The 57,671-nt window shown below is 46.8% G+C and carries 57 protein-coding genes and 1 pseudogene (1 of these 58 running past the window's edge); 53 read left to right on the forward strand and 5 right to left on the reverse strand.

Going from position 1 to position 57,671, the window contains the following annotated elements:
• Positions 1 to 512, reverse strand: a 512-nt coding sequence (locus BM200_RS21305) for an IS110 family RNA-guided transposase (protein WP_139230821.1), incomplete at its 3' end; no start/stop codon positions are given.
• Between the two features lie 1,300 nt (positions 513 to 1,812).
• Between BM200_RS21305 and BM200_RS21310 the strand changes: the two genes are divergently transcribed.
• From BM200_RS21310 to BM200_RS21485, 32 genes and pseudogenes are all read left to right on the forward strand, one after another.
• Positions 1,813 to 2,328 carry a C40 family peptidase gene (locus tag BM200_RS21310; RefSeq protein ID WP_175532957.1) on the forward strand — a complete coding sequence of 172 codons (516 nt, stop codon included), beginning with the start codon at positions 1,813 to 1,815 and terminating at the stop codon, positions 2,326 to 2,328.
• 1,223 nt (positions 2,329 to 3,551) lie between these two features.
• On the forward strand, positions 3,552 to 4,031 hold the full coding sequence (locus BM200_RS21320) for an RNA polymerase sigma factor (RefSeq protein ID WP_091188689.1): 480 nt from the start codon (positions 3,552 to 3,554) through the stop codon (positions 4,029 to 4,031).
• The gene (locus BM200_RS21325; protein WP_091188690.1) at positions 4,032 to 4,640 is read left to right on the forward strand and encodes a zf-HC2 domain-containing protein; all 609 of its coding nucleotides are present in this window, start codon (positions 4,032 to 4,034) and stop codon (positions 4,638 to 4,640) included.
• Between the two features lie 145 nt (positions 4,641 to 4,785).
• Positions 4,786 to 5,100: a hypothetical protein gene (locus BM200_RS21330; RefSeq protein ID WP_091188691.1), complete on the forward strand. Its 315-nt coding sequence runs from the start codon at positions 4,786 to 4,788 to the stop codon at positions 5,098 to 5,100.
• A 1,010-nt stretch (positions 5,101 to 6,110) separates the two neighbouring features.
• The gene (locus tag BM200_RS21340; protein WP_091188692.1) at positions 6,111 to 6,314 is read left to right on the forward strand and encodes a DUF5316 family protein; all 204 of its coding nucleotides are present in this window, start codon (positions 6,111 to 6,113) and stop codon (positions 6,312 to 6,314) included.
• Positions 6,315 to 6,409: 95 nt separating this feature from the next.
• Positions 6,410 to 6,898 carry an NUDIX hydrolase gene (locus tag BM200_RS21345; protein WP_091188693.1) on the forward strand — a complete coding sequence of 163 codons (489 nt, stop codon included), beginning with the start codon at positions 6,410 to 6,412 and terminating at the stop codon, positions 6,896 to 6,898.
• 131 nt (positions 6,899 to 7,029) lie between these two features.
• A complete protein-coding gene (locus tag BM200_RS21350; RefSeq protein WP_091188694.1) occupies positions 7,030 to 7,293 on the forward strand; it encodes a hypothetical protein in 264 nt (87 codons plus the stop codon).
• Between the two features lie 140 nt (positions 7,294 to 7,433).
• Positions 7,434 to 7,934, forward strand: coding sequence for a hypothetical protein (locus tag BM200_RS21355; protein ID WP_091188695.1), 501 nt, complete (start codon positions 7,434 to 7,436; stop codon positions 7,932 to 7,934).
• A 124-nt stretch (positions 7,935 to 8,058) separates the two neighbouring features.
• The gene (locus BM200_RS21360; protein ID WP_091188696.1) at positions 8,059 to 8,577 is read left to right on the forward strand and encodes a hypothetical protein; all 519 of its coding nucleotides are present in this window, start codon (positions 8,059 to 8,061) and stop codon (positions 8,575 to 8,577) included.
• 1,010 nt (positions 8,578 to 9,587) lie between these two features.
• Positions 9,588 to 10,241: a hypothetical protein gene (locus BM200_RS21365; RefSeq protein ID WP_091188697.1), complete on the forward strand. Its 654-nt coding sequence runs from the start codon at positions 9,588 to 9,590 to the stop codon at positions 10,239 to 10,241.
• A 108-nt stretch (positions 10,242 to 10,349) separates the two neighbouring features.
• The gene (locus BM200_RS21370; RefSeq protein ID WP_091188698.1) at positions 10,350 to 10,745 is read left to right on the forward strand and encodes a hypothetical protein; all 396 of its coding nucleotides are present in this window, start codon (positions 10,350 to 10,352) and stop codon (positions 10,743 to 10,745) included.
• A gap of 262 nt (positions 10,746 to 11,007) precedes the next feature.
• A complete protein-coding gene (locus BM200_RS21375; RefSeq protein ID WP_091188699.1) occupies positions 11,008 to 12,627 on the forward strand; it encodes a xylulokinase in 1,620 nt (539 codons plus the stop codon).
• A 658-nt stretch (positions 12,628 to 13,285) separates the two neighbouring features.
• A pseudogene (locus tag BM200_RS30485) lies at positions 13,286 to 13,417 on the forward strand (RCC1-like domain-containing protein); the annotation flags it as partial.
• A 310-nt stretch (positions 13,418 to 13,727) separates the two neighbouring features.
• Positions 13,728 to 14,801 (forward strand): substrate-binding domain-containing protein, encoded by a 1,074-nt coding sequence (locus BM200_RS21385; protein ID WP_091188700.1) that lies wholly within the window; start codon positions 13,728 to 13,730, stop codon positions 14,799 to 14,801.
• A 76-nt stretch (positions 14,802 to 14,877) separates the two neighbouring features.
• Positions 14,878 to 16,401 (forward strand): sugar ABC transporter ATP-binding protein, encoded by a 1,524-nt coding sequence (locus BM200_RS21390; RefSeq protein WP_091188701.1) that lies wholly within the window; start codon positions 14,878 to 14,880, stop codon positions 16,399 to 16,401.
• Positions 16,385 to 17,356, forward strand: a complete 972-nt coding sequence (locus tag BM200_RS21395) for an ABC transporter permease (RefSeq protein WP_217649580.1) — start codon at positions 16,385 to 16,387, stop codon at positions 17,354 to 17,356. The genes BM200_RS21390 and BM200_RS21395 overlap by 17 nt, the downstream gene beginning before the upstream one ends.
• 964 nt (positions 17,357 to 18,320) lie before the next feature.
• Positions 18,321 to 18,500 carry a lipoprotein gene (locus BM200_RS21405; protein WP_091188702.1) on the forward strand — a complete coding sequence of 60 codons (180 nt, stop codon included), beginning with the start codon at positions 18,321 to 18,323 and terminating at the stop codon, positions 18,498 to 18,500.
• A 55-nt stretch (positions 18,501 to 18,555) separates the two neighbouring features.
• A complete protein-coding gene (locus BM200_RS21410; RefSeq protein WP_091188703.1) occupies positions 18,556 to 19,080 on the forward strand; it encodes a GrpB family protein in 525 nt (174 codons plus the stop codon).
• On the forward strand, positions 19,077 to 19,529 hold the full coding sequence (locus BM200_RS21415; RefSeq protein WP_091188704.1) for an NUDIX domain-containing protein: 453 nt from the start codon (positions 19,077 to 19,079) through the stop codon (positions 19,527 to 19,529). The genes BM200_RS21410 and BM200_RS21415 overlap by 4 nt, the downstream gene beginning before the upstream one ends.
• A gap of 26 nt (positions 19,530 to 19,555) precedes the next feature.
• Entirely contained in the window at positions 19,556 to 20,029 is a 474-nt protein-coding gene (locus tag BM200_RS21420) for a GNAT family N-acetyltransferase (protein WP_091188705.1), read from the forward strand.
• A 17-nt stretch (positions 20,030 to 20,046) separates the two neighbouring features.
• On the forward strand, positions 20,047 to 20,355 hold the full coding sequence (locus BM200_RS21425; protein WP_091188706.1) for a hypothetical protein: 309 nt from the start codon (positions 20,047 to 20,049) through the stop codon (positions 20,353 to 20,355).
• Positions 20,345 to 20,998, forward strand: a complete 654-nt coding sequence (locus tag BM200_RS21430; RefSeq protein ID WP_091188707.1) for an HAD family hydrolase — start codon at positions 20,345 to 20,347, stop codon at positions 20,996 to 20,998. Before BM200_RS21425 ends, BM200_RS21430 begins: the two co-directional genes overlap by 11 nt.
• The gene (locus tag BM200_RS21435) at positions 20,991 to 21,431 is read left to right on the forward strand and encodes a GNAT family N-acetyltransferase (protein WP_342716461.1); all 441 of its coding nucleotides are present in this window, start codon (positions 20,991 to 20,993) and stop codon (positions 21,429 to 21,431) included. Before BM200_RS21430 ends, BM200_RS21435 begins: the two co-directional genes overlap by 8 nt.
• Before the next feature lie 362 nt (positions 21,432 to 21,793).
• Entirely contained in the window at positions 21,794 to 23,434 is a 1,641-nt protein-coding gene (locus tag BM200_RS21445; protein ID WP_091188709.1) for an extracellular solute-binding protein, read from the forward strand.
• Positions 23,435 to 23,564: 130 nt separating this feature from the next.
• Positions 23,565 to 24,419: an ABC transporter permease gene (locus BM200_RS21450; protein WP_245773134.1), complete on the forward strand. Its 855-nt coding sequence runs from the start codon at positions 23,565 to 23,567 to the stop codon at positions 24,417 to 24,419.
• Positions 24,420 to 24,430: 11 nt separating this feature from the next.
• The gene (locus tag BM200_RS21455; protein WP_091188710.1) at positions 24,431 to 25,312 is read left to right on the forward strand and encodes a carbohydrate ABC transporter permease; all 882 of its coding nucleotides are present in this window, start codon (positions 24,431 to 24,433) and stop codon (positions 25,310 to 25,312) included.
• A 23-nt stretch (positions 25,313 to 25,335) separates the two neighbouring features.
• On the forward strand, positions 25,336 to 26,466 hold the full coding sequence (locus BM200_RS21460) for a glycoside hydrolase family 88 protein (protein WP_091188711.1): 1,131 nt from the start codon (positions 25,336 to 25,338) through the stop codon (positions 26,464 to 26,466).
• A gap of 188 nt (positions 26,467 to 26,654) precedes the next feature.
• The gene (locus BM200_RS21465) at positions 26,655 to 29,024 is read left to right on the forward strand and encodes a helix-turn-helix domain-containing protein (RefSeq protein WP_091188712.1); all 2,370 of its coding nucleotides are present in this window, start codon (positions 26,655 to 26,657) and stop codon (positions 29,022 to 29,024) included.
• A gap of 14 nt (positions 29,025 to 29,038) precedes the next feature.
• The gene (locus BM200_RS21470; RefSeq protein WP_091189275.1) at positions 29,039 to 30,652 is read left to right on the forward strand and encodes an extracellular solute-binding protein; all 1,614 of its coding nucleotides are present in this window, start codon (positions 29,039 to 29,041) and stop codon (positions 30,650 to 30,652) included.
• Positions 30,653 to 30,745: 93 nt separating this feature from the next.
• Complete coding sequence (locus BM200_RS21475) at positions 30,746 to 31,141, forward strand: phage holin family protein (RefSeq protein WP_245773119.1); 396 nt, start codon at positions 30,746 to 30,748, stop codon at positions 31,139 to 31,141.
• Positions 31,142 to 31,216: 75 nt separating this feature from the next.
• Positions 31,217 to 31,612: a YhjD family protein gene (locus BM200_RS21480; protein ID WP_091188714.1), complete on the forward strand. Its 396-nt coding sequence runs from the start codon at positions 31,217 to 31,219 to the stop codon at positions 31,610 to 31,612.
• A 143-nt stretch (positions 31,613 to 31,755) separates the two neighbouring features.
• Positions 31,756 to 32,145: a cytochrome C oxidase subunit II gene (locus BM200_RS21485; RefSeq protein ID WP_091188715.1), complete on the forward strand. Its 390-nt coding sequence runs from the start codon at positions 31,756 to 31,758 to the stop codon at positions 32,143 to 32,145.
• A gap of 43 nt (positions 32,146 to 32,188) precedes the next feature.
• On the opposite strand, the gene BM200_RS21490 is transcribed toward BM200_RS21485, so the two are convergent.
• Positions 32,189 to 32,446, reverse strand: a complete 258-nt coding sequence (locus BM200_RS21490; protein WP_091188716.1) for a hypothetical protein — start codon at positions 32,444 to 32,446, stop codon at positions 32,189 to 32,191.
• Positions 32,447 to 32,555: 109 nt separating this feature from the next.
• Between BM200_RS21490 and BM200_RS21495 the strand changes: the two genes are divergently transcribed.
• From BM200_RS21495 to BM200_RS21540, 11 genes are all read left to right on the forward strand, one after another.
• The gene (locus BM200_RS21495; protein ID WP_091188717.1) at positions 32,556 to 32,843 is read left to right on the forward strand and encodes a Dabb family protein; all 288 of its coding nucleotides are present in this window, start codon (positions 32,556 to 32,558) and stop codon (positions 32,841 to 32,843) included.
• A 25-nt stretch (positions 32,844 to 32,868) separates the two neighbouring features.
• Positions 32,869 to 32,991 (forward strand): hypothetical protein, encoded by a 123-nt coding sequence (locus BM200_RS30665; protein ID WP_281248420.1) that lies wholly within the window; start codon positions 32,869 to 32,871, stop codon positions 32,989 to 32,991.
• Between the two features lie 3 nt (positions 32,992 to 32,994).
• The gene (locus BM200_RS21500; protein WP_091188718.1) at positions 32,995 to 33,441 is read left to right on the forward strand and encodes a DUF86 domain-containing protein; all 447 of its coding nucleotides are present in this window, start codon (positions 32,995 to 32,997) and stop codon (positions 33,439 to 33,441) included.
• A gap of 49 nt (positions 33,442 to 33,490) precedes the next feature.
• A complete protein-coding gene (locus tag BM200_RS21505; protein WP_091188719.1) occupies positions 33,491 to 34,171 on the forward strand; it encodes a helix-turn-helix transcriptional regulator in 681 nt (226 codons plus the stop codon).
• Positions 34,172 to 34,282: 111 nt separating this feature from the next.
• On the forward strand, positions 34,283 to 34,744 hold the full coding sequence (locus tag BM200_RS21510) for a DUF948 domain-containing protein (RefSeq protein ID WP_091188720.1): 462 nt from the start codon (positions 34,283 to 34,285) through the stop codon (positions 34,742 to 34,744).
• Positions 34,745 to 34,770: 26 nt separating this feature from the next.
• Positions 34,771 to 35,166: a YtxH domain-containing protein gene (locus BM200_RS21515; RefSeq protein ID WP_091188721.1), complete on the forward strand. Its 396-nt coding sequence runs from the start codon at positions 34,771 to 34,773 to the stop codon at positions 35,164 to 35,166.
• A gap of 176 nt (positions 35,167 to 35,342) precedes the next feature.
• On the forward strand, positions 35,343 to 36,152 hold the full coding sequence (gene racE, locus BM200_RS21520) for a glutamate racemase (protein ID WP_091188722.1): 810 nt from the start codon (positions 35,343 to 35,345) through the stop codon (positions 36,150 to 36,152).
• Positions 36,153 to 36,331: 179 nt separating this feature from the next.
• Positions 36,332 to 37,228 (forward strand): M14 family metallopeptidase, encoded by an 897-nt coding sequence (locus BM200_RS21525; protein ID WP_091188723.1) that lies wholly within the window; start codon positions 36,332 to 36,334, stop codon positions 37,226 to 37,228.
• A 74-nt stretch (positions 37,229 to 37,302) separates the two neighbouring features.
• Positions 37,303 to 37,539 (forward strand): hypothetical protein, encoded by a 237-nt coding sequence (locus tag BM200_RS21530; protein ID WP_091188724.1) that lies wholly within the window; start codon positions 37,303 to 37,305, stop codon positions 37,537 to 37,539.
• A 40-nt stretch (positions 37,540 to 37,579) separates the two neighbouring features.
• Entirely contained in the window at positions 37,580 to 37,882 is a 303-nt protein-coding gene (locus BM200_RS21535; protein WP_091188725.1) for a heme biosynthesis protein HemY, read from the forward strand.
• Between the two features lie 94 nt (positions 37,883 to 37,976).
• A complete protein-coding gene (locus tag BM200_RS21540; RefSeq protein WP_175532959.1) occupies positions 37,977 to 39,401 on the forward strand; it encodes a PDZ domain-containing protein in 1,425 nt (474 codons plus the stop codon).
• Positions 39,402 to 39,547: 146 nt separating this feature from the next.
• Here BM200_RS21540 and BM200_RS21545 read toward each other — a convergent pair whose 3' ends face one another.
• On the reverse strand, positions 39,548 to 41,614 hold the full coding sequence (locus tag BM200_RS21545) for an LTA synthase family protein (protein ID WP_091188727.1): 2,067 nt from the start codon (positions 41,612 to 41,614) through the stop codon (positions 39,548 to 39,550).
• 21 nt (positions 41,615 to 41,635) lie between these two features.
• Positions 41,636 to 42,772: a THUMP domain-containing class I SAM-dependent RNA methyltransferase gene (locus tag BM200_RS21550; RefSeq protein WP_091188728.1), complete on the reverse strand. Its 1,137-nt coding sequence runs from the start codon at positions 42,770 to 42,772 to the stop codon at positions 41,636 to 41,638.
• 125 nt (positions 42,773 to 42,897) lie between these two features.
• Between BM200_RS21550 and BM200_RS21555 the strand changes: the two genes are divergently transcribed.
• The 4 genes from BM200_RS21555 to BM200_RS21570 all read left to right on the forward strand — a co-directional run bounded on the left by BM200_RS21555 (position 42,898) and on the right by BM200_RS21570 (position 46,520).
• Positions 42,898 to 43,524 (forward strand): O-methyltransferase, encoded by a 627-nt coding sequence (locus BM200_RS21555; protein WP_091188729.1) that lies wholly within the window; start codon positions 42,898 to 42,900, stop codon positions 43,522 to 43,524.
• A gap of 197 nt (positions 43,525 to 43,721) precedes the next feature.
• Positions 43,722 to 44,255: a type IV pilus modification PilV family protein gene (locus BM200_RS21560; RefSeq protein WP_091188730.1), complete on the forward strand. Its 534-nt coding sequence runs from the start codon at positions 43,722 to 43,724 to the stop codon at positions 44,253 to 44,255.
• Positions 44,239 to 44,763, forward strand: coding sequence for a prepilin-type N-terminal cleavage/methylation domain-containing protein (locus BM200_RS21565; RefSeq protein ID WP_175532960.1), 525 nt, complete (start codon positions 44,239 to 44,241; stop codon positions 44,761 to 44,763). The genes BM200_RS21560 and BM200_RS21565 overlap by 17 nt, the downstream gene beginning before the upstream one ends.
• A gap of 11 nt (positions 44,764 to 44,774) precedes the next feature.
• A complete protein-coding gene (locus BM200_RS21570; RefSeq protein ID WP_091188732.1) occupies positions 44,775 to 46,520 on the forward strand; it encodes a hypothetical protein in 1,746 nt (581 codons plus the stop codon).
• Between the two features lie 63 nt (positions 46,521 to 46,583).
• Here BM200_RS21570 and BM200_RS21575 read toward each other — a convergent pair whose 3' ends face one another.
• Positions 46,584 to 50,807, reverse strand: a complete 4,224-nt coding sequence (locus tag BM200_RS21575; RefSeq protein WP_091188733.1) for an Ig-like domain-containing protein — start codon at positions 50,805 to 50,807, stop codon at positions 46,584 to 46,586.
• Between the two features lie 240 nt (positions 50,808 to 51,047).
• Between BM200_RS21575 and BM200_RS21580 the strand changes: the two genes are divergently transcribed.
• The 6 genes from BM200_RS21580 to pilM form a co-directional block, all read left to right on the forward strand.
• A complete protein-coding gene (locus BM200_RS21580) occupies positions 51,048 to 52,712 on the forward strand; it encodes a GspE/PulE family protein (RefSeq protein ID WP_091188734.1) in 1,665 nt (554 codons plus the stop codon).
• Between the two features lie 74 nt (positions 52,713 to 52,786).
• Positions 52,787 to 53,830 carry a type IV pilus twitching motility protein PilT gene (locus BM200_RS21585; RefSeq protein WP_091188735.1) on the forward strand — a complete coding sequence of 348 codons (1,044 nt, stop codon included), beginning with the start codon at positions 52,787 to 52,789 and terminating at the stop codon, positions 53,828 to 53,830.
• Positions 53,830 to 55,038, forward strand: coding sequence for a type II secretion system F family protein (locus BM200_RS21590; protein WP_091188736.1), 1,209 nt, complete (start codon positions 53,830 to 53,832; stop codon positions 55,036 to 55,038). Before BM200_RS21585 ends, BM200_RS21590 begins: the two co-directional genes overlap by 1 nt.
• 68 nt (positions 55,039 to 55,106) lie before the next feature.
• Complete coding sequence (locus tag BM200_RS21595; protein ID WP_091188737.1) at positions 55,107 to 55,538, forward strand: type II secretion system protein; 432 nt, start codon at positions 55,107 to 55,109, stop codon at positions 55,536 to 55,538.
• A gap of 70 nt (positions 55,539 to 55,608) precedes the next feature.
• Positions 55,609 to 56,367: a prepilin peptidase gene (locus tag BM200_RS21600; protein ID WP_091189276.1), complete on the forward strand. Its 759-nt coding sequence runs from the start codon at positions 55,609 to 55,611 to the stop codon at positions 56,365 to 56,367.
• A 16-nt stretch (positions 56,368 to 56,383) separates the two neighbouring features.
• Positions 56,384 to 57,671, forward strand: the 5' portion of a protein-coding gene (gene pilM / locus BM200_RS21605; RefSeq protein WP_091188738.1) for a pilus assembly protein PilM. Its footprint extends 215 nt past the window's final position; the window shows 1,288 of its 1,503 coding nt (coding positions 1–1,288); it begins with the start codon at positions 56,384 to 56,386; its stop codon lies off the right edge, out of view.

Genomic DNA, 57,671 nt, shown 5'->3' on the forward strand with positions numbered 1-57,671 from the left:
ATATCGCGGCTGCTCACGCCCATAATGTCGGAGACAACAGCAGCGAGCTTAATATTGGCGCCTTCCAGAACCTTCTGGACTCGGTTGTGTTCACGAGATCGTTCCTGAATCAGACTGCGACGGTAACGAACCCATTCACGAAGTTCGCGTTGGTTACGGTCAGGAATATAACTCGGCTTAAGCAGCCCGTGACGCAGCAAGTTGCAAATCCATTCTGCATCTTTCACGTCTGTCTTCCTGCCGGGGACCGCCTTGATATGCTGGGCGTTAACGACAAGAAACTGAATCTCCTCGGCTTCAAGCAGATTGACGATGGGTTTCCAGTAGACGCCGGTGCTCTCCATGGCCACATGTGTACAGCGATGCTGCTTGATCCAGTCGATCAAGTCGAGCAGGAAAACCGTGTGCGTACGAAACGTCTTAATCTCCTTTCCTTCGGGAGTCGCGATGCAAGCGGTAATGGACTTCTTGTGAACATCCAAACCGCAAGCGCGTTCGATGAGGACATCCATAACATTCACCTTTCTACGGCAATTAGAATTGAGGACTGGGCAACAACCAGAAAAAGGATTAATCTACCCCGCGTGCTTCCAAAAAGGAGCGACATACCGTGGTGCACCATGATCGTTGGAGTCAGACTAACGGGTGGGTTCGCAACACCATAGCTTAACGACCTTCCTCACCAGCCGTAAGAATAGTATAAAACGCCGTATCAAAATTTTCATTATTCTGTGGTGCCCCGGCAGGGGCATGGATGGCTAACGGGAAACTTTACTTCAATAAGCAGTGCAGTAGCCGGTCAAAATGACCGGCTTTTTTTTGAACTATGGTGGATTTATGTTGAATACACAAAATGGATCTAATGGTAAAATCCATTTATAGGAGGTCGAATAAGTAATGAAACCAATTATTAGTTTTGGTATTTATTTTTGTGCGATGTTTCTTATGAGCTATTACTTTGTAGAGATGAGTTTCATAAAGTCTATTCAATTTTTCTCAATTATCACAGTAATACATATTGCAATGGGTCTCATTGATAAGTTCTACAAAGGAAAACAGAGTACTTAGATAGGAAGTGGTAAACATTCTAAAAAAACGCAAAACACTAGTGGCTGTGCTTTTTTGTACTTTAGTTGTATTTAGTTTTTTGTTCTGGTATTCATATTCGTCAAAAACTATTGAATATGCAACAATTAACAAGATAACATCAAACTCAGTCTCCTTAGAAAATGATGGTGGACGAAAAATTAATGTAAATACATCGTTGGATGTAAGTGAACTGGTTGAGGTTGGACAGAAATATTGGGTTACCTATGAGAAGAGAAAATGGCAAGCTCCAATTTTGTTATCAATTGGACATTGAGCTAACTGGGAACTATAGCTCAATAAACAAAGCGGCAGCGGATCAAGGATCTGCTGCCGCTTTTATTAAAGTATAGGGCAGTTATCTTGAAAGATATTGTGAGGTCTCTACCCAAGTTTCTGTCAATAAATTAGATAGTTCTTTAATTACATCACCATCTTCAAACAAGCCGCAATCATTTGGTTGCGGCTTGTTAATGTCTATATGAGCAGCTGTCCATAAAGATATAAAAGAAATGAATAATTTTAACACAAGGTACAGAATAGATCTAATGAAAAAATATTTATATAACTAAGTTCTTTTGCCAAAATAGAAAAAAAAACCGCGTTTTAACAGGTTTTTTTGACCAGACACCTCAATGGTCGCGTTTACATGCCAATTTTTGATTGTTTCTTGGTCCGACTAATAAAAATATACTTGCCTTGAAACTAATGAAGAGGAGAGACAACATGAAAACGGGAATCAAGACAAAGATTGCACTCTTAGTGCTGGCCTTGAGCTTGCCGGCAACATCTTTACTGCAGCATGTTGAAGCAGCCTCATCTTCCGTAGAGGCCAAAAGAAATAAGGTTGTTCAAACCGCACTTTCGCTGAAAAATAAGGTCGAATATGTGAACTGGAGACAAAGACAAGAAACCAGAGCTCCATATAAAACAGACTGTTCCGGATTTACTTATCTTGCATACAGACTTGCAGATATAGGTGTAAAGCTTGTTAACAAAGATGATGATGATCAAGCTAAAGTAGGACAGAAGGTTGCATGGGGAGATTTTAAAAAAGGCGACTTGATTTTCTTTTGGCTTGACAGCGACGATAAGTCAGATGTCGGTCATGTCGGAATCTATATAGGCGATGGAAAAATGATTCATAACATTACCGCCCAGAGAGATGTTATCATTACAAACATTTATAAAAACAGCTGGTACAAAAAGAGATTTATCACAGCAAGACGAGTAATTAAATAATTCCGATAAGATATGTGATACCGACTATCTAAATTGACGGAGCCAAATGATTAAGACTACTTTATGTAGTATTAATCCGCTTGAAGGCTCATGGAAAAGTGAGAAATCAAATGAATTGGTATAAGCACTATATTATTTATTACTTGATAATACTTTACAGTTAATTACTAATAAAACGAACACAATCTGTTTTAGGTCTGTGTTCGTTTTTATTGTAATGAAGTAATGTTGGACGATAACAACATCTTTACAACGAAAGTCGCATAAACTGCTGCGGCGGCTTTTAATGTCGGACGACAAGAACATTTATACAATGAAAGTCGCATAAACTGCGGCTTTTTTATTTTTTTTATAGAAGTTCTTGTCGTGAGCTCAAGACAAGAACTTCTATACAAAGCCGTATTAGGACAAGAACTTCTATACAGCCCTGTGATCCCTTTAAAAGCACGATTTATTAAGCTAACGGGCAGGTTAGTTCCAATATGTGGTAGTATAAGTGTTGAACAAATCCAAAAATTTGGGAGCCAAATTTCTGTATTCAACTAAGTATTCAAACAGGTTGTTACAAGTATAATTCAAGGGGAAAGGATTGAATTTCATTCTAATAGTTTTCTCTTTCATCGTATCAACAACTTTAACTGTCGTAGCAATGAAAAATAAAAAAAGCAAATGGTTAGTTGCGCTCGCGACTTTAGCAACCAACGTATTAATTTTGGGAATAGCGTACTGGTTACTCATCAGCGTAGACGAGGAATCACGATTGTTTGGAATTGATTTTTCTGGTCGATATGCATTGGTAATCTCAATCCCGATAATAACTTGGGTCAACTTTATCATTCTTTTGTTTCTAAGAAACAGGAAGTTAAGAGTAAAATTGTGATTTAAATCAACCGCCTATTGCGGAGATTTTGTTTATTTCAAAATCAACATAAAATTAAACATAGCCATTCTTAGAGAGAAAAAAATACGCTAACGGAGAACTAAAGTTGAATAGCCAAACTGATGAAGCTGCCGGCCACGATAGGCAGCTTTGTTATGTTAAAGGGCAGACATCAAGGACAATCTCTTGTTCTTCGATGCTTTCGGAAAATATCGACTAGGTGCTTACATATGGTGTTCAGCGATAATGCAAAAGAGTGAGTGACACGTATGCTATAAAAAAATTAACTTCAATTGTAACGAACTATTAATTTATTGGATATATAGTCGAAGGGAGTGAGGAAGTGGCGGAGGATATAGAAAAAATCTATAAAAATTATGCAAAAAGTGTCTACCGATATTTAGTTAGCCTTACTCATGATGAAGATTTGGCTGAGGAATTAACGGAGGAAACATTTTACCGCGCTGTATACTCGATTCATACCTACAACGGCTCCTGCAAAATAAGTGTTTGGCTTTGCCAGATCGCTAAGCACGTGTGGTATCAGGAACTTGGGAAAAGAAAAAGGCATCCAAACCAAGAATTACAAGAAGAAATCCCTTCTCCGAATATGTCGCCGGAAGAAGCCACCCTGTTCCAAAGCAACAAAATGGACTTGTATCGAGCTATTCACCAATTGAGTGAACCTATGCGAGAAATTGTGCATATGCGTATATCCGGTGAATTTTCCTTCGCAGAAATAGGTGAAATACTGGGCAAAAGTGAAAATTGGGCACGTGTCACTTTCTACCGAGCAAAACAAAAAATTATGGAGGTATTATAAATGATCAAATGCCATATTGTCCAAGACCTTTTGCCAAGTTATATAGACGGCTTGCTCAGTGCAGAAACTGAACATGACATCCAGCAACACTTACAGGAATGCGAAGCATGCCGTGTGCTTCATGCTAAACTGTCCACTTCAATAGACAACGTCAATTTACATGTAAATAAGAAGGAAATTGACTTTCTAAAGAAGGTACGAAAAATAACAACGAAGAAAGTGGTAACGGGATTAGTAGTACTCCTGTTGATTTTTGCTCTGTTAACTTACTTTTTCGCCATAGGCTCACCTGTCTCCAAGGCAGATCTGATTTATACAACCAACGTTGAGGGGGACATGTGGCAAATAAATATGGAGCTTACAAACGGCAAAGCCTTGCTTGTGAAAACAGAGCCGATTTATGGCGAAAAAGACAGCAATGGTGTCAAGCCTGTTATTGGTGTACTTGTAAAACCTCGCGAATTGCTGCCTTCACTGATCTTGGAAAGCGACAATACTTCCTTTATGTTTGGCAGCACAATTGACAGCTTCAACAAGAGTGGCTATAAAGTCATTCTCCGGTTAGGAGACAGTGACATTGTTTTTACATCAGATAACTATGACAAATAACGGGAAACTATAGTTCAACAGTAAAGCTGCAGTAGATCGGAAGATCAGCTGCAGCTTTTGTTGAATTAAAAGGGCAGATTAATGCAACGAATGGGAAAATTTTACGTCTAAATAATAACTGAATATTTTACAAGGAGGTGTATTAATGTTCAAATTTTCACTAAAAATTTTCAGTGTTGTGATTTTGGTTGGGATGCTTGCATCTTGCGGTACCACTAGCACGACCGTTGGGTTAATAAAAGTTGTCGGTAAAGAGCAACCAGAGAGGAACTCATACTGGATTAAGGTCGAAGATTTAGGTAAACATCCCGAGGAAGTCCGGCTTAAAGTGAATAATGAAAATACGTGGAATCTTATATTAGAAGGTGAACTTTACGCTGTGTCATATGATTTTAAAACAAAAAACGAGAACAAACACACCGGAAAACTTACATCAATAAGACCGGCTGCTAAGCCTTAAATGAAGTGATCAGGACGATAATTATTAAAAACAATGGCTTTAATAGAACATTAATCATTTAAGCTAAACATTCCTGGTTCCAACGGCTGAAGACAATAATGAGTGATCGGGAGTTCTGGGTGACTAATAGCGTACGGCTGCAGAATCGGATTGTACGTTGGCTAGACATTCGCTTTCCCGAATATCCTTCTGTATTCAAAGACTGGACTTGTAAGCGATCAATGGCAACTCTCAAAACTTTTCCATGCCCACAGGATCTCGAGAACTATAGAGTACCGGACGTCATTGAGGCCTGGAGAGTGCATATGCAGCGAGCTGGGGGCTCAACAGGGCTCGAGAAGGCCGCGGGATTTCACAAAGAAAGCACGGAGGACCGAGTTCGTTCTCTATAAGGGCTACGCCCCATCCGCTAAACGCTATCGGTCTCCACACCTTGGACAGGTATAACGAAGGAATGTAAGGGCAATGACCCGTTGAGTTGTGGGAGGGTGAACCTCCAAGGAATGTGTGGGGTATGCGTGCAGTAGAAACAGCCTGGGGAATATTTCCTGAGTTTTCCTCTATTTCCGCATGCCCAGCCAACCACCTCATACGGCATCAATTGCGTTGTTTCCTGAGATGGACATGATCCAAGGTGACGAAATCCTGCGAATAAGTGAGTATATGTGAGATAAACCCTTAAAAACGAGGGACGGTGAACTATAGTTCAATCAAAATAAGCTACAGAAGCTCTACCGCAGTTTAAAGTGTACCTTCGAGAGCGGGAACATCCGCCGCCTTAGCCGAAAGGAACACATTCGATTTAAGTAAGGGAAGCATTACTTTTGGCCTTTGCGCATGAAAAAAGTCATGTGAAATGTCCGAAGGCGATGCTTTTTTTTGTGTATATTCATGACCTTTAACAGGTTTGGTACTCCGTTATTTTATTGATCCGAAGAGAGGGGTTAGCGTAACTTCTCAATGGTTTATGCGTAATACATTCAATGATGTCAGCTGGGAGGAACTACATAATGCAGTGGTTTATTTACATTGGAATTGGTTTTATCTTTATTTCAGGATTAATGGTTGGCGCCTGGATTACAGGGGAGCAACAACGAGGCAATTTTTATTCTGAGAACAAATCTGAAAGACCACTTAAAAGAAAAATTTCAACAGTTGCATTAATATTGGGTTTAATTTCATTTGGGGTAGCTTATCTTATCCATAAATTCTGAGTTTAAGCTAACTGGTCAATTCTGCAAGTTCCATTACGCTATTGGGAGACGATAGTCATTACACACCAGCGATAAAAATAGGGGGATTAAATTCAATGGAGGAAAAGTTTTATCGCCACATAGGGGTTTACGGAATATGTATGGTTAACGAGAAAATTCTAGTTATCCGAAAAAGTTTAGGCCCTTATGCCGGCCAATTTGACTTACCTGGGGGGCGACTAGAAGTATCGGAGTCCTTAGTGCAAGGCTTAAAAAGGGAGTTTAACGAAGAAACAGGATTCAAAGTCAAAGAACTCAACAATATTGGTGTTTGTGATTTTTCTGTGTTATGGACGCTACAGGATAACTCTACTGAGTGCGTGCATCATATTGCGATTTTATATGAAGTTATTATTGTGGCTGGAAAAATTGGGGGTTCCGTGGTTCAATTTGAAGGACAAGACTCTAATGGTTATGACTGGATTTCAATCGATGATGTTACACCGATAAATTCATCACCGTTGGTCCAGCAAGCGGCCGATTGGTTTCGCACGAAGACGATCCCAGTTAGTAGAAGTTCATTTGACTACAGATCTTTAAGCTGACGAAGAACTTTAGCTCAATAAAGACAGCAAGGCAGCTCACACTGATGAGCTGCCGTTTCAGTTAAGATCGCAACAAAATGCTCGCCTTTGCGTTAATCTAATAAGAAGCACAATCGTTAAGGAGGCAGCACTTGAACAGATTTGTATTAATGATAAGTGTGGGTGTCATTCTTATTTTAGTACCGATTGGCATCGTACTGTATGGTTATTGGGACATTCATCAGCCGAAGTTAGGAGCTGTAGGAGATGGAAATCAGAAGTTCCTTACAGTACCTGTATTAATACCACTCATAGGTAGTTTAATTCTTGGAATTGGAAACATACATGGTGCCATTGTTTATCGCAAACAAAATTTGACCCAACCTGATAAAAATGAAGATGATTCATTCAGCTAACGGGAGACTATAGTTCAATCAATAAGCTGCAGCACATCGGAGTATCAGCTGCAGCTTTTCTTGAAGCTTAGTCCTTTTCGTTGGTGGAGATGCTGGATTCAGAGCTTAATATGTGATGATTATATCGGGAGTGGTAAGGGATGAAGTTTAAAAACGTTATTTTTTTACTGACAATTCTTATTTGTTTAGGATTAATCGGTTATATCATACTGAAAAATAACCAGCTTCAGAATAACCATTCTAACATGACACGTAATATACAAAATGATTTAGTTCAGTTAGAAAGTGCAATTGATTATGAGATTAAAAATAAATGGAAAAACGAAAATACCGTATTAGAAAAGGTTGAGGACATCAAAGAAGATATCGATTTGCTCATGGACTATGGTAAACGTACTGGAGAATTAACAAATCAACAAGAACAAAATCTCTCGACTTTACGTCGAATATTTTCAGATCTTCCTGATTACTCAGGTTTCCCAAATACAGTTCTAACGGAAACAGAAAAGAAGGAGTATGAAAAATTAATAACTAATCTAAGAGCTGCTGGCGTGGGAATGAATATTACTTATGAAATAAGTTGGAATTACCTTTCAAAAGCAATAAATACATTAGCGAGCAATTATTACGCTAACGGGTAACGATAGTTGAATGACCAAACTGATAAAGCTGCCGGCACATGATCGGCAGCTTTGTTACGTTAACGGACAGGTTAACGCGGTGGTTTAGCGAATAAATATCTTATGTTGTCGGGAGGTGTTAACCATGACTTATCTGGAATCTTTAAGGATAAATCAGCTAGACAAACAGAAGAAAATTGAAGACTTACTTGAAATAAATAAGGCTCAGACTGTTGGGCATGGTTATATCGATGCAATAACTGACTTCAAGTACATTGAAGCTCTTATATCAGGATTATCACAAATCGGAGTAGCTATTGATTGTGTAACTTGGTGGTGCCATTGTTCAGAAGATAATAAGGATCTGTTTGGATGTCCTCACGGATTGGGAGGTCCCCAAAGCATTTATTTTGACGGTTGGTTCAGTGAGATCGGGATAGACAATGAGAGTTTCGATCTCCCTAATGATGCTTATCAAAAATTAGAACAAGGTAAAGTGTCGCTTGAGGAGATAAAAACAATTAATGAGACAGCACAAGCCTATATTAAGCATTTCACCGAAGGGGAAAAGTTTAGCCCATGCTTCAAACCCGCAGTATGGCTACATGTTCCTGTCGAGTGGAGAAGAGATATAGAAACAGAAGGTTACGCTCCCTCGGTATGATTTAATTTCCTCACTCAGACTCATGAATTCGCAGGATTTCATCCTATAGTTAAATTGAATGAGGGGAGAGCCGGTGGCTAGGAGATGGGGGAATGGGCATGAGGAAATAAGGGCAGATAAAAATTACCCATATTGTTCCATTATGCGCACTTCTCCACTTTGCCCTAGTGATTCTCGCTCCCATGTCTCAACGGGTCATAGCCCTTTCATTCCTTCGTCATATCTTAACTGATTTACAAAACAAACACTCGACAAATCTAAGATCCAAACATTATTATGAGAACGATCGATCTATAAAAGGAGGTGAGATGTATGTGGGGTTGTTTTAAGACTATCCTTGCCTTTTTCTTTTAATCGCGTTGCCGCGGCAGAATCGCCGGGATACTGACAAAAATAGGATCAATCATATATTATGGGAACGATCGATCTAGAAAAGGAGGTGGAGGGATGTTTGAGGTATATGGCAAATTTTTAGATTGGCTTAAGGGTCTCTTTTGATGTTAATGATAAACGCCCCTAATGGGACCAAAGTTATTTGGAAAGATGCCTGCCCTTCGATGAAGGATAAGGGCCGCCTACTGACGGCCCTTTCCTTATTGTTTACGCTTAATATCAGCGATTTTTCCTTCGTAACCCGTTAAAGCGTATTTTGCATCACTAAAACTTGAATTAGCTCTATTTTTTGGAGAGTGTTCAAATATTTCTAGTCGTGTTGTTGGATTTGCACTCATTGGCTGATACAGGATCAACATATTTGAAATCGACACGTGTCGGACGACAACAACATATATACAACGATAGCCGCATAAAAGCGGCTTTTTTTATTTATTGTATAGAAGTTCTTGTCGTCTGCTCAAGACAAGAACTTCTATACAAAGCCGTATTTGGACAAGAACTTCTTTACAGCCCCGAGACCCCCGGAAAATGTGCGATTTATTAAGCTAACGGGTAACGTTAGTTAAATTTTGATAACGAATAAATTAAACATCACAAAAAGGGAGGAAGTAGAAATGTCCTCTTATTTACCAGTTTATAATAAGTTATTCAAATGTTCTGACGTTTACTCAACAAGACCATTTAAGGCAGGAATTGAAGCTAAGGTAGGAATTGAAGCTGCTTTTGATTATTCATGTGCTTTGTTACGAGGGGATATTAAGCCTTCTGAACCACTAGAGGCTAGACATTTGAGGGGGACTCATACACCCTCACTTGTCATCTATACTGGCTTTTCTTTATTGCTACATGATTCGATTATTGAAACGTTCATTCAACAACAAATAACTGGATGGGAATCTTTTCCGGTAACCCTTTATGGAAAAAAAGATGAACTTATTCCCAATTATTCGGGGATTTCCATTACAGGCAGATGCAATCCAGTAGATTATTACCGTAGCAAAATTGTATTAAAGGAACCCCCTGGAGTTATCCGTTCTCACCAATGTTTTAAAGGCACATATTTTAAGGATGACGTTTGGGATGGGACGGATTTGTTCATGGATAACGCTGACAAAAGAGGATATACCTTGCATCAGTATGTTTCAGAACGAGTAAAGAACATTTTTGACACCAATAAAATTAAAAATTTGGAATTTACGAATCTGACAGAGACCGAGACTGATGTAATGCACATTCCAAAAGAAAGAAGACCAGAACACTTGAGATAATGTCTATACAAGGGGCAAACTTACGCTAACGAGAGACGATAGTTCAGCAACACGCAGCAGCCGACGTATTACATTCGACTGACTCTTGTTATCGAGAGGAGAAAACTTTTGAAAAAGGAAATAACCATTACCATACAAATAAAGACTAAAAAAGAAAAAGCTCTTTTAGGTTTTGGAGTAATTTTAGTCCTTCTATTCTTTGTGTGGTTTTATAGGGGACCTATTTCTTCAACCGATATTAAGCTTAATGAAGTAAAACACTCAGGAAACCGATTAATTATTGATGGTACTTTTAAGGATAAGTGGACACGTTATAAAGGCTACTCAATTCAATACGTGAGTACAGGTAATTCAAACTACGCAATATTAAAAATAAACGGCGGTATTATTGGCAAGCGAGATATACATATCGAGACAAATGCAATGAAGAATAACAGACCACTTTACCTTTACTATAAACAACTAGAGGTAAGGGCAGAAGATGTAATAAGACAAAATAAATAAACGGATTGAAGTATTAAACTAACGGGAGACGTTAGTTCCATACAGCTACAAGCAGCAGCCGTAAGTAAGAGGCTGCTATTTTTATGGAAGTAACAGGCAGAAGAGCTTAATAAAGCTACTGTTTACCACTTTTAACTTAGTTTGTTTAATATACAAACTAAGTTAAAAGTGCTATTCTTTTGGCAAGCGTTCATCATCACAACACGAGAATCCTTATGCTATATTCGGTTCAATTTCAAATTCAGAGAGGGGCAATGCCAACATGGATCAAAATATTAAAAAAGCGATAGTTCGGGGAGAAACCTCACTTGGCATCGAATTTGGATCCACACGAATCAAGGCTGTACTGATTGATTACAATTTTGAAACAATCTGTTCCAGCAGCTATGAGTGGGAAAATCATTTGATCGACGGTTATTGGACCTATCATCTCAATGAAATGATTAAGGGTTTACAAGAAACCTATCACCAGTTAAAGCAAGATGTTGAGAATAATTATGGCGTAACACTACAAAAAATCGGATCAATCGGATGTTCTGCCATGATGCAGGGCTATATTGCACTTGATCAAGCAGGGGAGCTATTGGTTCCGTTCCGTTCATGGCGCAATGCCACAACGGGTACAGCTGCATCGGAGCTAACCGAGAAATTCCAATTCAAAATTCCTCAACGCTGGAGCATCGCTCATTTATATCAAGCGATTTTGAACGATGAAGAGCATGTTACTAACATAGATTATATTACGACTTTATCTGGTTATATTCATTGGCTGTTGACTGGCAACAAAGCTCTTGGTATAGGGGATGCCTCTGGTATGTTCCCAATCGATGAATCTGCAGAGGAATGTAATGAAGATATGGTGAAGAAGTTTGACGATTTAGTTGCCGATAAAGGCTACCCGTGGAATCTTAAAGATATTTTACCCAAAGTTTATACTGCAGGTGAACATGCTGGATATCTCAATGACGCTGGGGCTCAACTGTTAGATCCGTCAGGCAACCTGCAAGCAGGAATTCCGCTATGTCCTCCAGAAGGCGATGCAGGAACAGGCATGGTTGCTACGAATAGTGTCAAAAAGCGTACCGGCAACATTTCCGTAGGTACGTCGATTTTTGCAATGTTTGTTCTGGAGAAAGATTTATCCAGGGTGTACCCTGAGATTGATATCGTGACTACACCTGATGGCAGCCCTGTCGCCATGGTTCTTGCTAACAACTGCTCCAGCGATATTAATGCATGGCTCGGCTTGTTCCGTGAATTTTATGAAGCAATAGGACTGAAACCCGATATGAACCAGTTATTCAGCGTCCTGTTCAACAAAGCGCTGGAAGCAGACGCAGATGGCGGCGGCTTGCTGAGTTACGGTTACTATTCAGGCGAGAACATTACTGGGTTTGCAAAAGGACGTCCGCTGTTCGTTCGTTCTCCAGAAAGCCGCTTCAATCTAGCTAACTTTATGAGAATACATCTGTTTACCGCATTTGCTGCACTAAGGCTCGGGTTGGATATTTTGACAGAGAAGGAAAATGTAACAATTGACCGTATTTTGGCGCATGGCGGATTGTTCAAAACGCCGCTAGTCGGTCAAAAAATGTGTGCCGCAGCACTGAATATTCCTGTTTCGGTAATGTCTACGGCTGGAGAGGGTGGCGCATGGGGGATGGCGATTTTGGCATCCTATATGGTTAATAAGCAGCAGCACGAGGGCTTGGCTGATTACCTTGCCACTAAAGTGTTCAAAGATGCAGAAGGACAAGAGGTTTATCCTGACAGCGCAGATGTGAATGGCTTTGCCTTGTTTATGGAGCGTTACACAAAAGGGCTGGCAATTGAGCAAGCAGCGGTAGATCATTTTGCAGAAAATTGGAAGAAAAGAACATGAGAATGAGTTGAGCCATCCGGAGCACACACATTAATTGTAGAATTAGATGAACAGAAAATAAAATCAACAAACTTCTCCACTAACTCGTTAAACTCCCATGAAAATTAAATTAGCTCAAAACCAGTAAATGAGCAAAACAAAAAAGACCCATAAAAGCACTTTTTAAAAAAAGGCCTGAGCCTATGATGTTAACGATTATGTAGTGTGAAGAGGTAGTAGCGACTTTCTTCTAAAGCAAAGGTAAGGCTGGTGCAACCAGTCAAAAAGGATTAATCTCCCATAAGTGCTACCCATAAAGGGTGCGACATTCTGTGATGCACCGTGATGGTTGGAGTCAGACTAACGGTTGGGCTCAAATGGCACCATAGTTCATAGACCTTCTTCTCCCAGCCCCGTTAGAAGTATTGACAGATTCTAAACATTTTCATCCTTTGTGGTGCAGCGCTGATCTTGCGCTGCATGTATGGCTAACGGGGAACGTTAGTTGAGATCAATATGATAGCAGCCGGCTTACATGCTCGGTTGCTTTTTTATTGAACTAAAGGGCAGGATAGTTTAATGAATTAGTGAAATATATTAAAGGTGAGCTACTTGCAAAGTTGCAAGGGGTATGACACCTATTATTGATAGGTCATTGTTTTGAGGAGTGAAGTGAACTATGTATCATACTTCGCCGGAAACGGCGCTAAAAATGAAACGGTGGCCAAAGAATACCATAGCGGCGGGTCATCGGCATTCCGTTGGTCTCCTTTCGGACGGCACGGTAATGGCTGTGGGAAGAGTGGACGAAATACTGAAAATCAAAGGAGATTTAAGAGAAATGTTTATTGAATTTGAAACATCTGAACAGACGATGCAGTCATGAAGAAGAAAATCTTGCAAGTCATTCAACAAATTTCATGAATTATAATAGTAGTCAATAAAGGGCCATCCATTATAGGGTGGCCCTTCAAACTTGCCGGAAACCAACCTGTTAGACCATGCCGAAAAGACACGATTTAGGAAACCACAATCCCCCTTATCACCCTGACATGATTGTAGTTGTACACGAATACACTTGATTGAGACCAAAGGGAATATATCAAGAATGGAGGGTTGGTATGATTAGAAATCGAGTTTCAGTAATGCTGGTGCTCGCGATTCTGGTGCTGTCCGGGTTGGGACTAGCCGGCTGCACGAGCGACGACTCCGGGAAGGAAATTGCCGTCATGGTGCCGAGCGCGGATCATGGTTGGACGGGGGCTGTTCTGACTTACGCACAGGAGAAGGCAGATGAGCTGAATAAGGACGATGCGGTGAATGAGAAATTCAAAGTCAAGGTGTTTGCAGCGACGGATGTGGAGAACCAAATTAAGCAAGTGGATGACCTCTTGAGTAAATCGGGCAGCATAGGCGGCATTGTTATTCTTCCGTACGATAACGGTCTTCAATCGACTCTGGAGAAAATTGCGGCCGCAGATATCCCCTTTGTCCAATTCGACCGTGTCATAACGAGTCCGATGATCGATGAGAAGGTGGTCTCGAACGTAAAGGGCGATAACGAAGGCATCGGTTATGAGACGGCTAAGCGATTCGTTGAGAAGGGTCTCACCAAGGACGATTATGTCTATGAAATGATCGGAGACAATTCCTCCGTGCCGGAGCTTCGTTCGAACGGATTCAGGACATACCTAAGCGAGCAAGGCTGGACAAAAGAAGAGATCGACAAGACAGTGGTGAAATCCGCAGCCACCGGCTGGAGCCGCGATACAGGGAAGGAGCTGTTCGAATCGTGGTTCGGCAGCGCCCAGCTTGATACCTCCAAGGAGAATTGGATCTTCACGCACGATGATGAAATCGCTATCGGCGTCCTGGAATCTCTGAACGGTTCAGCCCTTGATGCAGGCAAGAAGGAAGCGTTTCTGAAGCAGCTGAAGGCACTGGGCGCCTCTTCGGGTCTTGCCGAAATGCATGCAATTTTGAAAGACAAACATCAGACAATAGCACGCCCGTCCACATTCGATATCTTTTCGGTAACCTACGATCCGGCTATGATTCAAGAGGCCATGCAGGTGATGACGGACTTCCTCATGAAAAAAGGAACAGTCGAGCAGGATCACGTCATTCCGGTTAAGGTCGTCGATGCCGGCAACGTAGCGGATTTCAAGGCGTTCGGCACGTACGAAGAGAAATAGTACGGTAAATAAACCGCTTATGAGATGATCGTGCTTATGAGCGGATTATCCTAATATACAAGGTGAGTGGGGGCATATGGAACTGCTGAAGATGGACGGCATCACCAAAGCGTTCTATGGAGTTACTGTGCTCGACCGCGTTAGTCTGAGCGTTAACCGGGGAGAAGTACACGCCTTGCTCGGAGAGAACGGTGCGGGCAAATCCACGCTGATGAACATCCTGGCTGGCGTTCATAGCAAGGATAACGGCCTGATCTCTTTCGACGGCAGGGAGATCACCCAACACAGCATCAAGTCGGCCGAGCAGCACGGGATTGCCTTTGTTCATCAAGAACTGAATATATTTAACGATTTGCGTGTGTACGAGAATGTGTTTCTGGGCAAGGAGCTGACCGGTCCCCTCGGCAGATTGCGAAAGAAAGAGATGGTTGATCAGACAAGCGCGTTGATGGGTAAACTGGGTGTCGATATAGACCCTATGGAATACGCAGGCAGCCTGGATACGGGGAAAAAGCAGCTGCTGGAAATCGCGAAGGTGCTGCAGGGGGAAGCGAAGCTTTTTATACTGGATGAGCCTACCACAGCGCTGAACAACGAAGAGATTGAGCGGCTGTTCTTTATTATCCGAAGATTGAAAAATGCCGGCAAAAGCTTCATCTTTATCTCCCACAAGATGCCGGAGATCTTCCGGATTGCGGACCGCTTCACCGTGCTTCGCAACGGAAAGCTGGTTGTATCGAATGACATCAAGCACACCACGCCGGAGGAAATCGCCAGACATATGGTCGGGGAACGGTATTCATCCGATGTAGGGTATGTAGAGCGCACGGCAGGTGTTGCAATCGTAGAGATACAGCAGCTCTCCGGCAGGCGGTTTCACAACGTCAACTTGACCGTGAAGAAAGGCGAAATCATTGCATTTACAGGCTTGGAAGGCGCTGGCTGCTCGGAGCTGTTGCAGACGATCTTCGGCGTATTGCAGCCTCATAGCGGCAGGCTTCTCATCTACGGCCGAAGCCTCCAGCCTCACAGCATCCGAAGCGCGATGAAGTTAAGAATAGCGATGGTTCCCGCGAGCCGCAAGGAAAACTCCGTCATCCCGGACCTCAACCTGCTCGAAAATACTTACCTCTCCGAGCACGCGATTCATTCCAGACAGAAGTTTATATTCAAAAAACGAGAGCTTCAAACCTACGAGGAGTTGAGAAAAAAGCTTGCAATCAAGGCGGGCAGCTATCGGGACATGATCACAAGCTTGTCAGGCGGAAACCAGCAGAAGATCATCCTGGCGCGGTCGCTGCGCACCAACGCGGACCTTATTCTTTTCGACAACCCTACGCAGGGGATTGACATCGGCGCGAAGCACGAAATATATAAGCTTATTCTCGAGCTGGCCAAGCAAGGAAAAACAATTATTGTCAATACACTCGAGATGACAGAGATTCAGAAAATTGCGGACCGTTGTGCGGTGTTTTATCGCGGGACCATTACGGCGATTCTGAACCGGGAAGAAATCAACGAAGAACGCGTCATGCTCCATGCGACAAACGCCATTGTTCCGGAGGAGAGGAGTGCGGCGGAGAATGAGCGTCAACTATAAATATCTGTGGTCCAACTACAACTACATTATCGTCTTTATCGGCATATTCATTGCCTTCTTGTTTACGAATGGCAGCGATACATCCTGGACCAGCATGACGAATATATTGCTTCACAGCGCCATTCTGGGGACGATTGCGCTCGGAATGGGATTCATCATTCTTACCGGGGATATCGATCTCTCTGTCGGCTCCTCCTTCGTCCTTGTCGGCGGGCTGACCATTATCGTTTACAACCAAGTGGATAACATCTTTGCAGGGCTGATCATCGCCATTCTGCTCGGAATGGTGTGCGGCTTCATTAACGGCGTGCTTGTTGGCTGGCTGCTGATGCCTTCGTTCATAGTCACTTTGGCAACGATGCTGATCTTTAGGTCGATCTCGCAATATATGATGAATGAGCGGGGTGAAACGAGATACAGCGTGGACGGATCATTATCCAGCTATTCGGCGCTGTTCAAGCTCGGCAATGGAGAATTGCTAACACTCCCCGTCATTGGCATTATTTTTATCTGTATCGCAGTGGCTCTCACGTACATATCGTCCTCTACCAAATTCGGAAAGCGTGTCTATGCGCTCGGAAGCAATCCGCGCGCTGCTAAGCTAGCCGGTATCGATATTCATTGGACCAGAATCAAGGTATTCCTGCTTAGCGGCGCATTGGTGGGATTTGCAGCGTTCCTGAAGATTGCGAAAGATACCTCCTTCGACCCGGCAACGTCCGGTCAGAACTTCGAGCTCTATGCCATCGCTGCCGTTGTCATCGGCGGAATCAGCATGTCCGGCGGGAGAGGGAAAGTGGCGAGTATCGTGTTCGGCACCATGTCATTCACAATGATCGATAAAATCATAACGGCGGTCGGAATGAATGCGTTGTTGAACGATTCAGTAAAAGGGTTGATTCTCCTTGCCGCTGTAGGGTTGCAGATGGTGAAGCGGCAATCAAGGTCGGGGTAGGGAGCGAAGTTGGAGGCCGCTGAAAAAGTCGGAAAAGGTACATTTTCCTTAAATTTAAGGGGAATGTACCTTTATTATTTTAATGTATAACGGCGAAAAGGTTGAAGGGGCTTGGTAATAGGCCATGAGTATAGTATACATTTGAAGGAGGCGGTTAGATGAAACAACTCGTAATTAGTCATGTTCAAGTTTAGGTCAAAGATTTATTGCAGCTTGTCACATGGGCGGGAGGGATTTCGGTGCAAAACCAACCAAACGGATTTCGTTTGCATTCGACCTGTTATATTTGCAAAAGAGAGTTTGGGGTCTTCGAGGGAACTCAAGTTTACGACCGAGTGAAACGAAACCGAAAAGGTATGCATTACTGCGAGGATTGCAAAGTACAGGATCGAACTTGAAGCACGCCTGCAGTTCTCTTGAAACAATATTGTCAGACGACAACAACATTTATACAATCGAAGTCGCATATATTGCGGCTTTTTTATTTTTTGTATAGAAGTTCTTGTCGTGAGCTCAAGACAAGAATTTCTATACAAAGCCGTATTAGAAGGCTTGCCAAAAATGCTTTGCACTCTTGGCGTTCACCCTCCCATGATTCCGTCAGCCGAGGTTTCTACTACGAGTACACGGAAGTAAGGTGATGACTTTTAATTCGAGATTAAAACAAAAAGATGTTGAACTAACGGGGGAACTTTAGCTCAATAAGCAACCAGGACGAAGCTGCCGGCACAATCGGCAGCTTCATTGCGTTAACAGGTATGTATATAAGTTCTTGTCGTTTTTGTATATAAGTTCTTGTCGTCCGACAAAAGTGTAAAGGATAATACTCTGAATCCTATCCATATTTAAGTTCTCGCCAATTAGAAATATTCATGCATCAAGCTAATCTCCTTTAAGAATAGTCTGATAGATTGTTCCAAAATGTGGTAGTATTTATAGGCCATGATGAGAAGGTGGGATCTCATTGTATAACTTTTATAAGGTTTTGCTGATCGTTCTTCTATGCTGTTTCCTTGCGGCATGCGGGCAAAAGATCAAAGTGTTTGAGGATTCTATAGATACGGTTGAAACCAATGAATTACTGGTCAATTGCTCGAAAGAAGTAAACAAAGGCGAGTCCGAGGTTAATGCTATTGGATATTGAATTCACAGCCAAAGAGATCATTTTACTTCATTCGAATAAATAAAGGAGTGGAATCATGCTTGGTTTGCCGCAAGGTGAAGTGTTTCTTGTTCCCTGGACTGAAGAGTGGGAGCATGCTTTTTTGTCGGAGAAAGCTAGAATAGAAGGTGAAATAGGCAGTCGAATCAACAACATTCATCATATTGGAAGTACGGCCGTGAGAGGGTTAAAGGCTAAGCCCATTATTGATATGGCCATCGAGGTGGAAGATTTTCAAGAGGGGTACGAATGTGTTCAAGGGTTGGAAAAAATAGGGTATGCGTATAAGGGGATTAACATCTTGCCTGACCGGCACTATTTCAATAAAGGGGAGCCTAGAACTCATCAAGTTCATTTGTATCAGACGGGCAGCCCGTATTTGTTGAGACAGCTTGCTTTTCGCGATCACCTGAATCAGCATATCGAAGCTCGAAACAATTATGGGCAGCTAAAGGAAGTGCTGGCGCTCGAACACCATAAGGATAAACTTGCCTATGCGGATGCCAAAACAGAATTTATCAATGTCATTTTAGAATATCTTAATTATCGGAGGTTGACATGAATTCTATTCGCAACTCTGCTAAAGCTATTATTATTCAAGATGAGAGAATGTTATTGACGGTCAATAAAGATGATAAGGGATTATTTTATATATGCCCCGGCGGCGGTCAGGAGCATTCAGAGAATTTGAGGGAAGCGGTTGTAAGGGAATGTATGGAGGAGATTGGTGAACAGGTGGAAGTCCTCGATCTTGTCCATGTCCGTGAATATATCGGCAGGAATTATGACGGCGGAGATCCAGGTACGCATCAGGTGGAATTTTATTTTGAGTGTAATCTGGTATCTTCAAGCCCAACCTTTGAAAATGTATCCGTTCCGGATCACTATCAAATAGGAATTGATTGGGTGGACATTAACCGGCTGGATGAAGTCCGATTTTATCCAAAAGAATTAGGGATGCGAATTAAAAATAAGGAAGGCAGCATTCGGTATCTGGGCGATGTGAACTAGTGGAGCTAAGAAAAAAGGAGAAATGCATGGAAGTCGTGAAGGCAACAAAAGAGGATATACGTGAATGGCTGGTGCTCGCTGCGGAAGTGGAAGAGCTTTTTGGGCCGATGGTTGATGATCCTTTGTTTATTCAAACGCTGGAGCGGAATATAGACGAGGGCAGAGCGTTTTGCATGAGGGAAAATAGCGATATTACAGGGTCACCCTTGCTTGGTGGTGTCATGATCTCAACTAAACATGCACCTAACTATAAGATCGGGTGGCTTGCTGTCTCCGAACGGGCGAGAAGCAAGGGGGTAGCAACGATGCTTATGAAGCATGTTTTGGGGCAATTTCAAGTGCCGGCCGAGGTGTCGGTAGTAACGTTTGGCGAGGATACCCCAACCGGACTTCCCGCACGAAAGCTGTATGAGAAATTCGGTTTTGTTCCGGTAAAAGAGACAGTGCCTCACGGTCCGGAAGGTGGAAGCCGTCAGTTGTTTAGGCTATTGCTAAGTTAATAGGTGGAGGGGAATCTATGAGATTCGAAGAACATCAAATCATAGAGTTGTTCAATAGTTTAACGCCGGCTGAACAAGATGAATTGACCCGTATGCTTACGAAAGTTTTTCAAACGGAAATATCAATAACTCCTGAAGCGCTGGCCGAAAAACCTCTTGAACAGCTCCTGCCGTTGCGGGATATCATACGCGGTTACGTATTAACAAAGAGGCGTATTCCCGATATTAGAGAGGCTTACGCTGCGCTTGATACGAGCAAACTTCCGAGGAAGGTCTCATTTGGCCGGATCCCGCGTGTCCAGGAAACGAATGACAATGAGAATTAAAGCGGTGCTTTTTGATCTGGATGGGACATTATTGGATCGTGATAAATCACTGGCTTTGTTCATTGAGGATCAATACGATCGTTATCCGGAGCTTCATAATGTACAGAAGAATGATTTTACGCAGCGGTTTATCGAGCTCGACCAGCATGGCTATGTATGGAAGGATCGAGTGTATCAGCAGCTTCTCGATGAATTCGCTATCGGCAGTATTAGCTGGGAGGAGCTCTTGGAGGACTACCTGCATTCTTTTCAGAAGCATTGTGTCGGGTTCCCCAATCTGGTTGTTATGTTGTCATCCCTTAAAAGTCACGAAATCAAGATCGCTTTAATATCGAATGGATATGGCCAGTTTCAATATGACAATTTCAAAGCGTTGGGCATTAGTCATTTCTTCGACGAGGTGCTTATCTCGGAATGGGAAGGCCTGCGTAAGCCGGATCCGGCTATTTTTCATCGTGCACTGTCTAAGCTGGGCGTAAAAGCAGAAGACTCTCTATTCGTCGGCGACCACCCTGACAGCGACATCAGGGCAAGCCGCGCGGTCGGGATGAAAGCCGTGTGGAAGCAAAATCCCTTCTTTTCCCATGATGTTGTGGCAGACGGTGTTATACAGGATTTGAAAGAGCTAATTTCATTTGTATAATCGAGCTGGCGAGTTGAGCGGGAGGAGAGAGGATCAACTGAAGCGGGAAATTATGATCAATTTACCCATTGAACCGCATGAGGTCCCGAAATTAAGAGAACTCGTGGGTTGGGATGGACGTCATTCTGATTATCCCACTTTGTTTAAGCGCTGCAATTTTTGGGCTGGTCTCCGGGATGAACGGAATGAACTAATTGCATTCGGTTATGTATCAGGAATGGGATTGCAGCATGGCTATATGGAAGATATAATCATTCATCCTCAGCATCAGAGAAAAGGAATAGGTCAGGCTTTAGTAAAGAAACTGCTTCAAGAGTCTGAACATGCCGGGCTCGAGATTGTAACCTTGACCTATGATACCAAACACACAGGTTTCTATACCGATTGCGGATTTGTTCCATGTTCCGGAGGTCTGTGGAGAAAGAAGACTTAATGTAATACTCAAGCAAAATAGACATTGATTACTTAATGCTTGGTACTAATCTCTAAAATGAAATGGATAGAGCCTCGGATATTTGCCGAAGCTCTATCCATTTTCTATTCTTTCCTCCTCTCCCCAGAGAGAAGGGAGGTACATTTCTGCCATTCCACCCTCTTCTAAGTCCTCCATTCTCAATTTTCCCCATTGCATTGTACTAATCATCACTCCTTCCATCAATTTAAATGGCGAAATCCTCAATTTCCCCTTCTCAATTCCCCATTCCATTGCATGTTTTGCCCATATCGATGCGGATTGCCCTCCTTTAATCTGTGGATGTAGCCATTTTCACTACACAATCAAACGGAGGTAGGGTCATGAAAAGATGGGTAGCAGGTTCACTCAGCATCGCTTTGCTGGGAACAATGCTCGCAGCGTGTTCTTCTAATAATGATAAGAACAGCGAAGGCACAAACGCTGCAAGCGGCGGCAACAATTCGGCGGAACAGCCGGCAGAAGCAACAACGTATCCGATCAAGACGGATAAGACGCTCTCGTATTGGGGCGAAATCAACGGTCAGCTGATCGGCGTGAAAGAGTCTCATAAGGATATCCCGTTTTTCCAGGAATGGCAGAAGAAAACCGGCGTACCGCTGGAGTTCACAGAGCCACCTACCGGCCAGGTAAAAGAAGCCTTTAACGTCATGCTCGCTTCCGGCAAGCTGCCGGATATGGTGGAGTACAACTTCATCGGCGACTTCCCGGGCGGCCCTGAGAAAGCGATCCAGGACGGCTATATCGTGAAGCTGAACGATCTCATTGATAAATACGCTCCTAACCTGAAGAAGTATTTGCAAGAGAATCCGGACATCGACAAAATGGTCAAAACCGACAGCGGCAGCTACTACGCGTTCCCGTTCATTCGCGGTGACGAGTACCTTCGCGTCTTCCAAGGTCCGATTATCCGCAAAGACTGGCTGGATGAGCTTGGCCTGCCGGTTCCGGAAACCATCGACGACTGGACAGCGGCACTTACGGCATTCAAAGAGAAGAAGGGTGCAGCAGCACCGCTTACCTTCAACAGCAAACCACGCTTCTTTAATGACGGCGGCAATGGTGCCTTCATGGGCGCATTTGGCGTAACTCGCGGCTTCTATCAAGAGGACGGCAAGGTTGTATTTGGTCCGGAGCAAGCAGGATACAAAGAGTACCTGGCTTTGTTCCGTGACTGGTATGCGAAAGGCCTGATTGACAAAAACATCGCAACAGCAGATACCAAATCGGTTGACGGCAACATCGCATCCGGAGCAACTGGCGCATCGATCGGCAATGCCGGCGGCGGGATCGGCAAATGGCAGCCGCTTGTGGAAGCCAAAGATCCTAAGGCCGTTCTGATCGGCGCACCATATCCGGTATTGAAGAAAGGCGACACGCCTAAATTCGGCCAGCATAACACCGCTTATGCTTCCGAAGGTACGGTAGCGATTACGACGCAAGCGAAAGATCCTGAGCTGGCTGTCAAAATGCTGGACTACGGCTACAGCGAAGAAGGCGGTTTGTTCTTCAACTTCGGTACGGAAGGCGTCAGCTACAACATGAAAGACGGCTACCCGACTTACACCGATCTTCTGATGAAGAACCCGGACAAGCTGGCTCCCGCGCAAGCGATCTCGCTCTATGCTCGCGGCAGCTACAATGGTCCTTTCGTTCAGGACAAACGTTATGCGGAGCAGTTCTTCGCTCTTCAAACCCAGCGTGACGCCGTATCGACATGGCAAAAAACGGACGCAGCGAAATACCAGCTGCCGCCAATTACGCCATCGCCGGACGAAGCCTCCGAGTATGCGGCTATTATGAACGACGTGAACACGCTGATCGACGAAATGTCCCTTAAGATCATCCTGGGGACAGAACCGGTCGAAGCATTCGATAAGTATGTAGAAAAAATGAAATCGCTGAATCTGGACCGTGCGATTGAAATTCAGCAGGCGGCTCTTGACCGCTACAACAGCCGTTAAGAGATAGAAGTTCGAGGAGGAGAAGGCGTTGTCTTCTCCCTCTCCCTCAATATGGAGCGAGGTGAATACCGGCGTGGGCAACAAAAACCGCTATATCCGCGATTTTAAGCTGAACAAACTGTTATATCTGATGATGCTTCCTGTCATCGCTTATTATATTATTTTTCATTACGTTCCGATGTACGGGGCATTAATCGCATTCAAGGAATATTCGCCGATGAAAGGCATTTTGGGCAGTGATTGGGTAGGACTCAAGCATTTCCATGATTTCTTCAGCAGCTACTACTTTACAAGGATCCTTAAGAATACGCTTGTCATCAGCTTGTATTCGTTAATCTTTGAGTTCCCCGCACCAATTCTGCTGGCGCTGCTAATTAACGAGGTTCAGAGCAAGACGTTCAAAAAGGTAGCCCAGACGATAACGTACATGCCTTACTTTATCTCTCTGGTCGTGATTTGCGGGATCATTACTGATTTTACGAATGCTGACGGCATTATTAATAGATTGTTTATGCTGTTTGGGTATGACGGCCAGGCGATGCTGCAGAAGCCGGAGCTGTTCCGTCCGATTTATATTTTATCAGAGATCTGGCAGCGGATCGGCTGGGAATCGATTATTTATATCGCGGCCTTGATGAGTATCGACCAGGAGCAGTATGAAGCAGCCAGGATGGACGGCGCAAGCCGGCTGAAGCAGATTTTCTACATTACACTGCCGGGCATCCTGCCTACGATTACCATCATGTTCATCCTGCGGATGGGCAATATGCTTAACGTTGGTTTTGAGAAAATCATTCTGTTATACAACCCGGTTACTTACAATACGGCGGATGTGATCTCGTCCTTCGTCTACCGGAAAGGTCTATTGGAATTTGGATGGAGCTACAGCTCGGCGGTTGGATTATTCAACTCCGTTGTTAACCTTGCCTTGCTTGTAACCGCCAATTATATCAGCCGCAAGGTGAATAAAAGCAGCTTATGGTGAGGTGAGAGTTGATGCAGATAAAGGCGACCTTTTCCGAGAGAATATTTGACGTCATTGTCTATGCCGTTCTTTTGATTTTGATCGTGTCGACGTTATATCCGCTGCTATATGTCCTGTTCGCTTCCTTCAGCGACGCGGGACAGCTTGTAGCCAATAAAGGCATTCTATGGCATCCGCTCGGATTAAGCCTGGATGCGTATACGAGCGTATTCAAGAATCCGGGGATTACGACCGGTTATAAAAACACGCTGTTTATTCTGGTGTTCGGTACCGCGCTTAACCTGATCATGACCGCATTAGGCGCATATGTGTTATCGCGCAGAGATGTGCTGTGGAACAATTGGTTTATGGGTCTTATTCTGTTAACGATGTTTTTCAGCGGCGGCTTGATTCCGATGTACCTGGTCGTGAAAGGTGTAGGCCTCCTGAATACGTTATGGGCAACCATTATTCCTTTTGCGATCAGCACCTTTAACCTGATCATTATGCGTACGGCCTTTAAAGGCATTCCGGAAGCGCTCGAAGAATCGGCAAAGATCGACGGGGCGAACCATTTTACAATCTTGTTCCGGATTATCATCCCTCTCTCGATGCCGGTTATCGCGGTTATGATCCTGTATTATGCCGTGGACAAATGGAACGGCTGGTTTTACGCATCGATCTTTATCCGAAGCCGTGAATTGTTCCCGCTGCAGCTCGTGCTGCGCGAGATTCTGATCGCCAACTCAACCGACAGCATGTCGTCGGGGGCTTCGGCAGGAGACCGGTTCCAGATTGGCGAAACGATTAAATATGCGACGATTATGGTGGCGACAGTTCCTATCCTGTGTGTCTATCCGTTCGTACAGCGTTTCTTCGTTAAAGGCGTTATGGTAGGTTCCGTTAAAGGCTAAATTTTGTTCAAGGAGGCAGAACAATGCAGGCAAGCTCGGTTCAAACGAAATTGGATCTTTCACGGATCTGGAAGCAGCTTGAAGAGAAGGTAGACCGCATGATCGTTCAGATCGGAGGCAAGTCTCCGCATGTGGCGAAGGCAGACGGGATTTACGATGATCAGAGAGCAGACTGGTGGACCTCGGGCTTCTGGCCGGGTATTCTGTGGCTGATGAACGAAGTGACCGGCGAGGAAAAATATAAGGCGGCTGCATGGGAATGGGATGAGAAGCTGGAGAGGCAGATGCTTGTTCCGAACTCCTTCGACCATGATGTAGGCTTTCATTTCCTGCCGACAGCGGTTGCGAAATATCGGATTACAGGAGACAAGGATGCACAACGCCGCGGCTTGTTCGCCGCAAACTTTATGGCAGGCCGCTTCAATCTGAACGGCAGATTTATCCGTGCCTGGAACAGCGACATGCATGGCTGGTCGATTATTGATACCTGCATGAATCTGTCCCTCTTGTACTGGGCTTCGGCAGAGAGCGGGGATCCGCGGTTCGCCCATATGGCAAGCGCGCATGCAGATACCGTATTGCAGTATTTCATCCGCGAAGACGGCTCGGTTAATCATATCGTCTGCTTTGATCCGGAGACAGGCGAACTCGACCAGGTGCGCGGCGGACAAGGAGCAGCGCCTAATTCCGGCTGGAGCCGCGGTGCTTCCTGGGCCCTGTACGGCATGGCGAATACTTACCGCTATACAGGCAATATCGAATACTTGCGCGCGGCACAGCGCGTTGCCCATTACTTCATTGCGAATTTGCCGGATGATCATGTTCCGCATTGGGATTTCCGGGCATCCGAGAATATGGACGAAGAGCCGCGTGATACATCGGCGGGTGCAATCGCAGCTTCCGGTCTGATCGAACTGGCTTCCCTCTTAACGGAGAAGGAAGGACGTGTCTACCGTGAAGCGGCGGAACGGATTCTTGGTTCCCTATATGCCAATTACGGCACTTGGGATGAGCCTTCGCATGAAGCGATCCTGAAGCATGGCACCGGTCATAAGCCGGCGGGACAAAATGTCGACGTGTCTCTCATTTACGGAGATTATTTCTTCGTGGAGGCGATCGCGAAGCTGAACGGCTGGAAGCAGCGGATGTTCTAAATTTCGTTATAGATCGTTTTATATCAAATAGCCCGATTGGATGATTCCAACGGGCTATTTGTGCTGTTTTCAGCGGCCAGTTGAGCTATCGTCAATCGTTTTGCACATTTTGAAACTTCCTTCCGCCCCTTTTCTATGCTTATAATAAGGTTCTATTAACTCTTAAGTATAGGCGAGGAGATCTTGGTTTGAATATTCAATCCATATGGCAGAAACGGAAGAGCATTATCGTGACATGGCTCATTTCCTATTGTGCGGTATTATTCGTACCGATTCTAATCAGCTTAATTGTCTATTCGCAGTCGAGCGCGGCACTCCGGAGCGAGATTCACCGTGCCAATGATTCGCTGCTTAAGCAGGTCGGCTATACGATTGACAACCAGGTTGATCTGATGAAAAGGCTGACGATGGAGCTGACCTGGAACGCGCGGCTTCAGACCTTGATGTATTCAAGCAGATCCGAAGCGGACGCGCAATTTGACGCCTATCAGTTAGTAAAGGAATTTCAAACCTACCAGACCTCCTATGCGTCTATTGATGAATTTTACGTCACATGGGAGCGGGAGCATGCGGTACTCCGTTCCGGTAATGTCAGGGATATGAAGACGGCTTTTGAGACCCTTCACGATACCGGCGAGATGAATTATAACGACTGGCAGACTGCCGTCGAGAACTCGGAGCATAATCAGTTTACTCTGCTGCCGCTTACGGATGCGGGGAATACCCAATCCTCCATCGCATATATCACTCATCTGCCCAAGGATTTGAACGGCAGACAAGCCGGGACGGTTGTGGTCATGGCCGACTTGGCCAGATTCCAGAATGCGATTAAGAGTATCTCGGGCTTTAGCGGCGGTTATGTTCTTATTCTGAACCGCAGCAACGAAGTGCTGCTGTCTAATCTGCCGAAGAAGCAGGGAGAAGAGGCAGTGCTGCAGCAGGTGCGAAGCGGCGGCAAGGACATGCCGGCTTCGATGAAGTATGGAGACTCGGAAATCTTCTACCTGCAATCGTCCGTATCGGACTTGAAGTACGCGCTTGTTATTCCGAGCAGTATCTACTGGCAGAAGGCGGAATACGTCCGCAAGCTTACATTAGTAAGCATATTGATCAGCGTTATGGGGGCAGGCGTGCTCACCTGGTTCTTTATGCGCCGTAATTATTCGCCGATTCAGCAGCTTGTTCAGTCGCTGACGGATAAGAATAATACGGAGGAGCACACCGAGTGGAATGAGCTTAACTTTATTCAGCGGGCGGTCAGCCGAACGCGAAGCGAGAAGGACAATATTGCGATGCAGCTTCAAATGCACCATAATGTGCTGCGGTCCAATATGCTGAGCAGGCTGCTCAAGGGTCGCCTGGATTCGCCGATCCCTTATGAGGAAGCGTTCAAGACCTACCGCATGGAGCAAATATCCGATGATTATGCTGTCATCTTATTTGTGATCGAGAATGATGAAAGCCTTTACGAGAAGCTGCCCGGCATTGACGATAATGAGCGGAGAAGATTCGTTCAATTCATTATCAGTAATGTCGTGGAGGAGCTGGCCGGCCGCTATAAGCACGCAGGTTATGTGGCAGAGGTTGATGATATGATGGTCTGCCTCGTGAATTTATCCGCTGAGGATGAGGTTGAGGTTGACGGAGATTACAAGAAAGATCTGCATGAGATAGCAACAGAGGCGCAGCGTTTCCTGAAGCGTTATGATCTGGATCTAACCGTAGCGATCAGCGGCAGGCACAGCACCTTGCCGGGCATTGCGGCTGCATACAGCGAAGCGGTTGATGCTATGGAATACAAGATGGTGCTCGGCAAAAAAGGCATCATTACGTACGACGAGATCCGAACATCGCCGTCAGATGCCGTACAGTTCGGCTATTATTATCCGCTGCAGGCGGAGCAGCAGCTGATCAACCTGATTAAGAGCGGTGATTTCGAGCAGGCCTCCGCCTTCATGAACGATATTGCAGAGCGGAACCTCAGGCAGCCGATGATGAATCTGACGCTGGCCAAATGCTTTATGTTTAATCTGGTTGGAACGATGGTGAAGGCCATTAATGAACTAGGCGACGGCAAAGGCAGCGTTCTGAACGATAATCCGAATTGGATGGACCGTATAATGGCTTGCGATACGATCCAGGAGATGCAGCAGGAGCTTCATTCTTTGCTGCGGGATGTATGCGTTTTCGCCTCTACAAGGCTGGAGTCCAACATGACGCATGAACGGGCAGAGTCCATACGTGATCTGTCCGCCCGCGTGGCCGGCTACATTGAAACCAATTACAGCGATTCGAATATGAATGTGAATACGATTGGCGAATACTTCGACCTGAAGGGCAGTTATTTGTCCAAGCTGTTTAAGACGCAGACGGGGGAGGGGCTGCTGGATTATCTGCATAAATATCGGATCCATCAGGCCAAAGAGCGGATGACCGAACATCAGGAATCCGTTAATGAAGTATCGAAGGCAGTTGGCTATAACGATGCCGCGACATTCATAAGGGTATTCAAGAAGTATGAAGGCATTACACCGGGCAAATACAAGGAAATGAATTAGGGGGGACTGTCATGATGAAGAAACACCGCATAATCGCTCTCCTCCTGACCGCTATCCTTGCCATTTCCGGCCTTACAGGCTGCAAGTCAACGGAGAATAATGGCGAGCAGTCTGCTGTTTTGGAAAAGATAGCGGGACAGGCTCCAGCGGCTTCAGGCGACACGCTTACCTATTGGGCAGAGCTGAACGGGAATGCAGCCAGTGTGAAGCCGCGTTTCCAGGACGTTCCTTTCTTTCAGGAGTGGCAGAAACGCACCGGGGTTAAACTAAAGTTTATTCAGCCGCCTTCCAATCAGGCGAAGCAGGCCTTGAACGTCATGCTGGCATCGGGCGAGCTGCCGGATATGATCGAATACGAATGGGCGAATTTCCCGGGCGGACCGGAGAAAGCGATTAAAGACGGCTATATTCTGAGGCTGAATGATCTGATTGATCAGTACGCGCCTAATCTGAAACGTTACCTGAGCGAGCATCCGGATATTGACAAGCAGATCAAGACGGCGGACGGCAGCTATTACGTGTTCCCTTTTATTCAAGGGGATCCCCTTCTGCGTACCTATCAAGGTCCAATCATTCGTAAGGATTGGCTGGAGGAGCTTGGTTTGTCTGTTCCGGTGACGATTGATGACTGGTATACGGTACTCCAAACATTTAAGGAGAAAAAAGGGGTAAAAGCGCCATTAACGTTTCTCAGTACGCCAAGCCCGCTGTTTGGTGTTGAGAACGGGGCTTTTGTCGGGGCTTTTGGCGTGAAAAAAGGGTTTTATCTGAAAAACGGGCAAGTCAAGTTTGGACCGATCGAGCCGGGATACCGGCAGTTTCTTGCCTTATTCCGGGAATGGTATGCGGAAGGCCTGATTGACCGTAATATTGCAACGGTAGATACAAGAACAATCGATTCCAGCATGATGTCGGGAAGAAGCGGCGCAAGTATCTGGAATGCAGGCTCTGGTATCGGAACCTGGCTGCCGTTGCTCAAGGAGAAGGATCCAAAGGCTGAATTTGTAGCCGCGCCTTATCCCGTGCTCCATAAAGGGGAAAGACCGATGTTCGGGCAGAGGGTTAATCCTTATATGAGCAGCGGTGGTGTTGCGATTTCGGCGAAGAGCAGTCATGCCGCAGAGGCCGTTCGCATGCTGGATTACGGTTATGGGGAAGAGGGCCATCTTCTATTCAACTTTGGGATTGAAGGCGTCAGCTATACGATGAAGAACGGCAGACCGACCTATACCGATCTGATCCTGCATAACCCGGATAAGCTGGCTCCCTCCCAGGCGATCGCGATGTACAGCCGGGCGAGCTATTTTGGACCGTTTGTCCAGGATGTTGCTTACATGGAACAGTACTATATGCTGCAGGTGCAGAAGGACGCGGTGAGCATATGGTCGGATACGGACGCAGAGACGTATATGCTGCCGCCGGTTCAGAAGACCGAAAGGGAAAGCGCAGAATTCTCGGCCATCATGCAGGACGTTACAACACTTGTAGACGAGATGTCTTTACGGATCATTCTTGGCATTGATCCGCTTGAATCCTATGAGGATTATGTCGCCCAGCTTAAAGCGCTGAACATTGACCGGGCGGTTGCGATTCAGAAGGCTGCGCTGGACCGCTACAATGCGAAATAGCCCGTTTGATAGAGTGATATACTTTTGAACAAGCACCCCATTTCTTTTCTGCATAAGATAGATAGATCTACTTGCAGAAAGGGGTGGCGAGAGTTGCAGTTAGTCATGGTGTGCTCGGTTAGCGGAATTATCGGCTCTATGATTACGTTTGCATTCGGCGGATGGGTGGAATCTTTGACATTATTGGTTGTGGCAATGGGTATTGACTATGTATCTGGCATTACCGCATCTATAAAAGAAGGGAAAGGATTGAACAGTTTTTTCGGAGCCTGGGGACTGGCGCGCAAAGGAATGATGCTTCTCGTCATTCTTCTTGCACATCGTGTTGATGTTTTGCTTGAATTGGGTAATGTAACAATGGGGGCGGCTATTTATTTCTATATTGCGAATGAGATTATTTCAATTATAGAGAACTACGGCCGGATCGGCCTTCCGCTCCCTGACCGGCTGCGCAAAATCATAGAAGTGCTGAAGGATAAAGGGAAGTGAAGATTTAGGGTTGCGCTGTACATGCTGTGTTCGCTATAATGAGAACAAGTGTTCGATTTATGGGAGGCGATAGCAATGGCTATCCGGTATGCTGATTTGCAGGTACGGGAGAGTGAGTCCCCGGCCTATCTGACGGATGAGGATACAGCGCTCGTGCAGCGCTATATCCTTCTTGGAATCGTGATGCTCATATTGGATCATGATATAAGGGTGATGGGGACAGGATCGATGAAGCTTCCAAGGCTGTATGAATCGCTTCTTCGAGGCATACAGGACCGGGTCCTGCTTGAACAGGCTTCGCTGCGCATGCAGTTCAGGAAGACGGGCATCAAACTTGTTGAAGAACGCCGGCAGAAGGACGGTCTTGAGACATTCTACATATGCCGTGGAAGCCGACATCGCTGTTTTCTGCTATGGAGCTATTTAAAGGCGGAATCCGAGCAGGTAATTAAGCAATTTTACAAAGGATAAGTCACAAAAAGTTCATGGTTTTGTCATATTCGGGAAAAAACTTTTCCTGATTCTGCAGTTTAAGGTTGAGAACTTCGGACGATCTTATGTAATATAAGAATTAAACACTAAGACATTAAGATCGCAAAGGGGAGCACGTAGCAATGCACAAATGGATCATGTTCGTACTATTATCAGCGGCCTCTCTTCTGGGAGTTTATTTGCTGACATTCGGCCTCCCAGCCAAACCGGTAGACGAATCCGCTTCACTTCCTGAAGGCACTGTACTCGTTAAAGTTGAAGCCAACAGCGACTTTACTTTCGGCGAAGCAGAGTACAAAGTTAAGGTCGGCGATAAAGTTATCCTGAAGCTGCAGAATAAAAGCGGCATCCATGGATTGAAGATCGACGAGCTGAATGTTGATCTGGAAGGCGATAACCTTGAGACAAACCTGGAATTCGACAAGCCGGGTGAATATGAGATCCATTGCTCCGTACCATGCGGTGCTGGACATGCTGAAATGAAAACGAAGCTGATCGTGGAAGCGGCATAGAAACAAGAGAAGAGGAGCCCGGGGGCTCCTCTTTCGATTTGTGTCAAGCTCTTTGGCGATCCCGGCTTCTCCCGCGTTCGATCAGCCGGTCGGCAATGAACCCAAGAATGGCCCAAGAAACAACCGTCAGTATATACATCAGAAGAACGTTAACATCATGGATGTCAACAAACAGGTCCACGACCCAAGCCGGAGGGCTGAACATAAAAAACACGAAATTATGCGGGTCGTAACCGGTGGAATTATAGACACAAAGTGCAAGCCCTATGAGGGTCGCAACAAATGTAACGGGATAGCGCATAACGTACCGATCCTTTCTCAGGCTAATGTTGCCGTAATGCGACTGCTTGGGTTATTATGTGACAAAAGGATATTTGTCATTCGACAAGTTGAAGGGAGCATGTTCATTTATGATTACTCATATCGTATTGTTCAAGCTGAAGGACGGCAGCACTGAAAGTGTAGAGCGTACAGCTCAAGTATTGCGGGATATGGAAGGCAAGATTGATGAGCTGAAATCGATCGAAGTTGGACTTGATGTTATCCACTCGGCACGTTCTTATGACATCGCTCTTATTACCAAGTTCGAGTCGCTCGAAGCCCTCGAAGCTTATCAGGTTCACCCTGTACATAAGAAGGTTATCGAGCATATTAACGAAGTTCGCGAGGCTACTGCCGCTGTTGACTTCGTAAGCTAATTCGGCAAGGGAGCGCGGACCGTTCATGGGAGACGTCTTTGAAATTATGACTTATTTGATCATCATCCTCATCAGCAGTGTTGTGATGGTGGCATGGCTCAAGCGAAAAGGGAAAAAGAAGAAAGCAAGGCTGAAAGCGGGCGAATAAACCATGTATTATGTAAATAAAGAACAAATAGCAGTCAGATTGAAAGCCATCCCGGATATTACGGCGGCACTTGAAGCACTGGCTTCGGGTTGGCAGGGTACGCTGCTTGAAGGCTTGGCTCAGGAGCGGGCGTTACATCTCGCGATTGAGACCGTTACGGATGTCGGCAGTTACCTGATTGACGGTTTTATTTTAAGGGATGCAAGCAGCTACGAGGATATCGTTGAAATCACGGGTGAAGCCGGTGCTTTCCCTTCATCTATGCAGCCGCTGCTGATCGAGCTGGTTAAGCTCCGCAAGCCGATTGTCCAAGACTATTACAGCTGGCCAAGGGCTGAGCTTCATGCTATGACGCGTGATCTTCCTGAGCAGCTGCGCCTATTTGGCGAGTCTGTCCAGCAGTATTTGGAGCGCGAACTGCCGGATGAATCCGATTTACGAAAAGGTTGAAATACGATACAATGACCCTAACAATGCCTGCAAGGGTGGTGATGGGTTGATGCTTGAGAAACAGCGTGTAATGGAGTCGGAATCGCGCAGTGTGGAAGGGACAACACGGGGGCGGATTTTGCTTTTGTTGAAAACAAACGGGCGACTAAGTGCGGGACAGCTGTCTGGCGAGCTTGGTTTAACCGAGATGGCGGTAAGACGGCATATGTATGCGCTGGAACGTGAAGGCAGCATCAGCGTCGTCTCCGTCAAGCAGGCCATGGGGCGGCCCGTACATGCCTATGAGCTGACGAGTCTTGCTCATGACCGGTTCCCGAAAAACTACAATCTGCTTGCTCTTGATCTGCTTGAGGAGCTTGCAGAGGACCCGGAGACATCGGGACTGATTACCCGGATGTTCGAAGGACGTCAGAGGAAGCTGCTTGACCGGTACGAACCTAGAATGACGGGCAAGAGTCTGGCGCAGAAAGTAACGGAGCTTGAAGCCATCCAGAATGCCGGGGGCTATATGGCCAAGGTAGAAGATAAGGCTAACGGGCAATACGTTCTCCATGAATATAACTGCCCGATTGCGCAAGTAGCGGGCAAATATGAGCAGGCTTGCAGCTGCGAACTGTCCTTGTTCGAATCCTTGCTTCAAACGAAGGTCGAGCGGACGGAATGCCTTGCCAAAGGCGGAGGAAGATGCAGCTATACCATTGGAATTGATTATCAAGCTAACGGTTCTTAACGAACCGTTAGCTTTTTTATTTGCCCGCTTTGTGTCAGGTCAAGCCCATGCTGCTTATAATGGCAATACGAAATGGGCATTCGCCCGCTTTGGTAAAAGGAGGGAATGGTCATGACGATTATGGAATGGAGTGCGCTGATTGCTGCTGTCACCTTTGTATGTCTTGCCGCAGGCCTCTTGATCGGCGTCCGTACCGCTCTTGTCAGGCTGGCAAAGCTACAGCTCTCTGCGGAGGCGATGCAGGCAGATCTGAAGCAGGCTTCCGTTAAAATGGGAGCATTTGCGGATTCCGCCCAGCAAACGGTCCAAACCGCGCATCATCAGCTGCAGCAGGCGAACCGGTTGTTCGAAGCAGCCGGACAGATCGGTGATACGATCGGGCACACCACGACGGCTATTCATCGTGTGTCGAGCGTTATTTCACAATCCGCAGTTAAACATGCGGAAAGTGCAGCGGCAGAGCGGCAGGCGAGCTCCATGCTCGAATGGATGGAGCTTGGTATGGCTTTCTGGCAGCAATGGCAGACTAACCGTAAACGTTATGAGCCCTCCAATAACGGCCAGGGCGAATAGTTCGAATTTGAAGGGAGCGATTGATCATGGCAACAGGTAAACAAACAAAAGGATTTCTTTTTGGTGCAATTGCGGGAGGTATTATTGGTTCCGTAACAGCATTATTGTTCGCGCCTAAAGCGGGCAGGGAGCTGCGTCAGGATATTTCGGAAGGCGCAAGAAAAGTACAGGAGCAAACGGTTAGAGCTGCAGAGCAAGTATCGGATACAACAGTCAGATTCGCGAAACAAATCGGCAATCAAGCGACTGAGCTGGCCGATACGGCAAGAGCGGCAGCGGAAGCTGCAGTAACAAGCGTGAAGCAGCGCCGCGTTGAGCTGGCCGATGAAGTTGGGGAAGTTACGGATGAAGTGACGGATGCTTTAGAAGATAAGACCGAAGAAGTATTTGAAGACGCAAAAGAACTGCAAACGATCAATTAACCAGGACTTTTAAAGTATCGAAGTCTGTTGCTGCATCAATCGACACCGCCCGGCGATTTCCTTGAAGCTTGTCTGAAATTGAGATAAGATGTAGGTACATTTTTGTACCTGGTTTCATATAGTATTGAAGCTTCAAGGTCTCTTTTACTACAAAAGTTTAAGAAAGCGGTGTGTTTGTGCAGCAACCGATTGCGATACTAGACTCAGGCGTAGGCGGCTTAACCGTCGCCAGAGAGGTCATGCGCCAGCTGCCGCGTGAAAGAATCGTTTATTTTGGCGATACGGCCAGAGCTCCTTACGGTCCCCGTGATCCGGAGGAAGTGACCCGATTTACGCGTGAAATCGTAGATTATTTAATTCAATTTCGTCCGAAAATGATCGTTATAGCTTGTAATACCGCTACCGCTTTTGCTTTGGAGGATATACGCGCCAGGGTTAATATCCCTGTTGTAGGCGTGATTAAACCTGGAGCTAGAGCGGCGATCGGCCGTACGCTTACCGGCTGCATCGGTGTCATTGGCACGGAAGGTACGATAAACAGCGGCGCCTATGAGGATGCCTTGCGGGAGATCTCGCCGCATGTGCATGTGATCAGCGAGGCTTGCCCTCTATTTGTACCGCTTGTGGAAAAAGGGAATTTCCGTTCCTTCGAGACGTACGAAGCGATCCGTAGGTCAATTGGCCATCTTCGCAAGTTTCCGATGGACAGCTTGATTCTTGGCTGTACCCATTACCCGTTCCTTGCTGAAGTAATTCAGGAAGTTATTGGTCCTAACATTAACCTGATCAGCTCAGCCGAGGAGACGGCCCGCGAAGTCAGCACGATTCTCCAAGACCAAGAGAGGATGTCCCGGGGTGAGGTATTGCCGGTCCATCAGTTCTTCTGCAGCGGCGATCCAAAATTGTTCAAGTCTATTGCCCAGCAATGGCTTGGCGAACAAATTGAACTGACGCCGGTCGTATGGCAAGTGCCTAAGATCGGTTGATGAATTATGGCATTCCTAACCAACCTCTAAACGCGGTCTCTCATTTTTGAGAGGCCTCGATAGAGGTTTTCTCCTTTTACACGGATTGTAAGCCTTGGCTCTGGCATGTGCTGCGCATGCTGTGAATAGCATGATAAAAGATTACAGCCTATGTACGGGAAACCAAGGGGGAAGCGGGCATGGAAGACTTCGTGAACGGGCAATATGGATATCGGGAATTGGTGGCAGATTGCGACAGGCTGATGCGCGCCTATCCTTTTGTCCGGGGTTATGTAATAGGTCATAGTGTGCTTGGCAGACCGATCGTTGCGTTGAAGTGCGGAGAAGGCACAAGACGTATTCATATGAATGGTTCTTTCCATGCGAATGAATGGATTACTACCCCGTTGCTCATGCGGTTCGTTGAAGAATGGGCTGAAGCTTGTGCAAGGGATGGTGTTCTGTTCGGAGAACAGGCATGCCAGCTTTACCGGGAGACGGAATTGTGGATCGTTCCGATGGTGAATCCCGATGGTGTTCAGCTGGCGCTAGAAGGAATTGAATCGGATAATCCATACCGGCAGCAGCTGCTTGCATGGAATAAAGGCTCCGGGCAGTTTGATCAATGGAAAGCGAATATCCGCGGAGTGGATCTGAATGATCAATTTCCCGCCCACTGGGAGGAAGAGCGGCTGCGCCGGGGGAAGGAAGGTCCGGGTCCCCGTGATTTTCCGGGTCCTTTCCCTTTAAGCGAGCCGGAAGCGCAGGCCCTGACCCGTTTGACGCAAACGCTGCAATTCGACTCGGTCCTTGCTCTACATACGCAAGGCGAGGAGATTTATTGGAACTACCGGGAATACGAGCCTGAGCAAGCGGAGGACCTTGCGGATCGGCTTGGAAGAGTGAGCGGCTACAAACCGGTGAAACTAAGCGGCAGCGATGCCGGTTATAAGGATTGGTTCATTCAGCGATTCCGCAGGCCGGGTTTTACCGTAGAAGCAGGATTTGGGGTAAATCCGTTGCCTCCCGGGGAGTTCAATAGCATTTATTCAAAAATGGGGCCTTTGTTAACCGAATTTCTGCGGCTTCACCGCTGACCGGCCTGAAAGATGCTTCCGGGGCACACCTATGCTATAATGTTCGGCAAAAGCTATTGAAGGTGGTGTGCCTCATGCGTAAATGGTTATCGCTTCGGCATTGGAAGAGCACATTTGTCCGGATCTACAAGCTGATCATTTCCAGGGATGTTGCTATTACTGACAAATTATTATTTCTTGTTCCGGTTATTCTATATTGGGTGCTGCCTGACGCGCTTCCTTTTGTCCCGGTGGATGATATCGCCGTGACGATGCTGCTGGCCGAATGGTTTGCCCGGAGAATGGAGAAGAAGTATAATAGGATCAGGTAATGTTAACCATCGAAGCATTTTTTTTGAGGAGAGATTAGATATGAATGTCAAGATTACGCGCAATGCAGCAAAGGTGCTCAAATTGGAATTGGACAAGCCTGAGAACGAAGGCAAGAAGCTTCGAGTGTACGTAACGCATGCGCATGGCGATCATGCCCATTACGGCATGGCAATCGACGAGCCTAACGAGAAGGACGTTGTCGTATCGACGGACAAGGAGATCGACGTTATTCTCGAGAAGGATAATGACTTCCTCGACGGCGTACGCATCGATTACTTCTACACGCCGGAAGAAGGCTTTGCGGTAACGAATCCGTCCAAAGGCAATAACGGCGAGCATTAATAGCAGGAATAGATACGATTGGATTGGAAAAGACTCAACAGAGATGTTGGGTCTTTTTTTCGAAGTCATTACAGAGGGAAGATGGTGTACGCGGATGATTCGCCATGCTCGCTATTATTTGGCCGGGATGATTATGGTTCTGTTATTTATTCTGGCTGCGGAGCTGATCTGGCTCCCTGCACCGCTTCGAACTTCCTCCGGCCGGCTCTGGATTGATATGATCGATGAGCTGCTGTACGGCCTTGCGATTATACCGCTATTATGGGGGATTGGGGCTGCGGCCCGGTTCTGGCGGTTATGGATGAAACGCAGGTCATCCGGCAGGGGAAGACAAAGTTGGCTGCTGCTGGCTGTACGCGGGATCGTGTTTGCGGTAAGTGTGGCGGGTTTGGTGTTCTTGCTCGTGAAGCCGGATGATCTGATTATCGGGCTTGGCGTGCTTGGGGTAGGCCTGGTGATGCTGTTCGTTGATCTGATCTGGAGCGATACGGTTGATCGAAGACTTGCGGGCAGAGGTGATGGACTTAGATGGCCATGGAGAAGTCTGGGCTGGCTTCTGCTGACGGCTGCCCTATTTGCCTGTCTTGCTTGCCCGACGTCTTATAATGTCACCTATCCGGGTCTTACAATGGCGATGAACAGGTATGCTCATGTGGACGGCGGGAAGCCGGAGGGCAGGATCAGCGGCGTTCTTGTATTCGAGAGGATTGCTGTGCCGGCGGACTGGCTCTATGCGAGGCTGCTGCCGATGTACAGCTTCGAGAAGAGAAGCAAGGACGAGCCGCCTTTGACCGAGTCGTACACGGAAGTCGTGCAGATGAAGCAGGGTGCTGATGATGTGGCGGGAGCTATCGCGATGGGCAAGGCCGGTCTTGGAAAAGGCATTGAGCTGACCGGTGCCAGAGTGCTTGCAGTTGCAGACAATGCTCCGGCGAAGTCGCTCATTAAGGCAGGCGATGTCATTATTGCGTTGAACGGCAAGTCAATCCGCAATATGACCGAGCTGACGGATTATATGGTGAACCAAGTGAGGCCGGGGGATAAGGTTGAAGTCACACTAAGGCGGGGCGAGGAGACCGTTAAGGTTCAGGTGCCGACAGGCGAGGCGGAGGCGGCTGGAGACCTGCCGAAGCGCGCGGTATTTGGCATAGGGGCTGAAAATGATTGGCACGCGGATATTCCGCGACAGATCGCGTACCGCCACTATATCGCGCATATCGGCGGTCCGTCTCATGGCGCCATGCTGACGCTGGCGCTGATTGATCAGTTGACGCCCGGAGGGGTAACGCACGGCGTGAGAGTGGCCGGCACCGGCACCATTGAGCCGGACGGCTCGATTGGCCTCGTTGGCGGAATCCCCCAGAAGGCATACGCCGTCAGCCGCACGGATGCCGACGTATTCTTCGTGCCCGCGGCATCGCTTGAAGAAGCAAAGGCTGCGGCTCCCGGCTTAAATATCGTGCCGGTGAAGACGATTGATGAAGTGCTGGATTGGCTGAAGGATCACGCGAAGGATTGAGTCTTTCGGCATGCCTGGATGCAGATTTTGAGCATAACAAATGCCATGAAATCCAACGTAGGATAGAATTCCGCCCCCAGTACATGCAAAAGGGCTGTCCCCTGAGGTCTTGATGACCCAGGGGACAGCCCTTTGTTGTTGCGGCGCTACTTGCCCGCGCCGCTCATATTGGCGGCGGTTGCCTTGCCGCCGTCCGCGCTGGCCTCTACAGCGGCTGCGCGGAAGGATGCGATCAAATCGTGCTGTACGATTTGATCCGACATGGACAGCTCGGTGCGCGCGCCTTCCACAGCACCGAGGCAGTCCTGCACATCGCCAAGCGCATTCGCGGCGATGTTCCAGCACTTGCCGTTGCCTGCGACAGCATCGCCGGAAGGCATATAGTAGACGGTGCCGTCGGTGAAGGCGCCGTTGCGCTGCACGACCAGCTTGCTTTGCGGCTGGCTCGTAATCAGCGGCTGACCCAGCAGAGTTTTGTCCGCCGTCGAGATGCCAAGCAGATGCAGAATCGTTGGCGTCACGTCCAGCTGGCCGCCTACGTTTGTATGCGTGCCGGCATATTTGCCATCCGGCAGATGGACGATAAACGGCACCTGCTTCAAAATCATCTCCCGCTGCAGGTCGCTAAGCGGCTGCCCAAGGAAGGTCTCGAACAGGCTCCAATCCCGGATGGAATTGTCATGATCGCCGTACATGGCAACAATCGTATTGTCCCAAAGCCCTTCAGCCTTCAGCCGGTCAATGAAGGTACCGATGGATGCGTCGACATAATGGATGGCCTGTAAATAATCACCCATGAGGGTGCCGTCCAGCTCGCCGACATTCAGCTTCTGCTCAGGCTCCGGCATCGTAAACGGATAATGGCTGGAGAGCGTGATCATAAACGAATAGAACGGCTGCTGCTGCTTCGCCATGATATCCGCAGATTGCCGGAAGAACGAATTATCGCCAAGCGACCAGCCGACCGGCTCGTCAATCTGGTAGTTCTTTTTGCTATAGAACGTATCGTAGCCCATATTCGCATACATTGTATTCCGGTTCCAGAAGCCGCCCTCATAAGCATGGAATGCCGCTGTTGAGTAGCCGTTATCCTTAAGGGTGCCTGGCATACAGTTATACTGATGATTCGCATACTGGATAAAGACAGAGCCGCTCATCATCGGCTGCAGCGAGCAGTTGCTCAGGAAATCCGCATCCGAGGTCCGGCCTTGCGCCGTCTGATGATAGAATTGGCTGAAATACGCACTTTCTTTCGCCAGCTTATTCAGATTTGGCGTAATCTCCTGGCCTCCGATCGATTTGCCGATCATGAAGTTTTGGAAAGCTTCCATTTGTATCACAATGACATTACTGCCTTTGTATTCGCCAAACGTAGGATCCGTCTCCAGCGATTGGCGGTTATCCCCGCGGGCTTCCGTCCAGGCAAGCGCCTCCGCTGTTTCCTCGGCTGATGCCTGCTCGGAATCGATCCAGTGCAGCTTCGCGTAGCGGTACATATCATAACCGTGAAAGCCAACGATACCGGTTACGTTATACAGCGAGACATTCCACCAGTTGCCGTCGAAGAGGCCAAGCGCCCATGTTTTTTTCGCTTCGTTCACGTTGCCAATGGACATTGACATTCCGATTGCAAAGATCGCTGCGCTCACCGTCACCCGAATAATCACTTTCCGCCAAAGCGAAGCCTTCCGCTGAGAGGAATAACCGAATTCATTGGAATCTCCGCGGAGATCTGAACGGCCCTTCCAGATGACATAAACCGCGAATGGAATAACAAGCAGCCAGTCTGCTGCCAGCAGAAAATCTTTCGCATGGATCAGCGTCCCGATACTTTCGCCAAGCGAATCCACCTGGTTCGCCTGCATGAGCACGGGTACCGAGATGAAATCCTGGAAGTAACGGTAGTAGATTAAGTCCGCGTACATGATGAACGATAACAGCAGATCCAGCACAATCAAAGTGATGATCCGGCCGCGGGTCGGCAGCCAGAACGTCCAGAAGGTGACAAGCGCAAGCGTGCCGATGGCAACAACGGTATCATAACCGTCCATATCCATATTAGGAACATGGATGAGACGACTGAACCATAGCTGCTTTAACAGCAGGACCATAAAAAAGAGTAATACGTCGGCACCCTTCAAACGGTTTAGCCATTCCAGCGTAGAACGCATAAAGCGGCGTGCGGCGTTAGGTTTTTCGGTATAACTTAGCATAGATTTAAAAATTCCTCTCTGTTATTTCCGGGGAGGCAGCGGCCCAAAGAACTGATAATAGTTACATTGAATGCGGCCGTTAAACAGCTTCCGCTTCTTATCTGCAGGTTTGCCAAAATAATGCTCAACGCTTGCAGACGGACTGATCGCAAAGAACGACCATGTCGGCATATAAAGCGCGGACCGGCCAAATTGCATCAGAGCCATTTCCGCATCCTTGTCATCACCTAACCGCTCGCCATAAGGCGGGTTCGTAATAATGACGCCGTAATCGCCTTCCGGCTTGATTTTTGCAACCGGCATTACCTTTAACTTAATTTCTTTGCCAAATCCTGCTTTTTTAACCGCGGCTTCAGCAATTTCTATTGCATAAGGGTCAATGTCCGAGCCTGCGATTTGCAGGGGGATGTCATCCTTAACGGCATCAAACGCTTCTTCGCGCGCTTTATCCCACAGCTCATGAGGGACAAGCGGCCAGCCTTCCGCATTAAACGAACGGCGAAGACCGGGGGCAATGTTCCATGCGATCATAGCCGCCTCAACCAGAATGGTGCCGGATCCGCAGAACGGATCATAGAGCGGGCGTTCAGGGCTCCAGCGGCTAAGGTCAACAAGGGCAGCCGCCATCGTTTCGCGAATGGGAGCCTCCGTGGACACTTTACGGTAGCCGCGCTGATGGAGTCCTGCCCCTGTCGTGTCGAGCGTAAGCATCGCCATGTCATTCATTAGGGTAACTTCAATGACATAACGTCCGCCGTCTTCATGGAACCATTCGGTGCCGTAGCGGTCTTTCATTTTCTCGACAACGGCCTTCTTGACGATACTTTGGCAGGCAGGCACGCTTGTAAGCTGCGATTTCTGCGAGCGTCCGTTTACCGGGAATTCCCCGTCCTCCGGTATCCATTCCGGCCAATCGAGTGCCTTGGTTCCTTCGAAGAGCTCTTCAAAGGTTGTCGCTTTGAACTCGCCCATATTTACGAGAATACGTCCTGCGGTACGGAGCCACAGATTGGTGCGGCAAATATCGATCGGCTGCCCGGTGAAACGGACGCGTCCGTTCTCCACCTGAAGGTCTGTATAGCCGAGAGTTTTCAGCTCGCGCGCAACGACCGCTTCCAGTCCCATTGGCGCCGTTGCGATCAGGTTAATCGTCGTCATTATCTCCATTCTCCCCTTACCTGTGAAAACTTGAGTTGTATCCACACGGTCAAAATCATACAATCAAGTATAGGACAAACAGGGTAGCTTTTACAAATTGTAAAAATAGAGAGGTTGAGAGTAAATTGACAGATGAACAATACGTTGACGGGCTATATGGCGAGGATGAGCATCTGGTCCGTACAAAAAACGGGATTGCCGAGCGCGGCATGCCCGATATATCGATTGCTGACGGTTATGGCAGGCTGCTGACGATGCTGGCCGCGATGTCAGGAGCCAAGACAGCGCTTGAGATTGGCGCGCTTGGCGGTTATAGCGGCATCTGTATTGCAAGGGGGCTCGCTAAGGGCGGACTTCTTACTTCATTAGAGTTGAAGGCGGAATATGCAGAAGTAGCCAAGCTGCATATGACGGAAGCAGGCCTTGGCGATGCGGTTGAATACATCGTTGGCGATGCGCGTGAAAGCCTCGTCCAGCTGCAGGAAGAGGGGAGAAAATTTGACTTCTTCTTCATTGATGCGGATAAGGAAGGGTACCCGGTTTATCTTGAGCATGCGATCGCGCTCGCCAATCCAGGCGCCATTATTATCGGCGATAACATCTTGCTGCGGGGCCGTACAACGGATCCGGCCAAGGAAGGTCCATCAGTAAAAGCGGTTCGGCACTTCAATCAGCAGATTGCAAGCGATGATCGCCTCATGAGCACCGTGCTTCCGGGATACGACGGTCTAGCTATTGCGATTGTGAAGTAAATAGGATTAAGAGGAGGAAGGCAAGCGATGCCGGTGCGTCGTTTGCCTTTTTTGTGCTGTTTTAATAGTTCTTTAGACTTAGGTTCATATCCATGATCTATGAAAATAGTATCGCTTTTCGTGGAAAAAATAGCTGGTTTATAGTAAGATGGAATTAGTTTTAGCGATGGGAAAATGATGGCAGATCGTAGGTGCTGATGATGAAATGGATTCGTTACGGAACAAAAGAATCCGGCTTAAGCCTGGTGGAGGTGCTGGCTTCTCTCGTTATTTTATCGATTGTAAGCCTGGTGCTCACATCCTTCTTCACGAATGCACTTGCTTATGCAAAAGGCAATCAGAGTAAGACCGTTATGGTTAACTTAGCCCGCAATGCGTTGTTTTATATGGAAAAGCAGTCGTTTGAGCCAATCGAGACTTATTTTTCAAACCCGTCGCGCACGGCGATTAGCTGCCTGGTATCCGGCTGTGATGCCGCAGTAAGTCAGTTGGCTGAAGACCCTGCGGTTTTGCAGCAGATCCTTAATCCCAATATTAATGGTGTGCAGTACACCATATCCGTCATCTATCAAAGGGATATGCACAATAACATGCTCCACGATTCCGACAAGCAAAATATGGCGGAGGAACTGATGCCCGTTATGGTAAGGGTGGAACGTGTGAATGGAACCGCCAGCGCGCGTAACGCGGCGGAAGTGGAGGGGTATATCGCCAGTGAGAGAGTTCGTTAAGAGATGGCGTAAGGAGGAGAAAGGTCTCACCCTTGTCGAGCTTATTGCAACTATGACTTTGTTGTCTATTGCTGCCGGAGTTATTTTCTCGGTTATTACTTACGGCATGAATACATACAACCGCATCGAAACGGAGAACGCTTTGCGTGATGATGCCGACTTGCTGATGTCCTCCATTATTACGGAGCTGTATTCCTATGGTCCGGATATAATTGCGGTCGATACAAACGGGATCCGGCTTGTACGGGATAACGGCACAAGGGAGGAGCTGAGGATTTTTTTCGAAAATAATCAGCTTCGTATCGGAGACCGCACAATGGATACAAGATCGGATGTTGAAGTGCTTGACCAGGCTGTACCGGAGCCGGCGGCTTCATCCATTGACCTGAAATGTACAACAAGCGCAACGGAATGCAGCAGCGGACTTATCGAGATCCGGCTGGTGCTTGAGCAGAATCATAACGGCCGTGATCAGCAGCTGACTCTGGAAAGTAAATTCGGGTTTTAGGAGGAAGGTGCATGCAAAGCGAGAAGGAACGCGGTTATGCGCTTGTGATGGTTCTGTTTATGATTTTGCTGCTGACGATATTGGGAACGGCTGTCGTCAGTTCAACGCTTGGCGGAGCAACACGGGCCGAGACGAGAGAAAATGATGTACAGAGTCTTCATCTGGCGGAAAAAACGTTAAGTGAAGCGGCATCCTATCTCGTCACGGAGTTTGACGGCAGAGAAGATATCGCTCCGGAGGAACTCTCGCTTCTTATGCGGAAAGTTGATGATCTGAAGAAGAAGACGACTAATACCAGTCTGCCGGATGCAAGCGGGAGAATTATTGATATATCAACCGAGCAGGTAAGCGTTGGTGATCAGACAAGCTATAAGGTCAATCTGACCGCAGAGGCAGAAGTTAATCAAGTGAAAAGACGGCTTACCCAGCAGATAACAATAGCGGCTTACCCGGATTTCCTGAATTATGCTTTTGGTTCGGAAAATGACGTCATTATAAACGGTGCCGCCTATGGGCTTGGCAATATTTATGCCGGTCACGAGTTCCTTATTGACGATACCGCCAAATACATTTATAACAACGATCCAAATAAAACAAAAGAGACGAAGTATCCATATTTTAAAGGCGATATTTTTATCCAAAATATGGATTCAATTCAGGTGTTTGATAAGGTCAGCGGCAAATACCAGCCGTATTCCCGAACAAATCTGACTTTACAGCAGATTCTTGGGGTGGAGAACAACCAGGTGCAGCTTCGCGATCAGAAGAAGTTTATCTCCATTAACGTAGCTGAGTCCTTTATTGATAAGGTAGAAGAAGCAACAAAGGTTGACCGTAACAGCATTAAGTCTGCCGTTGATTATGCCTTGGCGCATAGCGGAGATACGGGCAGGTTCAATAATCTGGCTGCTGTTTTGAAGAATGGCAGCGGAATTACAGTAACATCCGGCTCTCCCGACAAGCCAACTCTGCCTACGGATTTGGACGATACGGCAGCCATGGATGCTTATAATAATGCCTTATCGGACTATGAAGCCTATTTCGCTCAATTCAATTCCTTATCCAGCACGGTTCTATATAATGGAGACTTGAAGCTGGATGGCTTGGATTACAAAAGCCTGATCTATACCGATGACGCTAAAGAGAACAAACATAAATGGCTCATTGTAAACGGGGATCTGACCGTTTCGAACTATTCGAGTGATCCGCTCGTTGTGAAGGCAAATATTCTGGTTACGGGCAATGTGTTCATAAGCGATAATGTACAGGTGGATTCAACAGTATTTACACTTGGGAGTACAACCATTGAAGATGCACAAATAAAAGGCATTCAAACTAACGGGGAGCGAAAGCAGCTGATCCTGATCTCAAAAGGGCCGGTCTTGGTTAACAAGGTTGACTCCTTCAATGATTACGGCAAGTTTGACCCAAGCGACGACTCTAATTCCCACATCCTTGATGCCTTCTTTTATACCGATGAGGATGCGGAGTTGTATGGCGTTGGTTCGATTTTTTGGCTCCGAGGCGGCTTCTTTTCGAAGGGGAATTTAACGATTAATGCCGTTCTCGGCAAAACCTCTGCCGGAGGTTCGGATATTATATTTGATCAACAAAGCACGCTTACCAAAGAAGACTCGCGGTTTATTATCAACTACGATTATGATTTCTTCGAGAACCAATATGAAGGCTTGCCCCGCGTCGAGAAGTTAAGCGTTACTGTGGGGAAAAAGCAGCTGGTATCCTCAACCGGTACCTAGTGCATGGCGTGAACCAAAAAGGAAAAGGAGCTGCCCCAGGGCAGCTCCTTGTTTTAATTATTATTAATATTTCTCGCCGTTTGTTGTTCGTTCTACAATGATGGTCGTCTCGGCTTTAATGGATGGATCGTTTTTGTAAGTGACCGTAACCTTCACTGTGCCGGTCTTCACACCGGTAACGCGGCCATTACTGTCTACCGTGGCAATGGAGGTGTTGCTCGACGACCACTGCAGATCGGCTTTAATATTGGTTTTTCCTGAAGCTGGACTGGAAGCAAGGGCAGCAAACAGATCCTTGTAATTGCCTACCTTGATACGGTAAGTGTTTTCCAGTCGAAGAGTAACCGATTTGACGATTATCTCCTGTTCTGCCGTATAGGTTTTGCCGTTCTTTGTATGAACCGTAACTTTGATCCTGGCTTTTCCTGCTTTTTTTCCGGTAAAAGTCAGCGATTTGCTTGATGTAGAGCCCTTCACCACAACCTGACCTATGCCGTCTGTAACCGTCCATTCATAAGACGTAATCTCATCGCCTGTTGCCGTCGACAGGTCGACAGAGAGTGTTCCATCCGTTCCCAGCTCTATGATGCTTGGACCGGAAATTTGCGGAATAGGATCAATAACCTTAATGACGGCGCTGCCTGTCACCCCGCTGCCGTCTTGAGCCTGTACGGTAATGGTAGCTTCCCCAACGCCTACAGCGGTAACCAATCCGGAGCTGCTCACGGTTGCTGCGCTTGAGTTGCTGCTCGGCAGCCAATCTACCGCTTTATTGGATGCGTCAGTTGGACGCACGACAGGATTAAGCTGATAGGTGGAGCCAACAATCAGGGTTGTACCGGTCAAAGTAATTGAAGTTACTTTTTTAAATACGGTGATACTCATCTCTTTTGTGTAAGTGTGGCTCTGATCTGTCGCAACCGACAGGCGGACCGTAGCATTTCCTACGTTTTTGCCGGTGACGGCGACGGTACTGCTCGTTGTTCCGTTTAGACTGATGTTGCTTGAGCCTTCTTTTATGCTCCACTGGTAGCTTGTTATTTTCTCATAATCGGCGGTATGCAGGTTAGCCGTGAGGTTAATCGTATCTCCTGATGCGACACGGTCTTGACCAGTGATATTTAGTCCAGGAACAATGGCATTAACGGCTGCTGTTGCGGATAATCCGCTGCCATCGGTTGCTCTTGCGGTAATACGGGCTGTACCGGCTGCAATACCTTTCATGATGCCGGAGCTGTCCACGGTTACAAGGTCCGGACGGTCCGATTCCCAAATGTAACTGGAACCATAAGTTGCATTAGCTGGTGCAAACGTAGGAATCATCCTCCGGCTGTCGCCAACAAGCAGCGTTGTATTAGTTAAACTAAGCGAGGTCAGTCTGGTTATAGCCTCCAGAATATAACCAGGGAATGACAAGGATCTAGCAGATTGTTGGCCAATATCATTAAACGTAAGAACTGCATTCTGGAGCGGGTACAAGCCGTCCGCCGTAGGCTTCACTCCAATCTGGAACGATACGGGGGAAGCTATATAGCTGCTGCCGCTTAAGGTGTACGTTATGGTATCGAGTGTTCCGGTGATGGTATATCCGGTTGCTGCTGTCCCGGTTTTCGTCCAGCCAGATGGAAGGCTGGTCACCTCCAGCTTCGCAGGCAATGTTTCGCTGAATGTAAGGTTTGTAATCTTCATCTTGTCGGCGGACAAGGCGCTGCTTGATGCAATTGCCTTTGGCGTAACGGTATAAGTGAAGGTAGCATTTGTATTGGTCTGTACGCGGTTATCCATGACGTTGCTGGATACTGTGCGGCTCAGATCCATATTGGATTCTACTTTGACGATTTTTACATTAATCGTTTGGCTAACCACCGCGCCGCTTTTATCTTTGGCGGTAATTTCGATCTTGAGATTTCCGCCATTTGGAAGCGGATTGGCAATTTGCTGGTTAATTGTGCTGCCGGTTAGCATGGTCTTGTCCTTGAAGATCTCATGAGACTGGCCGTCATAAACAAAGGTTACTGTTGTTTTCAGCTCACGGTCCGCAAGGTCAAAGTCATCCACCTGATAGTTCAGCAGAATATTTTGGTATGACGGAATAAAATTATTGCTTGTTGCATTGTACTCTACTGGCGAATTAACCGTCAGCTGCGGTGCATGATTGGAGCCGAGATAAGCCCGGTACATCGTATTGACAAACAGCTGCTGCTCCCAGTCGGGGAATCTGTTGTTCGTATGTCCGGAGCCCGAATACGTTACATTCCCTTTCGAATAGGTGTAGTAGGAATTCCAGCTGTCACCGACCGTTCGCTTGCCGCCGCTCATGTTATACCAAGGGATAACGGTCGAATCCTCCAAATCAAGCGTGTAATACTGGTTGTGGGTGTTTGCTACATTGGTTGTATTGCTCAATAGAAAAGGGAACTGCGTTAATAAGCCGTCATTCACTTTTTCTGTTGCTGTTGAAGATTCTGGTGCTCCGAGACCAAGATCGGTGCGTGGAGCAATCTGACCGGTAATGGTCTGGAATTTATTCAGCCAGTTGCTGCTGCTCGAGTTGCTGCTGTTATAAATCGTATCATGAGTAAACATGACGCTTTGCTTAGTGTTGATAAATTGAATAACAGCCGCCGCCGCATTGTCGCTGATTGGGGCGTTGTTGTTGTAGATATCGCCAAAGCCAAAGATAAGCATATCGTATTTACCGTTCAAGGTTTGGTAGCCTGTGCTGTTAAACGTATTCATATTCATGACATCGATGCTGATGCTATAAGCGTCTTTATTATTACCGGTTGTTGGAATGAGATAAGACGATCTCATGTTATTCGTATCCTTCAGCGTACTTGCGTTGCTGTCATTAGGCATAACTTGAAGGACCTTGATACTAATCTTCTGATCCTGGAAACGATAAACCCCCGAAGCATAATCCTTCAGCTTGGTGTTGAAATCAACCGCTTCAAGCCGCCAATATTGAATGCCGGAATAACCTTTTGGCAGCGTATAAGAAATCGTTCCTGTCGTGCTGTCAGCCTGCTTGGTAGCTACAACCTGTTCAGCTCCAAACGGAAGTGCACTGTCTGTACTAATATACAGATTAACCTCGATATTTTTCTGACTGATATCCCCTGCATTGGTAATGGTGTAATTGAACGATATTGCGTCTCCTGCCTTATATGGACTAGCCTGGTTTGCAGTATAGTCGGTTGGTTTGCTCGTTACCGTCAATTGCGGGCGTATATTCGCTTTCTCGAGCAGATTAGTCTGTTCAATAAAATCATTGGAAGATGATATATCCGATTCATTAACAAATACGACATTTGAAACAGTATCGGTCTTATACGGCAGGAAATTCTTTTTCAGCAGTCCTTTAGAACTTGAGCTCAGGTCGGCCTGATACTCAATGCCGTTCCGGCTGTTAGTATCGTTGTATAAGACAACCGGCAGCCCTTTGGTAATAAAATCGTTCTTGATTTCATTCGCCTTTAGCTGCGTGATATCGTTCTGAATGCTGCTTGTATTATGACTGTTGCTTTGCGACGAACTTCCCTGAGATTGCGTGCTGAGCAGGGACATGTTGTACGGCGTTTTTGCATTGTTATTTTTGTCGACCAAGGTTCCCTTGCCGATGTATATCGCATCGTATTTACCGTCCAAATCATCGCGAGAAGCAACAAATTCCTTCATGCTGTATGTATCAATGGCAAATGGAACGGGGGAGCTGCTGCCGAGTATGGAGGAAAGATCCGATGTTCCGGACTCGGTTACTTCGAGAATGCGGATGACATCACGGAAGGAAGTAAGCTTGAATTTCTGAGAGCTTTCAATAGTAGTACTGTCACTAAGCCGCAGATTACTATTAGATGAAGTGGTACTAACATACCTGCTATTGCCTATAGACCTGAATGAAACTGTTCCATCCGAATGAGATATAATTGTAAATTTCTGATTATCATTCGTATTCGAATCGCTGCTTGCAGTCAATGAGCTGTCGTTACTAGCCGTCAGATATTTTCCTGTATGGTTTGATTTCAAAGTATAGCTGCTGCCTGACTTCTCCAGTATGAACAGTTCTTCTTTCCAAACATCAGAAGAATTGGCAGCAGGAGTAGTATTGCCCGATGTTACCCTCACATATTTTCCTTTTCCGACAGATTTCAGTGCCACCAGTCCGGTGTCAAACGTATACGCCGCTTCGGCTTCCTTGACCGGATAGCCTAAAAACGCAAATACCGACGCAAGGAGAGTAACGGCTAGGGTGATGGAAATTCTTTTCTGAAAACCAGCTAGTTTCATAGTTCTATCCTCCTATTTTACATTTCGTCAACATAGTTCCAAATACCCAAAATATTTCTTGAAATCTAGTAATATTGCGCTATAATCAGTGTAAGTCAGCAGGTCGATAGATGCAATAAGTAATATAATAAATATTGCCAAAAATGGTTCTCTGGTCTAGAATCTTGGGTATAAAGAACCCTGATTCGATGGCGTTTATAGCATAAATGTAAAGAAAGAAGAGAATGGGGCTGTTATGAGATGGTGGCTATTAAGAAGAGACTGGGAGATTTATTGGTCGAAAGCGCCATAATATCCGAAGAACAGCTGCAGAAGGCGCTGCAAGAGCAGGGCAAATCAAAGCAAAAGCTAGGCGATTTACTGATCGCGCAAGGCTACATAACCGAGCAGCAGCTCATTGAAGTTCTGGAGTTTCAGCTAGGCATACCGCATGTCAGTTTGTACAAATATCAGATTGATCCGGAAATTACCCAGATCATCCCCGAAAGCATGGCCAAGCGCTATCAGGCGATCCCGCTTCACAAAGACGGCGGCAAGCTGATGGTCGCAATGGCAGATCCTCTTGATTACTTCGCGATCGAAGAACTGCGCATGAGCACAGGCTTCCGAATCGAACCTGCTATTTCCAGCAAAGATGAACTGCAGCGGGCCATTGCAAGACATTACGGCCTGCAGGACTCGATGAGTCAGATGATGATTGATCTTCCCACACAGGAAGAAATCCGTGAGACCGAAATTACCGATGAAGATTCACCCGTCGTCCGTCTCGTCAACCAGATGATTCAGCAGGCCGTACAGCTTAGAGCCTCTGATATTCACGTTGACCCGGGCGAGACCAGCGTTACTATCCGTTACCGGATTGACGGCGTGCTGCGTACAGAACGGGCCATTCCGAAACAAATGCAAGGCTTTATTACAGCAAGGCTCAAGATTATGTCCAAGTTGAATATCGCTGAACGAAGGCTGCCGCAGGACGGCCGGATGAAGATGCAGTTCGAATTCAAGACCGTTGATATCCGCGTCTCTTCCTTGCCTACCATTCACGGGGAGAAAATCGTACTCCGGCTTCTTGATCTTAGCACCGGCGTTAAAGCGATTGATCAATTGGGCTTCAATAACCATAACGTTCATGTCTTCAAGGGAATGATTGAACGTCCTTATGGCATTCTGCTCATAACCGGACCAACGGGCAGCGGGAAAACAACTACGCTGTATTCCGCTCTCAGCCATTTAAACGAGGAAGACACCAATATTATTACGGTTGAGGATCCGGTGGAATATCAGCTTGACGGCATTAATCAGGTGCAGGTGAGCCCGACAATCGGATTAACGTTCGCAACGGGCTTACGTTCTATTTTGCGACAGGATCCTAACGTCGTAATGGTCGGCGAAATCCGGGATACGGAAACGGCAGAGATCGCGATTCGCGCTTCCCTGACCGGTCACTTGGTGCTGTCAACGCTGCATACGAATGATTCTGTCAGCTCCATTACAAGATTCCGGGACATGGGAGTGGAGCCATACCTGATCGCTTCTTCACTTATCGGTGTTGTTGCCCAGCGTCTCGTTCGCCGGATTTGCAATGACTGCAAGGAACCGCAGGAGCCTACCGATCAGGAAAGACTGTTTCTGCGGAGCCGCGGAATTCAAGCCGATACGTTGTACCGCGGCAGAGGCTGCGGCAACTGCGGGATTACGGGTTACCGAGGCAGGGTGGCGATTCATGAAGTGTTACATATCAATAATGAAATCCGCGAGTTAATTACGATAAACGGCTCTCTGAGCGAGCTCCGCGAGGCTGCGGCAAAGCAGGGGATGATCCAGCTCATGGATGACGGATTGGAAAAAGTCACGCGCGGCATTACAACGCTGCAGGAAGTTCTCCGAGAGACAGTAGCCAATTAAGGTAATGCTTACGAAGTAAGAATTACCACATTTATGCAGATATTTATGTGGTCATTCTTTTTAGGGGGACAGCCATGCATAGTGAACTTATATTCGATTTACTTAAACAGGCTCACGAGCTGCGGGCATCGGATTTGCATCTATCTGTTGGCAATGCGCCGACATTCCGGATTAATGGAGAGCTTCGTAAGTTAGGGGATTCCGCAATTACCGCTAAAGAAGCAGAAGCGATGGCGCTAAGGCTGTTGACGAGTGAACAAGAGGACAAGCTTCGCATGACAGGAGAGGTGGATCTCTCTCTTGCGTTGCCGGGTTACTGCCGTTTCAGGCTGAATGTTTATAAGCAAAGAGGCTGCATAAGCCTAGCTGCAAGAACAATACCGACACAGATTCCGACCATTGAGCAGCTGCAGCTGCCGCTATCGCTAGCCTCTTTGTCGGATAAGCATCAAGGGCTTATCCTTGTGACCGGCCCAACGGGAAGCGGGAAATCTTCTACGCTGGCTGCCCTTATTGATCATATTAACCGGACACAGGCCAAACATATTGTCACACTTGAGGATCCGATTGAATTTATACATACAAGCCAGTCCTCCATTATTGATCAAAGGGAAGTCGGTCAGGATACGGGCAGCTTCTCAACTGGTCTTCGGGCCGCACTCCGACAAGATCCTGATGTCATCCTGGTTGGCGAGATGCGAGACCTGGAGACGATATCAGCTGCGATAACTGCGGCAGAGACCGGTCATCTCGTATTGGCCACCTTGCATACGACCGATGCGCCACAGACGATAGACCGAATTATCGATGCTTTTCCCGCACATCAGCAGGGACAGGTCCGGACGCAGCTTGCCGCCGTGCTTGTCACTATCGTGTCACAGAGACTGCTACCTAAGCGGGAAGGCACGGGCAGGGCCTGCACAACGGAAATTTTGATGAATACACCAGCCGTTTCCAACCTGATCCGGACGGAAAAGGTCCATCAGATCAAAAGCATTATGCAGACAAGCCGTGCCTTAGGCATGCACACATTGGAAATGTCCGTGAAGGAGCTGCTCCAATCCGGCATCGTCCATCCATCTGCGGCTAAGCCGTTTATGGCGGAAGGAGGTCTCTAATGCCGCAATTTGCTTATCATGTGAAAACGGGCGGAGGAAAGCAGCTGCAAGGAAAGCTGAACGCCATGGACAAGTCATCGGCGGTAGAGGAGCTGCGCAAGCGGGGATTGACGGTGCTTTCCGTCGAGGAGATCCGCAAAAGCGTGCTGTCCACCGAGATTTACATAGGCAATCCGGTTAAAAGCATTCATTTTATAATCTTTTGCCGCCAGTTCTCAACGCTAATCCGCGCAGGGGTAACGATCGTAGAAGCAACTAATATCCTGGCTGAGCAGACGGAAAGCAAACCGCTTAAGAAAGCACTTGTTGAAGTAAGCTCAGCGCTGCTAAGAGGGATTCCGTTCTCGCAGGCTGTTCTGGAGCATAAGCGGATGTTTCCGCCGTTGTTTGTCAGCATGATCCGTGCCGGGGAAGAGACAGGTGATCTGGAAGGGACATTGGACCGGCTGGCTCTGTTCTTTGAAAAAGCCCATACGACCAAAGAGAAGATCAAATCAGCGATGACTTATCCTACCGTTGTTGGCTTGATGTCCATAGCTTCCGTTATTTATTTGCTGCAGGGCGTTGTGCCGCAGTTCGTCACGATGTTTGAATCCTTCGATACCGAGCTGCCTGCCATTACGAAGATTGTACTGGCGTTAAGTAAAAGCTTGTCCCATCAATGGTACTACTGGATTATCGCTCTCGTTATTCTCATCCTTGCCTATCAGCTATACAAGCGTACCGAGCGGGGCAAGTATGTAATCGATTATGCCAAGCTGAAGATGCCGATCTTCGGCAAGCTGGCGCAAAAGGGCGCAATCGCCCAGATGTCGAGGACCTTATCCTCGCTTTATGCAAGCTCAGTGCCGGTTCTGCAATCTCTAACCATTGTTGAGGAGGTGGTAGGCAACAAAGTGATTGGCAAATACATACGGAAATCAGGGGAGTCGCTGAGGCAGGGGAATTCCTTGTCGGAGCCATTTAAGAAAGCTTGGGTATTCCCTCCGCTTGTAACGCAGATGATCGCGGTAGGGGAAGAGACCGGATCGCTTGATCAGATGCTGGCCAAGATCGCGGACTTTTACGAGATGGACGTCGATAACACGGTTGATCGTCTGAAGTCGCTAATCGAACCTCTGTTGATTGTATTTTTGGCCGGGGTTGTCGGACTGATCGTGATGGCCATTATTTTGCCGATGTTCACCCTGTACTCCAGCGTGCAGTAATTTCAAGGGGTTTACTTGCAATACAACATAGAAGAGACAAAAACAAATTATTGTAGGAGGAGAGCAATATGTTGAAAAAAGCAATCAAACGTCTCAAAAAAGAAGAGAAAGGCTTTACGTTGATCGAGCTCCTGGCCGTAATCGTTATCCTGGCGGTTATCGCGGTAATTGCGGTTCCGTTGATTGGTAACATCATTGAGAATACTAGGGAAAAATCTGATTTGGCAACAGCACGTCAAATTTATGACGCTGCTCGTTTATGGGCTACAGATTCAAATAATGGTGATCTAGGTAATACAGATATTACACTTGCAACATTACAAGGTGATGGTTTTTTAGATGCCCCACTATATTTACCTAGCACAAAAGATGCACTTGACCCAGCTACAACTATTATTGATGTAAGTAATGAAGCATCAGGAAATTATATTATTTTATCTACAGGAACTGGTACCGCTGATGACGTTCCATTTACTAAAGCAGAGATTCTGGCACAGTAAAAATTGTGAATATCGTGGGGGGGCATTATGAGCTCCCCTGAAATTTATTTTAATGAAAGCGAACCCGCCTATGACCCTATTTCTTACGATCTATCTGTTCATTTTGGGCTTAATAGTAGGCTCCTTTTTTAACGTTGTTGGGCTGCGTGTCCCGATTAAGCTATCGGTTGTATCGCCGCCTTCGCAATGTCCGAAATGCGGCAACCGGTTAAGGCCGCGTGATTTGATGCCCGTTGTCAGCTATATGTTGTCCCGTGGCCAATGCCGGCAATGCGGCAAGCGGATCTCTCCCTTGTATCCCATGGGGGAACTGGCAACAGGATTATTGTTTGCATGGATCTATCTTACCTTCGGAAACAGCTGGGATACGGTAATCGGACTGCTGCTCGTCAGTATGTCGGTGATCCTCACCGTATCCGATTTGAAATATATGCTTTTGCCTAATCGTATTTTATTAGCTTTTGCGCCTGTGTTTCTAGTACTGCGCTGTCTGTTCCCGGACGACTCCTCCGTCTGGCTTCATGTCTGGGGAGCAATCGCCGGAGGCGGGGTTCTTCTGGCGGTTGTCATCCTCACAAGAGGAGGAATGGGGCTAGGCGATGTAAAGCTGATCTTCCTGCTGGGCTGGATACTTGGCCTGCCAAATCTGATTCCGGCCTTTATATTAGCCTGCTTCTTCGGCAGTCTGGTTGGCGGCTTGCTGATATTGTTCAAGATTGTGAAGAGAAAGCAGCCCATTCCGTTTGGCCCGTTTTTGCTGCTGGGTGCTTTGCTGTCTTTTGCTTATGGGGATACGATAATCGATTGTTACCATTCAATTCTGATGTAGTGGGATGTGAGGAAGAATGCTCGACAGCAACAAGCGTGTTGGTCTAACGATCGATCATGGCGGAGTACGCTACGCGAGAGTAAGGAAAAGGAAAAAGGGCTGGGAGATTGAGAGGACCGGCTTTCTGCCTTTTGCCGACGGAGTCATTCTTGAGGACCAGTTCACTAACATGGAAGAGCTTCGTTCCAGTCTCAAAGACTGGGTAAAGAAAGAAAGGCTTAACGGCACTTCCGTTACGCTGTCAATTCCGACATCGCAAATTATTATCCGAAAGCTCCAGATCGGGACCGTAAATTCGAGGGAGCTTGATCAGCTTATTAATCTGGAAGTCGAGACCGCGCTGCATCTTCCGTTTGAGGATCCGGTCTATGATTACATTGCGGCCGGGTCTGCAGAACAATCTACGAATGTACTGGTCTATGCTTCACCGCAAAAATGGATCAAGCAATGCATAGAGCTGCTCGAGAGTACAGGGCTGAAGGTAAAGTTTGCCGAGCTGGCTTCGACTGCTTTTGCGAGAGCGATTAAGGCACAGTATAAAGACTCTCTCGAGAATACGATGCTGATTCATCTGGATAAAGCCAATGTTGAAGTGTATATGTTCCACCAGGGGCATCCGGTCTTCATGCGTGTGATAAACGAATATGACTACAGCGGTTCTATAGATGGAACATTTACCCAGGAGCTCATCTCCAGCATTAACGCCGAGATTTCCAGATTGCTGAGCTTCTATCAGTACAGTATCCATGACGGAGAGTCTCGTATTGTTCAGGCTATTATTGCTGGTGAGCTGGCAGGGCGCACCCAGCTGGCGGCGGAGCTTCAACAGGCTCAACCGGACATGCGGGTAGAAACCGTTGAGCTGGAGTCGCCTCTTCGCAAGAGAGTGCGCAGAAAGCTGGACGAGTATATGATCCCGTTTGGCCTCGCTATCCGCGAGAAGTCCAGCCCTGGCATTAATCTGATGCCGGAGCGGGCCAGAAAAACAAAGCAGATTCCGGCCAAGCTATTAATAGCGGGCATTTTATGGCTGCTATGCCTTGGTGCTATTCTTGCATTAAATACGAATAACAGGCTTCAAATCTCGGATTATGAGCATACGGTGCAGGTATTAAAGGATAAAGCAGCCCTGCTCCAGCAGCAGGTGTCCACGCAAAATACAGAAGCGCAAGCAGACGCCGATCCGGAGGCGGTTGTTCAGTTCATTAATGAGCACAGGCAGGATGCGGTTGCCGTTCTGGATGAATTGACGAACCGTCTGCCTTACGGCTCCCGGCTTACAAGCATTGAGTACAACAAGCCGG

This window comes from Paenibacillus catalpae, assembly GCF_900112695.1.
Classification (GTDB): Bacteria; Bacillota; Bacilli; order Paenibacillales; family Paenibacillaceae; genus Pristimantibacillus; species Pristimantibacillus catalpae.

Excerpts from the sequence above, each read along its gene's own strand:
- BM200_RS21590 (WP_091188736.1), top strand. The coding sequence starts at position 53,830 with ATGCCGCAATTTGCTTATCATGTGAAAACGGGCGGAGGAAAGCAGCTG.
- BM200_RS21455 (WP_091188710.1), top strand. The coding sequence starts at position 24,431 with ATGCAGATAAAGGCGACCTTTTCCGAGAGAATATTTGACGTCATTGTC.
- BM200_RS30665 (WP_281248420.1), top strand. The coding sequence starts at position 32,869 with ATGGGAGACGTCTTTGAAATTATGACTTATTTGATCATCATCCTCATC.
- BM200_RS21485 (WP_091188715.1), top strand. The coding sequence starts at position 31,756 with ATGCACAAATGGATCATGTTCGTACTATTATCAGCGGCCTCTCTTCTG.
- BM200_RS21340 (WP_091188692.1), top strand. The coding sequence starts at position 6,111 with ATGCAGTGGTTTATTTACATTGGAATTGGTTTTATCTTTATTTCAGGA.
- BM200_RS21510 (WP_091188720.1), top strand. The coding sequence starts at position 34,283 with ATGACGATTATGGAATGGAGTGCGCTGATTGCTGCTGTCACCTTTGTA.
- BM200_RS21530 (WP_091188724.1), top strand. The coding sequence starts at position 37,303 with ATGCGTAAATGGTTATCGCTTCGGCATTGGAAGAGCACATTTGTCCGG.
- BM200_RS21570 (WP_091188732.1), top strand. The coding sequence starts at position 44,775 with ATGCAAAGCGAGAAGGAACGCGGTTATGCGCTTGTGATGGTTCTGTTT.
- BM200_RS21445 (WP_091188709.1), top strand. The coding sequence starts at position 21,794 with ATGAAAAGATGGGTAGCAGGTTCACTCAGCATCGCTTTGCTGGGAACA.
- BM200_RS21525 (WP_091188723.1), top strand. The coding sequence starts at position 36,332 with ATGGAAGACTTCGTGAACGGGCAATATGGATATCGGGAATTGGTGGCA.
- BM200_RS21420 (WP_091188705.1), top strand. The coding sequence starts at position 19,556 with ATGGAAGTCGTGAAGGCAACAAAAGAGGATATACGTGAATGGCTGGTG.
- BM200_RS21450 (WP_245773134.1), top strand. The coding sequence starts at position 23,565 with ATGATGCTTCCTGTCATCGCTTATTATATTATTTTTCATTACGTTCCG.
- BM200_RS21325 (WP_091188690.1), top strand. The coding sequence starts at position 4,032 with ATGATCAAATGCCATATTGTCCAAGACCTTTTGCCAAGTTATATAGAC.
- BM200_RS21410 (WP_091188703.1), top strand. The coding sequence starts at position 18,556 with ATGCTTGGTTTGCCGCAAGGTGAAGTGTTTCTTGTTCCCTGGACTGAA.
- BM200_RS21310 (WP_175532957.1), top strand. The coding sequence starts at position 1,813 with ATGAAAACGGGAATCAAGACAAAGATTGCACTCTTAGTGCTGGCCTTG.
- BM200_RS21550 (WP_091188728.1), bottom strand. The coding sequence starts at position 42,772 with ATGACGACGATTAACCTGATCGCAACGGCGCCAATGGGACTGGAAGCG.
- BM200_RS21330 (WP_091188691.1), top strand. The coding sequence starts at position 4,786 with ATGTTCAAATTTTCACTAAAAATTTTCAGTGTTGTGATTTTGGTTGGG.
- BM200_RS21535 (WP_091188725.1), top strand. The coding sequence starts at position 37,580 with ATGAATGTCAAGATTACGCGCAATGCAGCAAAGGTGCTCAAATTGGAA.
- BM200_RS21585 (WP_091188735.1), top strand. The coding sequence starts at position 52,787 with ATGCATAGTGAACTTATATTCGATTTACTTAAACAGGCTCACGAGCTG.
- BM200_RS21495 (WP_091188717.1), top strand. The coding sequence starts at position 32,556 with ATGATTACTCATATCGTATTGTTCAAGCTGAAGGACGGCAGCACTGAA.
- BM200_RS21345 (WP_091188693.1), top strand. The coding sequence starts at position 6,410 with ATGGAGGAAAAGTTTTATCGCCACATAGGGGTTTACGGAATATGTATG.
- BM200_RS21470 (WP_091189275.1), top strand. The coding sequence starts at position 29,039 with ATGAAGAAACACCGCATAATCGCTCTCCTCCTGACCGCTATCCTTGCC.
- BM200_RS21375 (WP_091188699.1), top strand. The coding sequence starts at position 11,008 with ATGGATCAAAATATTAAAAAAGCGATAGTTCGGGGAGAAACCTCACTT.
- BM200_RS21545 (WP_091188727.1), bottom strand. The coding sequence starts at position 41,614 with ATGCTAAGTTATACCGAAAAACCTAACGCCGCACGCCGCTTTATGCGT.
- BM200_RS21480 (WP_091188714.1), top strand. The coding sequence starts at position 31,217 with ATGGCTATCCGGTATGCTGATTTGCAGGTACGGGAGAGTGAGTCCCCG.
- BM200_RS21600 (WP_091189276.1), top strand. The coding sequence starts at position 55,609 with ATGACCCTATTTCTTACGATCTATCTGTTCATTTTGGGCTTAATAGTA.
- BM200_RS21505 (WP_091188719.1), top strand. The coding sequence starts at position 33,491 with ATGCTTGAGAAACAGCGTGTAATGGAGTCGGAATCGCGCAGTGTGGAA.
- BM200_RS21515 (WP_091188721.1), top strand. The coding sequence starts at position 34,771 with ATGGCAACAGGTAAACAAACAAAAGGATTTCTTTTTGGTGCAATTGCG.
- BM200_RS21575 (WP_091188733.1), bottom strand. The coding sequence starts at position 50,807 with ATGAAACTAGCTGGTTTTCAGAAAAGAATTTCCATCACCCTAGCCGTT.
- BM200_RS21540 (WP_175532959.1), top strand. The coding sequence starts at position 37,977 with ATGATTCGCCATGCTCGCTATTATTTGGCCGGGATGATTATGGTTCTG.
- BM200_RS21560 (WP_091188730.1), top strand. The coding sequence starts at position 43,722 with ATGATGAAATGGATTCGTTACGGAACAAAAGAATCCGGCTTAAGCCTG.
- BM200_RS21365 (WP_091188697.1), top strand. The coding sequence starts at position 9,588 with ATGTCCTCTTATTTACCAGTTTATAATAAGTTATTCAAATGTTCTGAC.
- BM200_RS21580 (WP_091188734.1), top strand. The coding sequence starts at position 51,048 with ATGGTGGCTATTAAGAAGAGACTGGGAGATTTATTGGTCGAAAGCGCC.
- BM200_RS21460 (WP_091188711.1), top strand. The coding sequence starts at position 25,336 with ATGCAGGCAAGCTCGGTTCAAACGAAATTGGATCTTTCACGGATCTGG.
- BM200_RS21595 (WP_091188737.1), top strand. The coding sequence starts at position 55,107 with ATGTTGAAAAAAGCAATCAAACGTCTCAAAAAAGAAGAGAAAGGCTTT.
- BM200_RS21360 (WP_091188696.1), top strand. The coding sequence starts at position 8,059 with ATGACTTATCTGGAATCTTTAAGGATAAATCAGCTAGACAAACAGAAG.
- BM200_RS21425 (WP_091188706.1), top strand. The coding sequence starts at position 20,047 with ATGAGATTCGAAGAACATCAAATCATAGAGTTGTTCAATAGTTTAACG.
- BM200_RS21395 (WP_217649580.1), top strand. The coding sequence starts at position 16,385 with ATGAGCGTCAACTATAAATATCTGTGGTCCAACTACAACTACATTATC.
- BM200_RS21430 (WP_091188707.1), top strand. The coding sequence starts at position 20,345 with ATGAGAATTAAAGCGGTGCTTTTTGATCTGGATGGGACATTATTGGAT.
- BM200_RS21385 (WP_091188700.1), top strand. The coding sequence starts at position 13,728 with ATGATTAGAAATCGAGTTTCAGTAATGCTGGTGCTCGCGATTCTGGTG.
- BM200_RS21390 (WP_091188701.1), top strand. The coding sequence starts at position 14,878 with ATGGAACTGCTGAAGATGGACGGCATCACCAAAGCGTTCTATGGAGTT.
- BM200_RS21490 (WP_091188716.1), bottom strand. The coding sequence starts at position 32,446 with ATGCGCTATCCCGTTACATTTGTTGCGACCCTCATAGGGCTTGCACTT.
- BM200_RS21500 (WP_091188718.1), top strand. The coding sequence starts at position 32,995 with ATGTATTATGTAAATAAAGAACAAATAGCAGTCAGATTGAAAGCCATC.
- BM200_RS21415 (WP_091188704.1), top strand. The coding sequence starts at position 19,077 with ATGAATTCTATTCGCAACTCTGCTAAAGCTATTATTATTCAAGATGAG.
- BM200_RS21355 (WP_091188695.1), top strand. The coding sequence starts at position 7,434 with ATGAAGTTTAAAAACGTTATTTTTTTACTGACAATTCTTATTTGTTTA.